Source organism: Leptospira koniambonensis (genome assembly GCF_004769555.1).
Taxonomy (GTDB): Bacteria; Spirochaetota; Leptospiria; order Leptospirales; family Leptospiraceae; genus Leptospira_B; species Leptospira_B koniambonensis.
Window position 1 is genome coordinate 402402 of sequence record NZ_RQFY01000001.1, and the last position, 57671, is coordinate 460072.

The 57671-nt window shown below is 39.0% G+C and carries 42 protein-coding genes (2 of these 42 cut by a window edge); 19 read left to right on the forward strand and 23 right to left on the reverse strand.

What is annotated here, in order from left to right; all coding sequences use genetic code 11:
* The 4 genes in view from EHQ52_RS01900 to EHQ52_RS01915 are tightly spaced (each overlapping or abutting the next) and all read left to right on the forward strand, a layout consistent with a single transcriptional unit that may run on beyond the window.
* Positions 1 to 243: the 3' end of an adenylate/guanylate cyclase domain-containing protein gene (locus EHQ52_RS01900; protein ID WP_135613595.1), read on the forward strand. The gene continues 2415 nt to the left of window position 1, outside the view; the window shows 243 of its 2658 coding nt (coding positions 2416-2658); its start codon lies off the left edge, out of view; it ends in the stop codon at positions 241 to 243.
* Positions 227 to 2341, forward strand: coding sequence for a FecR family protein (locus EHQ52_RS01905; RefSeq protein ID WP_135613596.1), 2115 nt, complete (start codon positions 227 to 229; stop codon positions 2339 to 2341). The genes EHQ52_RS01900 and EHQ52_RS01905 overlap by 17 nt, the downstream gene beginning before the upstream one ends.
* Entirely contained in the window at positions 2331 to 3518 is a 1188-nt protein-coding gene (locus EHQ52_RS01910; protein ID WP_135613597.1) for an LIC11435 family protein, read from the forward strand. Before EHQ52_RS01905 ends, EHQ52_RS01910 begins: the two co-directional genes overlap by 11 nt.
* Complete coding sequence (locus EHQ52_RS01915; protein WP_135613598.1) at positions 3512 to 5947, forward strand: hypothetical protein; 2436 nt, start codon at positions 3512 to 3514, stop codon at positions 5945 to 5947. The genes EHQ52_RS01910 and EHQ52_RS01915 overlap by 7 nt, the downstream gene beginning before the upstream one ends.
* A gap of 37 nt (positions 5948 to 5984) precedes the next feature.
* Here the strand turns inward: EHQ52_RS01915 and EHQ52_RS01920 are convergent, their stop codons facing one another.
* The 6 genes from EHQ52_RS01920 to EHQ52_RS01945 all read right to left on the reverse strand — a co-directional run bounded on the left by EHQ52_RS01920 (position 5985) and on the right by EHQ52_RS01945 (position 14154).
* Positions 5985 to 6668 (reverse strand): Lcl C-terminal domain-containing protein, encoded by a 684-nt coding sequence (locus tag EHQ52_RS01920; RefSeq protein ID WP_135613599.1) that lies wholly within the window; start codon positions 6666 to 6668, stop codon positions 5985 to 5987.
* Between the two features lie 192 nt (positions 6669 to 6860).
* Positions 6861 to 8723 carry an ABC-F family ATP-binding cassette domain-containing protein gene (locus EHQ52_RS01925; RefSeq protein ID WP_135613600.1) on the reverse strand — a complete coding sequence of 621 codons (1863 nt, stop codon included), beginning with the start codon at positions 8721 to 8723 and terminating at the stop codon, positions 6861 to 6863.
* Positions 8724 to 8771: 48 nt separating this feature from the next.
* Positions 8772 to 11003 (reverse strand): PAS domain-containing sensor histidine kinase, encoded by a 2232-nt coding sequence (locus EHQ52_RS01930; protein ID WP_135613601.1) that lies wholly within the window; start codon positions 11001 to 11003, stop codon positions 8772 to 8774.
* 44 nt (positions 11004 to 11047) lie between these two features.
* Positions 11048 to 11959: an alpha/beta fold hydrolase gene (locus EHQ52_RS01935; protein WP_135613602.1), complete on the reverse strand. Its 912-nt coding sequence runs from the start codon at positions 11957 to 11959 to the stop codon at positions 11048 to 11050.
* 7 nt (positions 11960 to 11966) lie between these two features.
* Positions 11967 to 12440, reverse strand: a complete 474-nt coding sequence (locus tag EHQ52_RS01940) for a cyclic nucleotide-binding domain-containing protein (protein ID WP_135613603.1) — start codon at positions 12438 to 12440, stop codon at positions 11967 to 11969.
* 49 nt (positions 12441 to 12489) lie between these two features.
* Complete coding sequence (locus tag EHQ52_RS01945) at positions 12490 to 14154, reverse strand: PAS domain S-box protein (protein ID WP_135613604.1); 1665 nt, start codon at positions 14152 to 14154, stop codon at positions 12490 to 12492.
* 176 nt (positions 14155 to 14330) lie between these two features.
* Between EHQ52_RS01945 and EHQ52_RS01950 the strand changes: the two genes are divergently transcribed.
* The 3 genes from EHQ52_RS01950 to EHQ52_RS01960 are packed head-to-tail and all read left to right on the forward strand — an operon-like array spanning position 14331 to position 16855.
* Positions 14331 to 15566: a DUF445 domain-containing protein gene (locus EHQ52_RS01950; protein WP_135613605.1), complete on the forward strand. Its 1236-nt coding sequence runs from the start codon at positions 14331 to 14333 to the stop codon at positions 15564 to 15566.
* A 1-nt stretch (position 15567) separates the two neighbouring features.
* Entirely contained in the window at positions 15568 to 15867 is a 300-nt protein-coding gene (locus tag EHQ52_RS01955; RefSeq protein ID WP_135613606.1) for a hypothetical protein, read from the forward strand.
* A 10-nt stretch (positions 15868 to 15877) separates the two neighbouring features.
* Positions 15878 to 16855 carry an alpha/beta hydrolase gene (locus EHQ52_RS01960; RefSeq protein ID WP_135613607.1) on the forward strand — a complete coding sequence of 326 codons (978 nt, stop codon included), beginning with the start codon at positions 15878 to 15880 and terminating at the stop codon, positions 16853 to 16855.
* Here the strand turns inward: EHQ52_RS01960 and pgsW are convergent.
* The 7 genes from pgsW to EHQ52_RS01995 form a co-directional block, all read right to left on the reverse strand.
* Positions 16852 to 17964, reverse strand: coding sequence for a poly-gamma-glutamate system protein (gene pgsW / locus EHQ52_RS01965; RefSeq protein ID WP_135613608.1), 1113 nt, complete (start codon positions 17962 to 17964; stop codon positions 16852 to 16854). The two genes, EHQ52_RS01960 and pgsW, sit on opposite strands and share 4 nt — an antisense overlap.
* The gene (gene pgsC, locus EHQ52_RS01970; protein WP_135613609.1) at positions 17961 to 18425 is read right to left on the reverse strand and encodes a poly-gamma-glutamate biosynthesis protein PgsC; all 465 of its coding nucleotides are present in this window, start codon (positions 18423 to 18425) and stop codon (positions 17961 to 17963) included. The genes pgsW and pgsC overlap by 4 nt, the downstream gene beginning before the upstream one ends.
* Before the next feature lies 1 nt (position 18426).
* Positions 18427 to 19617 (reverse strand): poly-gamma-glutamate synthase PgsB, encoded by a 1191-nt coding sequence (gene pgsB / locus EHQ52_RS01975; RefSeq protein WP_135613610.1) that lies wholly within the window; start codon positions 19615 to 19617, stop codon positions 18427 to 18429.
* A gap of 42 nt (positions 19618 to 19659) precedes the next feature.
* Entirely contained in the window at positions 19660 to 21267 is a 1608-nt protein-coding gene (locus tag EHQ52_RS01980; protein ID WP_135613611.1) for a SpoIIE family protein phosphatase, read from the reverse strand.
* Positions 21268 to 21302: 35 nt separating this feature from the next.
* Positions 21303 to 22820, reverse strand: a complete 1518-nt coding sequence (locus tag EHQ52_RS01985; protein WP_135613612.1) for a PAS domain-containing sensor histidine kinase — start codon at positions 22818 to 22820, stop codon at positions 21303 to 21305.
* 196 nt (positions 22821 to 23016) lie between these two features.
* Positions 23017 to 23418, reverse strand: coding sequence for an FKBP-type peptidyl-prolyl cis-trans isomerase (locus tag EHQ52_RS01990; protein WP_165780502.1), 402 nt, complete (start codon positions 23416 to 23418; stop codon positions 23017 to 23019).
* Positions 23415 to 23774, reverse strand: coding sequence for an RNA recognition motif domain-containing protein (locus EHQ52_RS01995; protein WP_135613613.1), 360 nt, complete (start codon positions 23772 to 23774; stop codon positions 23415 to 23417). Before EHQ52_RS01995 ends, EHQ52_RS01990 begins: the two co-directional genes overlap by 4 nt.
* A gap of 217 nt (positions 23775 to 23991) precedes the next feature.
* Between EHQ52_RS01995 and EHQ52_RS02000 the strand changes: the two genes are divergently transcribed.
* A complete protein-coding gene (locus tag EHQ52_RS02000; RefSeq protein WP_135613614.1) occupies positions 23992 to 26304 on the forward strand; it encodes an inorganic phosphate transporter in 2313 nt (770 codons plus the stop codon).
* A gap of 268 nt (positions 26305 to 26572) precedes the next feature.
* On the opposite strand, the gene EHQ52_RS02005 is transcribed toward EHQ52_RS02000, so the two are convergent.
* The 6 genes from EHQ52_RS02005 to EHQ52_RS02030 form a co-directional block, all read right to left on the reverse strand.
* Positions 26573 to 28561, reverse strand: a complete 1989-nt coding sequence (locus EHQ52_RS02005) for a TRAP transporter large permease subunit (protein WP_135613615.1) — start codon at positions 28559 to 28561, stop codon at positions 26573 to 26575.
* A gap of 84 nt (positions 28562 to 28645) precedes the next feature.
* A complete protein-coding gene (locus tag EHQ52_RS02010) occupies positions 28646 to 29653 on the reverse strand; it encodes a putative solute-binding protein (RefSeq protein ID WP_135613616.1) in 1008 nt (335 codons plus the stop codon).
* A 54-nt stretch (positions 29654 to 29707) separates the two neighbouring features.
* Positions 29708 to 30706 carry a hypothetical protein gene (locus EHQ52_RS02015; protein WP_135613617.1) on the reverse strand — a complete coding sequence of 333 codons (999 nt, stop codon included), beginning with the start codon at positions 30704 to 30706 and terminating at the stop codon, positions 29708 to 29710.
* A 128-nt stretch (positions 30707 to 30834) separates the two neighbouring features.
* Positions 30835 to 32409, reverse strand: coding sequence for a BTAD domain-containing putative transcriptional regulator (locus tag EHQ52_RS02020; protein WP_135613618.1), 1575 nt, complete (start codon positions 32407 to 32409; stop codon positions 30835 to 30837).
* Positions 32410 to 32783: 374 nt separating this feature from the next.
* Positions 32784 to 36497: an Ig-like domain-containing domain gene (locus EHQ52_RS02025; RefSeq protein ID WP_135613619.1), complete on the reverse strand. Its 3714-nt coding sequence runs from the start codon at positions 36495 to 36497 to the stop codon at positions 32784 to 32786.
* A 5-nt stretch (positions 36498 to 36502) separates the two neighbouring features.
* Entirely contained in the window at positions 36503 to 40084 is a 3582-nt protein-coding gene (locus tag EHQ52_RS02030; RefSeq protein WP_135613620.1) for a hypothetical protein, read from the reverse strand.
* Between the two features lie 438 nt (positions 40085 to 40522).
* On the opposite strand from EHQ52_RS02030, the gene EHQ52_RS02035 reads away from it, so the two are divergent.
* From EHQ52_RS02035 to EHQ52_RS02065, 7 genes are all read left to right on the forward strand, one after another.
* Entirely contained in the window at positions 40523 to 41665 is a 1143-nt protein-coding gene (locus EHQ52_RS02035) for a helix-turn-helix domain-containing protein (RefSeq protein WP_135613959.1), read from the forward strand.
* A gap of 157 nt (positions 41666 to 41822) precedes the next feature.
* The gene (locus tag EHQ52_RS02040) at positions 41823 to 42893 is read left to right on the forward strand and encodes a fatty acid desaturase (protein WP_135613621.1); all 1071 of its coding nucleotides are present in this window, start codon (positions 41823 to 41825) and stop codon (positions 42891 to 42893) included.
* 145 nt (positions 42894 to 43038) lie between these two features.
* On the forward strand, positions 43039 to 43905 hold the full coding sequence (locus EHQ52_RS02045) for a DMT family transporter (RefSeq protein ID WP_135613622.1): 867 nt from the start codon (positions 43039 to 43041) through the stop codon (positions 43903 to 43905).
* 4 nt (positions 43906 to 43909) lie between these two features.
* Positions 43910 to 45601: a glycosyl hydrolase family 67 gene (locus EHQ52_RS02050; protein WP_135613623.1), complete on the forward strand. Its 1692-nt coding sequence runs from the start codon at positions 43910 to 43912 to the stop codon at positions 45599 to 45601.
* A 43-nt stretch (positions 45602 to 45644) separates the two neighbouring features.
* The gene (locus EHQ52_RS02055; RefSeq protein WP_135613624.1) at positions 45645 to 46250 is read left to right on the forward strand and encodes an MORN repeat-containing protein; all 606 of its coding nucleotides are present in this window, start codon (positions 45645 to 45647) and stop codon (positions 46248 to 46250) included.
* Between the two features lie 113 nt (positions 46251 to 46363).
* The gene (locus tag EHQ52_RS02060) at positions 46364 to 46795 is read left to right on the forward strand and encodes an Rrf2 family transcriptional regulator (RefSeq protein ID WP_135613625.1); all 432 of its coding nucleotides are present in this window, start codon (positions 46364 to 46366) and stop codon (positions 46793 to 46795) included.
* A 132-nt stretch (positions 46796 to 46927) separates the two neighbouring features.
* The gene (locus tag EHQ52_RS02065) at positions 46928 to 47929 is read left to right on the forward strand and encodes an alpha/beta hydrolase (RefSeq protein WP_135613626.1); all 1002 of its coding nucleotides are present in this window, start codon (positions 46928 to 46930) and stop codon (positions 47927 to 47929) included.
* Between the two features lie 19 nt (positions 47930 to 47948).
* Here EHQ52_RS02065 and EHQ52_RS02070 read toward each other — a convergent pair whose 3' ends face one another.
* Positions 47949 to 48845, reverse strand: a complete 897-nt coding sequence (locus EHQ52_RS02070) for a LysR family transcriptional regulator (protein ID WP_135613627.1) — start codon at positions 48843 to 48845, stop codon at positions 47949 to 47951.
* A 92-nt stretch (positions 48846 to 48937) separates the two neighbouring features.
* Here EHQ52_RS02070 and leuC point away from each other — a divergent pair, with 92 nt between their 5' ends.
* From leuC to EHQ52_RS02085, 3 genes are all read left to right on the forward strand, one after another.
* The gene (gene leuC, locus EHQ52_RS02075) at positions 48938 to 50341 is read left to right on the forward strand and encodes a 3-isopropylmalate dehydratase large subunit (protein WP_135613628.1); all 1404 of its coding nucleotides are present in this window, start codon (positions 48938 to 48940) and stop codon (positions 50339 to 50341) included.
* Positions 50338 to 50964, forward strand: coding sequence for a 3-isopropylmalate dehydratase small subunit (gene leuD, locus EHQ52_RS02080; RefSeq protein WP_135613629.1), 627 nt, complete (start codon positions 50338 to 50340; stop codon positions 50962 to 50964). Before leuC ends, leuD begins: the two co-directional genes overlap by 4 nt.
* 127 nt (positions 50965 to 51091) lie before the next feature.
* The gene (locus tag EHQ52_RS02085) at positions 51092 to 52009 is read left to right on the forward strand and encodes a lysophospholipid acyltransferase family protein (RefSeq protein WP_135613630.1); all 918 of its coding nucleotides are present in this window, start codon (positions 51092 to 51094) and stop codon (positions 52007 to 52009) included.
* Positions 52010 to 52064: 55 nt separating this feature from the next.
* On the opposite strand, the gene EHQ52_RS02090 is transcribed toward EHQ52_RS02085, so the two are convergent.
* Positions 52065 to 52334 carry a hypothetical protein gene (locus EHQ52_RS02090; protein ID WP_135613631.1) on the reverse strand — a complete coding sequence of 90 codons (270 nt, stop codon included), beginning with the start codon at positions 52332 to 52334 and terminating at the stop codon, positions 52065 to 52067.
* A gap of 144 nt (positions 52335 to 52478) precedes the next feature.
* Positions 52479 to 53285 (reverse strand): enoyl-CoA hydratase-related protein, encoded by an 807-nt coding sequence (locus EHQ52_RS02095; RefSeq protein ID WP_208653434.1) that lies wholly within the window; start codon positions 53283 to 53285, stop codon positions 52479 to 52481.
* A 105-nt stretch (positions 53286 to 53390) separates the two neighbouring features.
* Here EHQ52_RS02095 and EHQ52_RS02100 point away from each other — a divergent pair, with 105 nt between their 5' ends.
* Positions 53391 to 55727, forward strand: a complete 2337-nt coding sequence (locus EHQ52_RS02100; protein ID WP_135613633.1) for a sensor histidine kinase — start codon at positions 53391 to 53393, stop codon at positions 55725 to 55727.
* 652 nt (positions 55728 to 56379) lie between these two features.
* On the opposite strand, the gene EHQ52_RS02110 is transcribed toward EHQ52_RS02100, so the two are convergent.
* On the reverse strand, positions 56380 to 57671 hold the 3' portion of the coding sequence (locus tag EHQ52_RS02110; RefSeq protein ID WP_135613635.1) for an OmpP1/FadL family transporter. It continues 124 nt past the right edge of the window; only the last 1292 of its 1416 coding nucleotides appear in the window; its start codon lies off the right edge, out of view; the stop codon is at positions 56380 to 56382.

The following is a 57671-nucleotide window of genomic DNA, read 5'->3' on the forward strand; positions in this document are numbered from 1 at the left end:
ATTACACAAGATCTACTGAATCATGTAAAAGATATTTTTGCGGTCGAAAAAATGCAATCTATCAAGGTGAAGGGAAAAGAAGAACCCCAAACCATTTACGCGGTCCTGGGAAGAAAAGACGATATGGATCGTCCAAGAGATCTAAACGAGCTAAGAAGAAAGCTCGGAATAGAATACGAATCCAAGAAAAAAACAAAAACAGGAGATGAGGAAGAGGAATTAAAGTATGAAATACTTGAATGACGGCCGTGTCGTCGTTACTGCTTTAGTTCTACTACTGTTCTTTTTTTCGGGACTATTATATCTTTATGCCAACGCAGGCCCTAAAACAGGGACCAATAAAGTTGTAGGCCAACTCAAAACAAAACAACTCAAAATATTAAGAAAACTTGATTCTGAAGTTATCTGGGAAGAGCTGGATGAGTCAGATCCAATCAGATACAGAGACACAATTCGTACAGAAGAAGGCTCCGAAGCAGTATTACTTTTTACTGATGGAGAAAATTCCGCAGAGATCAGAATGGACGAAAGAAGTATGATCCTTGTGGAAGATACGGACAAGATCAGTTTCGTATCCGGTTCACTTTCTGCAACAGGCGGAGGTTCCGGTAATCTACAGATCAGTTCCGGAGACACTAAGATCTCTCTAGGAAATTCTGATCTAAAAATTTCCAAAGACGAGAACAAAGGCCTAAACTTAGAAGTAAAACAAGGAGAAGCCAAGGTTGTCTCTTCTTCCGGCGAGAACACTGTAGGTAAAAATCAATCTGCCGACCTAAAAGACGGAAAAGTAGAAGTCCATACATTAAATTTAGAAACAGTTTCCCCTCCAGACAAAACTCATTTCCCTTTACCAGGAGAAACCCTTCCTGTTAGATTCGAATGGAAAAATTCTCCAAGTATTAAAACTTTCAGACTGGAAGTTGCCAAAGATTCAGGATTCAGAACTGGTTTAAAAAAATTGAATACAGGTGGGACAAACGCCTCCATCTCGCTTCCTAATGGATCTTATTATTGGAGACTTGCAGGAAAAAATCCTCAGTCAGGAAAAGATGAATTCAGTTCTTCTAAAAACTTTAAAATCCTTTCTTGGAATAAACCAAGGCTTGTCTCACCTACCAATAAAGAAGTATTCTCTTATACGGAAACCGCACCCCCTGTCCGTTTCCAATGGAATACATTCGATTCTCAAACAAAATATAAATTGGAAGTTTCTTCAGATGCGAATTTTAAACAAATCGCATACACCGGGGATTCCGTTGCTGGTTTCTTAAAATGGGAACCTAAAACTGAAGGACAATTTTTTGCTCGGGTTAAAATGAGTTCCGACAAACAGGGATTTACCGAACTAAGCTCTGACGCAATTTCTTTCGTTTTGCGTAAATCTGAACAAGCAGAACCTCCTAAACTCCTGAAACCTTTACAAGGAGAAGAGATTGGAATTCGTATATTTAAGGTTGGTTCCTTCTTTAGTTGGAGTTCCAACAAGGAATTCAAATCTTATTCCTTAGATATAGCCGCTGATTCCGATTTCAAAAATATACTTTTCACCAAATCGACTAACTCCAATTTTATGAAACCTGATCTAGATTGGAAAGAAGGCGCATACTTCTGGAGAATTAAAGCAAACTCCAACTCAGACGAGGTAATTTCTTCTTCTGTTGGTAAGTTCACTTTAAAACCTCTGGGTTCTATCCGACTCTCTTTTCCTAAAGATGGATCCGAATTAGGTCATCCAGTGGACGGCAAATTACAATTCAGATGGGATAGACCGGACCCAAGCGGAACTTATAAATTAGAAGTTTCTAAAGATCCTAATTTTGCTTCTAAGATATTTGAAAGTTCTGTTCGTTCTGGGCAAAACTCTGTGCCGCTTTCAGGGCCAGGTGATTATTATTGGAAAGTTACTCTTCTTTCTCCGGAGGGAGAAGTTCTGACAAGCAGTCCTTCTTCTGGATTTAAAACCTCTGACTCTGCACCTTTTGTCTCTCCTGTATATCCAAGAGATAGAGATAAGATAGACTTGGATGAGAAACCAAGTTTGTCATTTTATTGGGAAATTGAAGGCAAATCCGAGGCATACATATTGGAGCTTTTAGAGGCGGACCAAAAAACGCTAAAAACAGTCTTTAAAAAGGAAATTAAGGGAGAATCCTACGACTATCGAGAGTTGTATAGGTTAAGGGAAGGAAAATACCAGTGGAGACTAAGTGCAAAATACAGAGACAGCTCTGGACAAGTACGCACCACACTTCCATTAACCAGGGATTTCGAAGTAATCATGTCCGCAACCTTCAAGGCACCGGAGATTTTGACTCCTAAGGAATTTTATGTTGAGTAGAAGATTCCAAAAATCTACGACGATTGCGGCTCTTTTAGTCGGATTCCTTTTATTCTCTCTTCCGATTTTTGCGAAGGAAGAAGGTGTAAAACTGGAATGGAAGCCTATTCCTGATGCGGGTGGTTACCAAGTAGAGATCAAAGATTCTCGCGGAAAGATCACAAGAGAAAAAACCAATGGGTCGCAGATCCAAATCGAATTACCTCCTGGAGCTTATGAGCATAGGATCGGTGTATTAAATAAATACGGAAGAGTTTCAGTCTTCTCCGCTTGGATCCCATTCGAAGTTATTCTTTCTCAAAAACCTGAAGTGATCGCGGCCGAAAAAAGTAAGTTTTTAAGCAAGGATATGCCTGAAACTTTCGAGATCAAAGGTAAACATTTTACAGAAGCCACAAAAGTAATATTAAAAGATTCTAAAGGGAACGAAATCCCAGTTAAGTCCATTGATCTTAAAAATCCTGAAACTATGGTAGTTACCATAGATAAGAAAAAAGCTCCAGAAGGTGCTGTCTCCCTACGTTTAGAAAATCCACGGAACAAGTCTACAGAAAAGGAAAATTACTTTTTAGTGGCTGAAACAGAAGATGAATTGGCTGCCTTAGATTCTAAGACCTCTTCTTCTGGAGTATCTGGGCCTTCTATCTTTGATTTGGGAGCTGCCGCAAGATCTGCAGTTCTTCCTGGATGGGGACAGTATTACCAAAAAAAATCCACATTTAGAACTGCGATCTTTCCTAGCTTAGTTTTAGTAGCAGGTGGTTACGCGGCCGCCAAAGGAAGTTCTTATTTAAGTGCGACTCATGAATTGGATGCGGCAAGACAGAGTAATATTATGTATAACTCTGCATTCTTACAATCTGGGAACCCAGCACTATTCAACTTAGCATTGTACAATTATACTCAGATCTCTCCTAAATATTCTCATGCAGTGGGAGAATATAACCAACTCGGAGTGGCATTAGGAGTATTAGGATTCTTTTATCTAATCAATGTGATGGATGCGGGATTTTTCCCAGGACCTAAACAAGTAAAGGTAGAAGGAACAGATACTCCTGTAACAGTCTCCCCTATTCTCAGAAATGCAAGAGATTCGGACAGAGCAGCTACTTACGCTTCCGGAAATTCTTATCTTCTTCAGCAAAGAATGGAATTAGGAGTGGAATTCACATGGTAGTCCTCAAGAATTTTCTCCCAAAATTATATTCAATTTTGCTAATCGTATTCATGATGAGTACGATGGGCTGTTATACTCGTCCTAAAAAATCGGGCATTTTAGATTTTATGAATATTTCTAATTTTGTATCCTATTTAACAGGAACTGCTTTTCCGCTGAATGTTCAAGTAAATGGACTTACTAACTCAGGCACCTTGGTAGTTGAATTAGGAAGTACCGGAGAACAACTTACATTCTCCGCAGCGGGATCGGACTCTTTTTCTGGATATTATGATCCGAATATTGTTTATACTTTAAGTATTATTACTCAACCTGCTACTCTTCCTACTCAGACCTGTATTATCAGCAATCCAAATCTAACTCTTACATTTGCAAGCACCACATTCGTGGTAAACTGTGCAGAGAATTGGTATAAGGCGAATGTAACTGTCACCGGTATAGACAGTGCAAATACAACGAATTTAGAAATTTATAATAATGGAACGGACCTGAAAACAAGGACCTCCGTCGGAACAGTCAATTTCGATGTAGGAGATGGAATGCCTTACGATATCACTATAGGCGCTGTTCCTACGGTTCCTTCTACCCATATCTGCCAAGTAGTTACTTCTCCTCCGAACGGAACGATTAGCGGTGCTGATGTAAACCTGCAAATCAGTTGTTTGAGTCTAATGAAGACAAGTGTTCCTGCTGCTGGTTCTTTCTTTCCTTCCACCAAGGCGATGGTTTTTACATTTTCAGGTCCGGTATCCGGTTGTTCGTTGGACGCGACTGCAGGTGGCCCTCCTTATTCTGCAGGAACAGCTAGTGGAAGCCCAGGTGTAACGTATTCTGGAAACACAGCAATAGTAGCCCCTACTGCTTTACCTTGGTCTTTCGGAGCATTGACCTTCCCTCTGAGTGTTACATTTATACTGACCGGTTGTAAGGATGGAGTAGCCCTTGCAAATAATGGAGCAACCATTTCCCTCAATGTTAAGATGATGGACGGTGATGTTTATTTTGTCCGAAACGTTGCAGGAAGCGATTCTAATTCCTGCGAACAACCGAATGACGCTTGTCAGACTGTCCAAGCAGCAGTTTCTCTCTGTTCTTCGTCTGCCGTATGTACTATCCAAGTAGAAGGAGGAGTGGGAGAATACTTACTGGACGCAACAACTCCTGCTATCTCAATTACTTCCTCCGGAGGAGTTCGACTCTTTGGAAGTTTCGATTCAGCATTCTCTATACAAGATATGGATGCTACCCCGACAATTATTAGAGACCAAAGAACAGCTGCACAATGTGCCGGAACCCTAATCGGTACTAATGAATGTGCGGCCATTACAATCACAGCAAGTGGTATGGGAGGAGATACTAAAAAGGCACATGTGATACAAGGATTCACTATTATTGCTGATCGAAATAAAGCAGCAGCTTATGCGGTAAAAATCGTCGGAGGGAGCACTGACAGTTTTGCTTACATTGCAGGAAATTATATTTCTGGTGGAGAAGTCGCAGGAGATTCCACTGCGGGTGGGTCTCGGGGCGGAATATATCTTTTAAGTTCCGTCTCTCAAAACCAAATTGATATGAATGTGATCAAGGGTGGTTTTGGAGCAGATAATTCAGTAGCCGTTCAGAATTATAATTCCCATATGCTTCTGACTCGAAATCGATTGAGTGGTGATAAGGCAGGAGCAAGCTCAACATCTGTCCTGATCGCAAATACAGCCAGCAACCCTACTCTAGCAATTATAAATAATACTATGAACTACCTTCAATATACTGATGCAACGGTAACTTCTTCCTTTGCTTATGGAATGCGCGCAGATGAAACTCCTTCTTCAGTGTCAAATTTCTACGTAGCAGGTAATTCCGTTTATGCAAATGGAGGGTCTGTAAATAACGGACTCTTTTTTAATGGAGCATCCGCGTCCAATGCTCAAGTGTTAAATAACCTCGTTAAAGTCCAAGGTTCTAACAATACTTGCGTAACTTATGCAACAACTCCTTCGGGCTCTGCAATTTTTAGAGGGAATAATATTGATTGTACTGCTGGGACTAAGCTCATGTCTAACTCAGTCAATTTTCCGTATTACTGCCCAAACGGAACTTTCAACTCATTCAGTACACTATGCTTACTTGCAAACGCTTTCCTAGATACAACTAGAGGAGGGCAGAATTTTAATGATATTCCGAGTTTTACTTCCCCTCCCCCGTTAAAACCTTGGCTATCTTTCTCACCTGCAAATGGAGGAACTTGTAATATAGCTTTTGGAGGAGTGGAAACTTCTTCCTATTTAAGTACTTTCGACACTATCTACAAGCAGGACGCAGTCATTGGATCTTCAGTTTCGAGGACAACATCTTCAGGCGGAACTACTCCATCCGGCTCCGCGGGTTATTCTATCGGAGCCTTTGAATTAGATGATGCGGGTTGCTTGTAGTTAGAGACGTAGATCTGTTTTTAACTAAAGATTATCTTTATAATTTTGCTACACAGAAGACAAGGCCTTGTGAGTTTGTGTTTACATTTCCTGAATAGAAAGCTTCCCCGTTTGCATAGCGGGAAAAAATAGCAAGATTACTAATAGTGCCTGTAACATATGAACTAGACCACGTTAATTGTGCATCCGGAAGCGAATTGTCTGCAGTTCCGAAAACGCCCAAGGCATAAGGAGAAGAGCCTGACCTCAAAGTATTTGATTGGATCGCATCAGGCAATATCCAATCTGTTCGACCAGCAAAGGAAAGATTTGCACAAATGGACTCTGCTTGTGCTTGATTATAGGATGCATCTGCCCCAGCGAGTGCTCCACAATTTGGATTTGCATATGTATGAGGCTTGGATGGAGAACTACTTCCATCAATCAAACATAAAGTCCACATAAAACGGTTCGCACTATCAGTCACTGTCCCATTACCGTTATTTGTCAAACTAGGAGTTTCACAATTATTACCGCCTAACGCGGTAATTAAGCCAGACTCATCCGCTACATTTGTCGTATCTGTTGCACCGCTAAAGTTTACAGGATTCGCGACCCTTTGACCACAATGGGAAGAAACTCCGAGAGTGAGTAATAAAGCAGTAAAATCTTGCTTAGAATCCTCACTACAATTTACTAAAGATACAATGGAAAATAAAAGCACTGCGACCGAATGTTTCATAGTAAGGAAGATGCATCTAGTTCTTTTCCCGTCAAGCATCGAGTGACACTAAGGAATAAAAATCATAGAATTAGGAATATTCATTAGCAAAAACTAATCACTTTGGATTAGTTCGTTTAACAGTGTTTGGCGAAATTGAAAATTTTAGTAAGTGTTAAGGATCAGTTTTCTATTCGTAGATTAGAGCAGATTCTATTCTTTAGAAGCAAGCTCTTCCCATTCGATGACCTTCTTTTGCAATTCCTCTTGTAAATTGCTCAGTCGTTCTCCTGATTTTCTGGCAAGCTCTGGATCGGAAGACTGTAGGTTTTGGACGAGTTCCTTCTCTTCCGTCTCCAAAGAGAGTATTTCTTTTTCTAAGGTCTCCAGCTTTCTTTTGTCTTGGTAACCAAGGCCCTTCTTCTTATTCTCTGCCGGTTTTTCTGGAGCCTTGGATACACTGGCCTTAGTTTCTTTTTCTTCGTATTCTCTATATTCCAAATATTCAGAGTAATTACCTGGGAATCTATCTATTCTCCCATCACCTTTGAAAACGAATAGATAATCTGTGACCCGGTCCATAAAGTAACGATCGTGAGAAACTACGAGGACCACTCCAGGAAAATCATCCAAGAATTCTTCCAGCACGGAAAGTGTGGGAATATCCAGATCATTAGTGGGCTCATCTAAAACTAAGAAGTTCGGATTTCTCATGAGAAGTAAAATCAGATAAAGTCTTTTCTTTTCCCCACCGGATAGTCTTTCTATTTTGGTTTGTTGTAACTGAGGAGGGAATAAAAACCTTTCTAAAAACTGTGAGGCTGTCCAAGAAGATCCATCATTCATCTTGATGGTGGGTGCTATCTCTTCTTTAACATAATCTATTACCTTTTTAGGTCCAGGGAGTTCTTTTCCAAGCTGATCGAAATAACCGAAACTAGTATTGAGACCTGCTGCAACATCTCCTGAGTCAGTTTTTTCTCTTCCTGTGATCATATTCAGAAGTGTGGTTTTTCCTGCACCATTAGGACCTACGATCCCGATCCTTTCTTTAGCCTTGAATACATAAGAAAATCCAGAAATTAACTCTGCTTTAGTATAAGATTTCTTAATATTCTTTAATTCTAATATTTTTCCGCCGAGCCTTCTGCCAGAAACAGAAATATCCAGGACTATATCTTTGCCTGCCTTCTTTCTTTCCATTACTTCGATCGCGCGATCTGTTCTAGCTTTTTGTTTGGTGCCTCTCGCTTTTGGCTGGCGTTTCAGCCATTCGAGCTCAGTTCTAAGAAAGGATTTTCGTTTTGCTTCTTCCTTTTCTTCGATCACCTGCATCTCTACTTTTTTTTCTAAATACAGATCATAATTCCCAGGATAAACTCTGAAATTTCCTCTATCTATTTCCAAGATGCGGTTTGCGATCTCTTCTAAAAAATATCGATCGTGTGTAACGAGTAAAACCGCTTTGTCAGTATTTGTTAAAAAATCCTGGAGCCAAAGGATCGCATCTATATCTAAATGGTTGGTAGGCTCATCTAATACCAAAAAATTGGATTCGTCTGTTAGGGCTTGTGCAAGAGATACTTTTTTAGCCATTCCCCCTGATAACTCTCCCATTTTTCTTGAAAGATCAGGTATATTCAGTTCTCTTAATATATTTTTAAGTTTGGATTCTAGTTCCCATGCTTGTTTGGAATCCATTTCTTCCATTGCAAGATGATATTCCTTTTCGGCTTCTTCTCCGCCTTTTTCCAGTTCGATACATGCTTTTTCGTATCTTCTGACTGTATCTAAAAGAATTCCTGAACCAGAAAGTATATGTTCTAGTACAGTTTTGTTAGGATCAAATTCAGGGAATTGGGATAAGAATGAAATTTTGAGTTCTCTGTTTCGGACTACTTTTCCAGTATCCGGTTCTTCCATTCCGAGTAAGATCCTAAGTAAGGTGGACTTTCCGGATCCATTGATCCCGAGTAAGCCGGTTTTTTCTCCCTCGTCTATTCCGAAGCTTAAGCCCTGGAAGAGTTGTTTTTCGCCGATAGATTTACCGACCTTATCAATGGAGATTAGATTCATCGCTTCCAGCCTTTTTGAAACCAGATGAGAAGCAATTCTTTTAAAGAACTACTTAGGGATAGGAAGTTCTATTTTGTATCTGGTGCCTATATCTACAGTTTCTAGTCCCCATTTTGCTTTCAGCTTATCCAATAACATCCCTACTAGCTGTAATCCTAATCCTTCTGATTTTCTGACATCTACCTTTTTAGGAAGTCCAACTCCATTGTCTCCAATGGAAATAGAAAGTCCGTTATCAGTTTTGGAGATCGATACGGATATTTCTCCTTTTTGGTCTCCTGGAAATGCATATTTTAAGGAATTTGAAACTAGTTCATTGAATACTAATGCAAGCGGTATTGCAAAGTCCAAATTTAAACGTATGTCTTGGGACTCTATTGAATAGCCCACTCTTTTGTTTGCACCGAATGATTGAACAAGTGCCACGAGTAGATTGTTTAGATATTCGGTAAAATCTGCATCCGCAATCGTATCGTTTTGATACAACTCCTTGTGAACTAGAGCCATGGATTGTATCCGTCTCTCACATTCCTTCAGAATAGAAACAAGTTTTGGATCATCAGTAAAATCAGTCTGCAAACTTAAAAGACTGGAAACCACTTGTAAATTATTTTTAACCCTGTGATGGATTTCCTTTAACATCACTTCTTTTTCATCCAAGGATTTTCTTAAGGTTTCTTCGTATTGGTATCTATCTGTTACATCTCGGATGATCTGAGTGGCACCAATCATATTATGACTTTCATCGCGGATAGAACTATAATTAATCTCGAGCACAATGGAGTCTTTAATAAGGCCTGAAATTTTTCTTTCCATTTTGAAAACTTCGCCAGTGAGAGCCCTACTCCAATTTCGGATAATTCTTTCTCTTTCTTCCGGATTATCGATTGCGATATCCCAAATCGTTTGGCCAACTGTGATCCTTTTTCCATACAATTTCCAAACCATAAGTTCAAATGCTGTATTACATGAGATGACTTTTAGATCCATATCCACAGCACAGATAGAATCTTTTACACCTTCTATGATTGCTTGGAGTCTATCGTTTGTTTGAAGGATCTTTTTCCTAAGTTCACCTAATTCAAGTTCTGCCTTTTTTCTTTCGGTGATGTCTCTCACAATCACCTGCATTAATTTTTGCCCTCTTTGTTCGAATGCTATTCCGGAAACTTCTACAGAGATATCTGTTCCATCTTTTCGAATGAATTTTTCTTCGATAGGTTCCAACGGTTCGGATTTAAGCATCGCTTTAAGAACTCTTTCAGCCACAACCTGCCTAGACTCAGGATGTATAAATTCTATGATTTGCCTTCCTTCCACCTCTTCTAAGGAATCATAACCGAGCATTTTAAGGCCTGTTTGATTTATATAAATTACCTTTCCGTCTGCGTGCAGGCCTATCGCGTCTGGAGAAACTTCCACCAATTTTCTGTATTTTTCTTCGCTGGCAAGTAGTGCGGTTTCCCAAACAGTCCTAAGAGTTACGTCTTTTAAGAATATTACAACTTCCTTAATTGCTCCTTCTTTGGATAAGGGAGCGAAGGAAACTTCTAACTCTGAATTAGGCTGAACAGGAAATAGTTTAGAAAAATGCCATTTGACCTTAGCTCCTGAAAATGCCTTATTCAGTTGTGCTTGGAAAATTTCCTTATGAGTGTCCGAGATCAAAGATAAGATCTTAGAATCTGAAAGTAATTCTATACCGAATTGTCTTCTGACTTCGGATCTTCCGGAAGAATTTACGTATTGTATCTTTCCCGCTTGATTTACGCGGATTACCCACTCTTCCGTACTATCTAAAAGGATATTTGTATAAGAGAGTTGATCTTGTAGAACTATTTCACTTTTTCTTAATGGAGTTAGATCCTGAACAGATCCATAGATCTGAGTCACTCTCTTTTTGACAGGGTCCCAGATTGGATGAGCATGATCTCTTAACCATCTAATCTGCCCATCAGGACCATAGGCCCTATATTCGTCTGCTCTAGGTGAACCGGATAGTAAGGACCTTGTCCTTTGTTTAATTAAATCCTGATCATCAGGATGAAAGTATCTTGGATCTGCAGCAGGCCATGAATTATTAAGATCATCTAAATTGATCCCACAGAATTTTAAAAATCCTTCGTTAGCCCAGCTTAATAATAGATCTCCATTATCCGATACATCTACTCTGTAAAGATAATCGTTAAATACTTCGGGCGCGAGGGCACGAATTTCTTTTTCTATTTTTTTTCGAAGATTCCGATTTTGAAACCATTTTAAAAGTTTGGCAAGAGCCATCGTAACTCCGAACAGCTCCTAAGAAAACGAAGTTTCCTTGGAGCTTACTTCACTAAAAATTCTTTATAAGTATTCGCAACTTCTTCGGGTCTTTCAAGCATAGGAACATGGCCCATATCTTTCAAGATCACCTTTTTAGATCCCGCAATACCTTTTTCTAATACTCCAGCTCCGGAGACACTCAATACTCTATCAGTATCTCCCCAAAGAATAAGAGTTCTTGCTTGGATCTTATTCATATTTTCCTGTAAAGGAAATCCTGTAGATCTGATCTGTTTGAATATATATTTATTAAATTCAGAATTTTTGATCGCCTTCTCCGCAAAATAGGAAGCTAAAAAAGAAGGAATGGGAGGAGGAGTAACAAAAATGAATTTCATCAATTCTTGAAATTCTTCTGCGTTAGTCGCAACTAAGTTATTCTTTCCCTTCTCCAAGTTTTTGGATAGCTCACTTTTTTCAGGACTGTTTACGCCAGAAGGAGCAAATAATCCGAGAGATAAAACCTTTTGAGGATAAGTCGCCGCATATACTCCAGAGATTGCTCCTCCCATGGAGTTTCCTACGATATGGAATTTTTCCCAACCAAGTTTAGTAACGAACTCATCTAAACGTTTTACTTGCTGAGCAATATTATAATCCTGATCTGCAATTCTATCATTCTCCCCAAAACCAGGAAGATCCACTGCTACTACAGTATATGTAGGAGTAAGCCATTTGGAGAATCTAGTCCAATTGTCTTTGTCTCCGCCAAATCCATGGACCATCAGGATCTTTTCGCTACCTTCTCCGCCCTCTAAATATACCCAATTCCAAGGTTCTAACTTGGTTTGTTTTTTTTCGAGTCCGGCTTTCCATCTTTCATAGCCGATACCAGTTTTGACCAGGGTCTCGGAACAATAGGTAAGCCCGAATAAAATTAGAAAAAGGTAGATTGGGAAAAATTTGCGGTTCATAATCAGATCACGAATAACGTTTCTTTAATTCTCTAGCATAAGCTAAGTCATGAGTCAAAAGTCTCATTCTTTTTACCAAATAAGTGGTAATCCCTTTATAAAACTTAAGAGCGAGTTCCTTATCAGAATCCAGAATATGCTGCAGATGTTCGAAAGGAATTTCTAAAAGTTCGCAACGTTCCATTGCTTCAACTGTTCCTGCTCTTTTCCCCTGATCTAAAAACGGGAATTCTCCGAAATGATCACCTGTGGCAATCGTGGTTACGTTTACATCGTCCCCTTTTTCGGTAGAGGTCAAAATTTTCAGAGTTCCGTACATTACCACATAGAACGCTTTTGCTTCGTTCCCTTCTTGGTAAACCGCGTCCCCTTGTTCAAGCACCTTGTATTTTGTCTTCTCCGCTATTTTAGCCAATTCATCCATAGAGAAGCTGGAAAATAAATAAATCTGGTGTAGGATTTCTTCTGTAGTGTGTTGCATGTGTTCCTTACCAAAGACCGAGTATTGAGCCTAGAAAAAAACCATCAAGCTACTTTCCTGGATTCCTGTCCGGAATTCTAAGACGAAAAACAACTCCATTTTCCGAAGTAAATTCAGAGTTTGCCTTTAACTGCCTGGATAAGATCTCTATGAGCTGGATACCTATAGTTCCGGAGCCATTCTGATTTTCTTTTCGAAATCCCACCCCGTCGTCTGAGTATGAGAAGACGATATTCTGTTCTTCTTTAAAGATGCTGACTTGGATTTTTCCGGAACGATCTTCTGGAAATGCGTATTTTAGGGAGTTAGTAAGAAGTTCGTTTAGGATAAGTCCCAGAGGAATTGCTCTTTCTATAGTCACTTCCAAGGAACTTAAGTCTAATTGTAGTTTGATACGAGGAAGTCCTCCATAAGCTCTGATCAGGTTAGAAGAAACTGTGGTAAAATAATTTTCCAAGTCTACTGCTGCGAAATTTTCAGACCTATACAATTCAGCATGAACAAATCCCATAGACTTGACCCGGTTCTCACATTCTTTCAAGATCCTCTTTAAATTCGGATCTTCTGTATTTTCATACTGTAAGCCAAGTAGGCTCGAAATTACTTGAAGGTTATTTTTGACCCTATGATGGATCTCTTGGAGCATAGACTCTTTTTCTTTTAAGGAATTCTCCAAGGTTCTAGTCATAGAATTTCTTTCGGTCACATCACGAACTATCCCCATATAACGAAATTCATCTATGCGGACTGCATTTACGTCTGCTTCTATAATTTTACCTGATTTACTTTTAAATCTTCTGCTTAAGATTGCTGGTTTACCTATCTCTAATGCAGGGATTCTGTGTTTGGAATCCGCGAAACTATCTTCATCTAGAATATCCTTTAAAGTGAATGTTTGGAGTTCTTCTTTGCTATACTCTAAAAGTTCACACATTCTTCTGTTCACTTCAAAAATTTTAGTTTCAAAATTTGTAATGATGATTGAATCAGAGGCACTTTCCACTAAGGAACGATATCTTCTTTCACTTTCTTCTAAGGAAGAAATAGCCATCACCCTTTCCGTGACATCATATAAAATAGAAAATAGAACCCTTTTACCTCCAAACTGCAAAGGTCCACTATAAACTTCCATCTCGCGGATCTCTCCGCTTTTTAATTTATGTCTGAACCGGAAATATTGTCTAGATTCGAGTGCCGCCTGTCTCATCTCTTCAAAAATTTGTTCTTTAGTGAACATATTAATATCAGTTACCTTCATTTGCAGAAGTTCTTCTTGGCTATATCCGTAAAATTGGCTAGCTGATTGGTTCGCGTATAAAATATCTCCAGAGTCAGGATCTAAGATCCATTTGATTGCTTGGTTGGTCTCAAAAATTTGTCGGAATGGTCTATCACTGGATAGAAATTCTTTCCAAAAAGAATTTTCAAGAAGAGAAGCTGAGCCTTCTTCCATTGGTTCCATCTTGATCCAAAACATCCCATGAGTGAGAGACCAACTAGCGAGAAGTCCTGTACTTCCCGGAAATGAAAGAGGGCTTTTTCCTGGCAGCCAAGAAAGTACGGCACTTCCATTCTCCCCTTGGATCTTCTCTGTTCCATTTAAAAAATAAGAGAGAGGATTTTGTCTCCAGGATTCCAGAGGAAGATTGGTCTCAAGGATCAATCCGGAAGGATCCATTAGAATACACCAGTATGGAAAGAATGAGGACTTCATGATCTAAAAACAGGAGAGGACTATCTCAGAGATTAATTTGACTCTGAAAAATCTTTTTTCAAAACCACCGGAAAAGATCCAAAAAACAGACGGAAAAATAACTTGCAGTGCACTCAGTCGAAAAGGATTTTGCAATAGAACCGAATAGTATAGCGTACGCTACAGGAATTGAAAATATGGAATTGCCCTTTCTCAATATAGTTATTACCAAAGAATGGATCGGGATCGCAATGATGCCTCTTACCTACGGATTCGTGGGTTGGTTTACCAATGTGGTAGCCTTAAAAATGACCTTCTATCCTTTAGAATTTGTGGGAATTCCTCCATATTTAGGATGGCAAGGGATCGTTCCTAAGAAGGCCCAGAAATTAGCACTGAAATCGGTAAATATTATGACCGAGAGGCTGATCAAGGTAGAAGACTTTTTCTCTAAAGTGGATCCGGACCAATTAGAGACCGAGTTCCAACCTGTTCTAAATGATCTAATTCCTTCTGCAACTCATGAGATCGTTCATCATATCAATCCTGTCTTAAGAAAACATTTAGAGAATGGGCATGGAGAAGAGATCGTAAGAGCAGTCCAAGAAAAATGCGCTCATACAGTGAAAAATATCATGACCCAGGTGAAGGAGAATGTATCCTCCGTTTTCAATTTCAGATCCCTGGTTCTACGCAAACTTACAGGTCCGAATGTAGAAAGGATCGTAAACATATTCGAAGAAGTTGGTTCTAAAGAATTCAAATTTATAGAACATTGTGGCTGGGCACTCGGTGGATTACTCGGGCTCGTACAAATTGTCCTCTGGATCTATTTTCCGATCTGGTGGACCCTTCCTATCCAAGGAATTATTGTAGGATATATTACAAACTGGGTGGCTCTCACAATGATCTTCCGACCTCTTTATGAGAAAAAAATCGGACCGATCAAATACAGAGGATTATTCATCGCGAGACAGGAAGAAGTTTCTAAAAAATATTCAAACGTATTCGCAACCCAAGTTCTGACAGCAAGAAACGTTTTAGAAGAGATCTTATACAAAAGAGCTGCAAGAACATTGGTAGAAACTATCCAAGCAGAAACAGAATCTGCTGCTACTCGCCTAAACTTGTCCGGACATTTGGATGAGGAGAATAAGGGAGAAGATTCAGATTTCGAGAATACCAAAAAAGAAGTTATCCGCAAGGTAAGTGATTCTTTGGCAGGAAGTTCTACTAAACTTGAAACATATATGGGAAGAGCGATGAGCATAGAAAATAATATGTTCAAACGTATGAAGGATCTCCCACCTGAAGAATTTGAACCAATCTTAAGATCCGCTTTCCAAGAAGATGAGTACGTTCTTATTCTGATCGGTTCTGTTTTAGGAGCAATTGTAGGTCTTGTACAAGGGATCTATATGATCGCGGTGTAATATGGATCTGATCAAAGTTACAGATTCTGATCCTGACTCATTCCTCCGGAAATTGACAAAAGCAATCTCCGGAGGAGAATTAGGTGCTATTACAAAATTCGATCTGAAAGAAGATGATTTTTGTATCAAATTTTCAGGACTAGGTGAATCCAGGATCTGGTTTAAATTACAAAGAGAAGGAGAAGGATTTTCCGCCGTCAAAAAAAGGGAAAAGATTGCTTTACTACATTTAGCATTCAGATCAGAAATGGAAAAAAATTTGGAAAATATTCTGATCCGGTTAGGAGCAGAAGTTTCCTAAACATTACAGAATGTTACAATTCGGTTCGGATTCCAAAATAGCAACTCTACCCTCCGGAATCCGAATCGCCTACCGGATCTTTCCAGGCAAATCCAAAATTCCTCTTTTCTGTGTTCATGGACTTACAGGAAATCTAAAAAATTTCGAACCAATCGCTCAAGGCCTTTCTAAAAAAGGGATCACTGTAATTGTATACGATCTGCGTGGAAGAGGAAATTCAGACAAACCTAAAGAAGAATATTCCGCAAGAGTTCATGCTCAAGATCTAAAAGATCTTTCAACTGTATTAGGATATTCTAAAATATCTATTCTTTCTCATTCATTAGGTGCCTGGATCACTCTTAGATTTGCAGAAAAGTTCTCAAGTTTCCTAGAAAAAGCAGTTTTGATAGACGGAGGTGGAGAACTTTCCATCAAACGTAAAATTTCCAATTTACTCATGATCCAAGGTTCTTTGGCTCGTTTAGGCAAAAGGATCCCTAGTAAGGAAATGTATCTGCAAGAAGCTAAAAAATCTCCTTTGCTTTCCGCTTGGAATACAAATATTCAAAATTTCTTATTGTACGAATTAGAACCTCTTGGAACACTTTCTTCTTCTTTAATGCCTGGAAATAGTTTTTACGGCCCAGTTCTTTGTTCTATTCCACCGTTCGTGATCGATTCGGAACTTAAAAATATGGGTGGAGCTATGAGACCTGCCGGGATTGTAGCGAGACTTTTCAAAGATCCTAAAGAATTTATAAAAACCCTGAAAGAAAATAAGGTAATGCCTTATTCTACATTACGTTGTCCCGTTCTTGTAATCCGTGCTTTAAAACCGAATTTCAAATCGGGAGACGAACTTTTACCTTCTACTGCCATAGATAAGATGAAAGAGAAGATAAAAAATCTGAAAGTTTATGAGCTAACAGACAAAAATCATTATGAATCTGTATTATTGGAAGATAAGGAAAGAGATCAGGAGATATTCAAATTTTTGAGATCTTAAAGAGATTCGTCTCTATCTTCTTCTATAAAAGAATCTCTTTTAAAAAATACATATAGTAAAACTAAAATCCCAATTAAAACAACAGCCGCCAATCTTAAATCGTATTCAGATCTTTTGAATATTTTACCTTCTCCAATTTCCGGAAGTTTTTTAGGTTGTATGCTAAATCCATTTTGTGCAGCAAGTTCTTCTACTCGAACCAAATGAATGATTGGAATCCCTAAATTTGCAAAACGTCTCATGATTGAATCTCTTCCATCATGCGTAATCGGATGTTTTAGATTTAGACCTGGTGAAAATTCTCCTGCATTTTTCTTAGTTCCTACGGAAACAGTTCCACCACCCACATTGATATAGGCTTTGTATTCTGAGAGAGATATAATACCGGAATATAGATTCATTCTTTCTTCCAGACTTTCCGAGTAGTTCTTTGAATAAAGCATCGGAAGTGAATTTTTGGAGGCAGAATTTTGTAGTATCTTCGACCCATCTTTCAATATCCCAAAAGCCTGGTCCTCTATTCCTCCTAAACTATAGGCCACGGATTTATACGGAAAAATTCCACGGGCATACAGCTCCTTCTCCATATCAGGCCATAAAAACTCAGGCTCATTCGCACCCCATTGGGAAGAAGTCAGGCTGGAGATGATTACAAGTTTTAGTTCTAAAATTTTAGCAGCAGAATAGACTGCGATATTCAAAGCAGGAAAAGAACCAGACATAGAAACAGCAATTGTATCGCCCTTATCGGCACCAGCTTGGACCAAATATTCTACAACTAAGGCAGCAAAATTCGGATTGATTGAACTTTGTTTTGCTTTAAGAGAACCCAGATTGCTTGTAACAGGAGTAAAAAATTCACCGATAAGACCTGACTGAGCAGGATCGAAATTCAGATCTATCTTTTTGTTTTTAGATTCTTTATAGTTTTTAATTTTTTCGAATGCTTTTGCAGCAAGTTTGGCCGCTTCTATCTTTTCTGAATAATGGTTTTGGATTTTCTCAATTCGAAAAGATTCTACTAAATACATTCCAAAAATAGAAAATGCTGCAAGTATAAGATAATAGAAAACTGATTTGTTGGAAGATTTCCAATACAATCCCTTCAAGGTAATAACTCCTTTCCAAGAAATAGAATTAATATCAAACGAACAATTACAGAAGCAGTGAGTAAAGACGCCAAGGTTTCCAACCAACCCTGTCTATCCATCCATACTGCAATAAGTCCAGGAATAATATGACCTACAGCTTTTACTTCTGATCCTAAATGAATAATGTCTTTAAAAATCCTAGGAAATATCCATTCGTTACCGATTGCGTCTAATACAAACCCAAGAAGGAGAAGAATTGCAGTTCTTCTTTTTCCATATAATATTACAAATTTTGAAATAACTTTTCCTAAACCAAAAACACATAAACTTACAGATAATGTAAGAAGAATACTGATCGGATTTTGGAGCTGTAATGCAAAATAGCCTGGAACTACAAGTCCACCTGCAATTCCAAAAAACTCAGAAAAGAATAAACTGATCCCGAGTCCTAGTCCAATGGAAATACTTAATAAATCCATATCAATCTTTAGATATTTCCTTTTGTTTTAAATTTTCCAGAAGTTCTAAACCTAATCCGCCTATATTTCCAAGACCAACTACCATAGAATTAGAAGGCAGAGAATTTTCAAAAAATCCCAAGACCTCTTTTGCATCCATATATTTTAGATCTTCTAATTTAGAATTCCCTAAACCAAATTTCAAACATGTCTTTTTGAATACTTCTGTTTCCTCCCCTGCAATCAAGATCAAGTCAGCAGGATCTTTTTTCCAAGAGAGAATTTCTTTTGCCATCTGTTCGGATCTTTCAGGCCTATCCTTTCTACAATTCACTAGAGCGACTTTATATTTAAATTCAGGAAACTTTGAAATTGCATTTTCCCAAATACTTGCGGCGGAACTTGGATCGTTCGCAGCAAAACCATTTACAAATGCTATTTTATTTTTTCCTAGATTGTATTTAGTAAAAAAAGTAGCTCCCAAATCAGGAGAATGAGACCACATTCCTTGGATTGCAATCTCAGGGTTAACCCCTAAAGATTCACATACTTCTAGTGCTAAAACTACATTTTCAGGATGTTCATAATATATAAAACCTTGCATATAGTTAAGGTTAGAATATTTTTCAAGACGGGTCGGAACAATTTCTGTATTTTTCTTTTTACATATCTCTTGGAAGAATGGAAAAAACTCTTTCTCAGAAGTGAATAGTATATTAGCTTCAGGAATGGAGCCGCTTAGAGCCAAGGCTATATCCTTCTTCTCTGGCCCCATAATTTCCAAATGATCTTCTTTTACATTTGTGATGATTGTATGCGTAGCCTTGATCAATTTTTCTTCAGAGACTTTTTGGTTGAAAGGAAGAAGAGCCATACATTCCAAAACGATTACATTCACATTGAGTCTTGCCGCTTCTTGGATCGCAAACTTTTGCTCTAAAATATTGGGAGCACCGTATCTGATTATATTTTTTTCAGAACCATCAGAAAAGATCAACCTTGGAACAGTTCCGGTGGTTTTAGCAAGAACTTGAAATCCACCTTCTTTCAAACCGGATGCAATCAATCTTGTGACTGAACTTTTTCCTCGAGTTCCGTTTACATGAATTCGAACTGGGATTTTATTTCTCCTAGACCGATGAAAAATATATTCTATAGATCCAAATCCTAATAAAACCAGAAGTAATGGAAATAATATGAGAAATTCGGACACGTAAAGAATGTCCTTCTAGATAAGCCCTTAGGTCAACTTAGATTAGGTCAGGTTCAGAGAAATCAGAGTGATGTCATCCTGGGGTTCTTTTTCTCCCAGATGAGCTTTCATTTCTTTTATGATCTGAGAATGTAGCTCAAGTCCGCTCAGGCCAGACTCTCTATAAATTTTTTCGATCCTTTCCTCACCGAATGGATTCTGCTCAGAATCGAATTCTTCAAAGATCCCATCTGTTAACATCAAAATGGAATCTCCTTCTGAATAATCATACTCTTCTTCCAAATATTCCATTTTAGAATTCAGACCTAAAAGAGATCCTGTCCTTTCCAAAGGTTTAATCCCTGTTTTGGATTTCCATAAGAGTGCAGGATGTCCACCGGATGCAAATCTGATCTTTCTTTCAATTGTATCCACATCCAGGATAAAACAGGAAAAATACATCTGTAGGTTTTTAAAATTTCTACAATAATCTATATTGATCCCTTTGATCAGTTCTACAGGAGAATCTGCCAAATACTTTAGAGGTTCATAAACTCCTTTAATAGTCATTGTCACAAGTGCAGCCTGGACCCCGTGACCGGTAGCATCTGCTAAAATGACTCTCAAAACTCCAGGACGAAATTCGAATACATCGAACCAATCCCCTCCCACTTCCATTACTGGAACGTAATTTACGAAAGTTTGAACTCCTGGGATGGAATAATCGATGGGAGGAAGTAAACTATTTTGGACTCTTTTGGCAAGATTCAATTCTTCTTTCATCAAACGATAGAATCTGGAAAGTTCCTGGGAACGAGACTCTACTTCTGCTTCTAGATTTTGCAGGAGGTCCAACCTCTCTCGATCTACGTTCTTAAGCTCTTCTACAGTTCCTCTTAATTTTTTTTGGATAGAAATTCTGTCTGTGATATCTCGTAAAATTAAGGTGTATCCTTTTCCAGAAGAAGTAGTAACTTTGGAAACGGAAGCTTCTAAAATAGGTTCTGTTCCATTTTTTCGTCTGGCCCTAAAGGGACCGAAGATCCCTCGATCGGGATTTTCTCCTATTTTGTATAATACTTTGGAAATATATTTCTTCCGCCTTGAGGGGAATAACAAATCTAAAGACTTTCCAGTCACTTCCCAAGAAGAATATCCTAACATCTTCTCTGCAGCTGGATTCATCATTACGATTTCCATGGATTCATTCACAGAAAGAATAGAATCTAAAGAAGTCCTTACGAGTTCAGAAAGTCTTTCTTCCGATTCTTTGAGTTTTACCTCTCCTTCTTTTCTGGCGGTTACGTCTCGCAGATATACTGCAATATCTTCGACAGAAGGAAAGATACGAACCTCATACCAAATATTTTCTTTTGGATCTAAGATCTCCAGATCTTTTGGAAGTCCAGTATGCATGGACTCTATCATCATAGGGAACAAAGAAGTAAAATTGAATTGAGGAAGTATTTCAGGTAATCTTTTACCAACCAAATTTTCCCGGATAATATCCAGTAGTTTTTCGGCCTCAAAGTTGGCGTATAAGATCTTAAGTTCCCTATCCAGGGATAAGAATGCGTCCGTAATTCTTTCTAGGATCCGAATTACATCTTTTCGAGAAGCGGATTGGAAAGGTGTACGAGTTCCGGAAGTTTTTTCCTCTGCTTCTGACATAGGAGATCAAAAGTATCCCCTTGCCTAAAGCAAGGTCAAGAAATCTTTTCCGAAGCAGGGATCAAGATATGAAATGTAGCAAACTCATCTTCGGAGCTTTCTACCTCAACCTCTCCTCCCATTTCCCGGATAATCTCATAGCTTACTGAAAGCCCAAGCCCTGTTCCGACCGTGGTTGGTTTTGTGGTGAAGAAAGGATCAAAAATTCGATTCAGATTCTCTTCGTCTATCCCGAGTCCCCAATCCTTAACTGTGATCCGGACAAAACGAGTATCTCCTTTTTGGAAGATGGACTGAGAAACTTTGATCTTCTTACGATCCGTCTCGAATGAATATTTTTCGTTCAGAGAATCTCTCGCATTAGTGATCAAATTTAGAAAAACTTGTTTTAATTTTTGGGGTTCTCCGATCACGAGTGGGATCTCGGAGTCAGCGTCCACCAAACTATCCAGTCCTTCTATCTTGATCCCATCTCGGACAAGAAAAGGAAGTAAAAGTTGGATAGAAGAATATAAAATTTCTCCAGTAGATACGTGGGCCTTGATACCTTCTTCTTTATGAGCAAAACCTAATAGACTTCTTACGATGCCAGAAATTCTTTCACTTTCACGGATAATAACCTCCATGTTTTTAGAAAGGGATTCGTTCTCTTCTACTTGGGTGCGAACAAGTTCTGCGTAATTTAAAATACCAGTAAGTGGATTATTGATCTCGTGTGCCACACCAGCGGCCAATGTTCCCAGAGCTTCTAATTTTTGGCGATGTCTTTGGGATTCCATTCTTCTCAAACGATCTGAATCAGATTCTTTTTGTTGAGTGGTATCAGAGATAGCAAGTAAGATGGCACTGATCTCTCCTTGTTTAGTCACAGGAGAAATTCTTATATAATAATGACTTCTTTTGCCAGTGAAGCTACTCCATTCTTCGAATGCTTCCGGCTTTCCGGTATTTAATACTCTAGCAATAACTGATTGTAGTTTTAATGCATCAGAAGTTTTTAATACTTCGAAAAAGTTTTTACCTTGGATCTCGTCTGCAGGGATTCCTGTGAATGTTTTATTAATAAATAATACATTCCCATTCAAGTCCATGATCACCACAAAATCCATTCCTTCCATGAGGAATGAACGCCAGCGATAATCAGAATCTTCTAAGGAATAATCTTTTAAAAGACCTTCTTCATCCAACTCTTGTATCTGAACAAGAACTCTACCTTCTTCCGTTGGAATACGATTCGCTCTTACATATACTTTTTTATATCCATTTGCAGAAAGGAGTCTTGTTCTTGCGGAAAACACTTTTGGGACTTCATGTCTAAATCTATCTATGAATGCATCTGTCAGGCTTTCTGTATCATCTGGATGAGCGAACTGAGACCATTTCATCCTTCCTTCTATCTCTGATTTTTTCCTTCCGGAGATATCTTCGAACTTTTGGTTTACTAAGGCGATTGTCCCATCTGCTTCTACTAAAAAAGCGGCCAAAGGTTGGTGTTCGAATAGAGTACGATACTGGGAAGAAGTTTCAGTAGTTAATGTATTTTCTTGATTCAAGACCTTCTTCCTCCCCTTTCTCTCGTATAGTAAATGGGAAGAGTAGGCTTGTTTAAATATTACAGTTTTTGAAAAAAAAGAAGAACTATAGCGAGATAGGATGCAGGATTGGCGCGAATTGAAGTGAAATCGTGATATTTTGCTACTGTTGCTTCTGATCCATTAGAATAGAAGCAACAGATTTAACACAGAAATGTCAGTATACTTTGATCAATTCCACTTCGAAGATCAGAGTAGAATTTGGAGGAATACTCCCCCCAGCTCCGGCACTTCCGTAGCCTAATTCAGGAGGGATTGTCAATTTACGGACCCCACCTTCTTTCATACCTTGGACTCCTTTGTCCCAACCGCGGATCACTTGTCCAGCGCCCAGATCAAAACGGAAAGGAGTTCCTCTGTCTTTGGAGCTGTCGAATTTTTTTCCATTGGTAAGCCAACCGGTATAATGAACGGTAACGTTAGACCCATTGAAGGCCTCTTTTCCTGTTCCCTTTTTGATGTCTTTAATCACCAGACCGTTTTGAGCGAATACACCCAGGCTCAAAACGAATGCTGAGATTAAAATTGCAGTTAATATATAAATTCTTTTTAAATTCATTTTCCTCTACCTCCAGTACGTCTGACGGAACTTCCGAAACCGCCCGTGGTCTGGCTTCCATGCACCTTATTGTTACTTGGCCCGCCTTTCACGGATTGTTTTTTATCGAATTCTTTTTTCCATTCGTCGGCGTCGACTACCGTTATAACTTTTCCGGAAACCTCGTACTTATTTAAAGCTTCCAGGGCTTTTTTTGCTGCCCCATCTTCCAATTCTAAAGAACCGTAACCCAAAGAACGTCCCGTGAGTTTATCCTTTTTGATGGAAACATGTTCGGCTTTTCCATATTTGGAGAATAATTTTTCCAAATCTTCTTCCTTCCATTCCTGGGGAAGATTGCCCACTGAAATCTTCATACCGCCTCCTTTTTATATTGCGACGATTGATTAACCGGCCTTCTGCTTTCTAAAAAAACCGGTTAGATCACCCATTCTTTCAGGTCGGGGAGAAATCGAAAGCCCATTTCATAATTCGTATTTTGAAAAAAGAAACCCGCGGAAATTTGGGTTGAGGCTCCTACTTTGCCTAAAATACTACCTAAATCACCCTGCCTGGGTGCTGGAAACCAGAAATATGGATATCTTCTTAATCATAGTAGTGGTCATGGCTGTACTCGGAGTAATGGACTTACTCGTCGGAGTTTCTAATGACGCAGTGAACTTCACGAATTCAGCAGTCGGCTCTAGAGCGGCCTCCAGAAAAATTATCCTAATCGTTTCTGCATTCGGTATCATGCTCGGGGCCTTAAGTTCCAGCGGAATGATGGAAGTCGCAAGAAAAGGAATTTTTCATCCTGAATTTTTTAGCTTAGCGGAGTTAATGTTCTTATTTTTGGCTGTGATGGTCTCGGACATCATCCTTCTGGACTTATACAATACATTAGGACTTCCTACCTCCACTACTGTATCCTTGGTTTTTGAATTATTAGGTGCCTCCTTGGTCCTTGCTATTCTCAAATCTGATTCATTAAACGACGCATTCAAGATCATAAACTCAGAGTCAGCTTTAAAGATCATATTCGGGATCGCACTCTCTGTGATACTCGCATTCTTTGCGGGACTGATACTAATGTTCTTCTTCCGATTGATATTCAGTTTCCGTTTAGAAAAAACAATGAAATGGTTCGGAGGAATTTTCTCAGGACTCGCGGTCACAGTTGTGATCTTCTTCATTCTACTGACTGCGATGAAAGGATCCACTTTCTTAAGCAAAGATGTATTAGCCTGGATCCAAACAAATTTTAAGACCATTCTGGTTTTAAGTTTTATAGGATTTTCCATCCTATTCCAGATACTGATCGTATCTAAAATAAATGTCCTAAAGATCGTAGTATTATTCGGAACTGCAGCACTTGCAATGGCATTTGCAAGTAATGACTTAGTGAACTTTATTGGAGTTCCAATCGCAAGTTTACAAACCCACGAACTGATCAAATCGGCAAACTGGGATGCAAATACAATGGCATCCGGTTTAGGAAAAGAAGTCTTAACTGATAATAGACTTCTGATAGGTGCCGCACTCATCATGATCATCGCATTATTCAAATCCAAGAAGGCAGAAACTGTAACCAGAACTGAAGTAAGTCTAGGCTCTCAAGGAGAAACTATAGAAGCTTATCAGTCTAGTTTAGTCGCAAGAGTATTTGTCCAAATCGCAGTCGGTATCTATTATCCTATCAAAAGATTTTTGCCTTCTTTCCTCCGAAATTGGATCGGATCTAGATTCAAACAAAGTGGGACCTTAGAATTAGTTCGTCTGCATGAAAGCGATGCATTCGATCTATTAAGAGCATCCGTAAACATACTCATCGCTTCTGCACTCATTCTTGTTGGAACAATCGAAAAACTTCCTTTATCTACCACATTCGTAACCTTCATGGTGGCAATGGGAACCTCTCTTGCAGATGGAGCTTGGCAGAAAGAAAATGCAGTCAACCGAGTAAGTGGAGTTCTAACAGTTGTAGGTGGATGGTTTATGACTGCGATATTCGCCTCCTTCACGGGTGGATTTATCGCGGCCCTATTCTATTACTTTGGATTTGCAGCAGTCGTAGTAGTTTTAGTATTCACATTCTTCTTGGTTCTTGCATTCAATCGGATCCATAAGAAAAGAAAGGCAGAATATGATGAGAATCTGGAAAAACTTCTCCTTCTTACCAAACATCCTGAAAAGGCACTTTCTAAATCACTTTCTTCTTTATTAGGAAATCTGTTACTCGCGAAGAAGGCGATGAATACACTTTCTTCCGGTTATATAGGAGGAAAGAAGAAGGACTTCAAACAAGCCTCTAAGATCCTAAAGAACTTAAAGAAAAATTACGAATCTTCCATCTCCGGTTTTTTAAGTCTTGTAGATAGACATTTCGACGAGTCTGATTTCCAGTCCATTCATCCATTCACAAATGCGCTCGGATATATAGATCGTATCACTGAAAATCTTGCAAACATCCACAGAAACACATCCGAAAAGATAGATCGTTTCCAAACTGGTCTCACCAAAGACGAAAGAGAAGATCTAAAAGAACTTCGTAAACTGGCAGAAGATCTTTTTGAACTTTTGGCTCAGTCGGATAAGGTTCCAGGTTTAGTCGAAAAGGCAAGATCTGGCAAAAAAGTAAAAGAACTCTCTGATATCAAAGTCCGTATTTACAAAAATCAAATGAAACGGATCCGAAAAGGAGATAGCAAATTAAAATCCAGCGTAGCTTACTTCCTCGTGATTGAAGAGCTTGTAGATATTAATGAAAACTTATTTGCTCTGGCTGAAGAATTAGTTTGGGTCCTACCTTGGATAGAAACCAAGAAGAAACAGTTTGCAAAAGGTAATTTCGGTCCTTCTAAACTCGAATTCCCTAAATCAAAAACTAAGAAGAAAAAAAAGAAGTAGTAAGCGAAAAGTTTCGCACGGAGCTCACAGAGAACACGGAGAAAATTGGCTTCGCGTGAAAATTAAATCTATAAAATTTGGCTCACGCAAAGACGCCAAGACCGCAAAGTATTTTAGTTTAAAATAGATTATTTTCCGTCGGGATTCCAACAGAACAGGCACTTCGTCATTGCATCATTTACAATATCCGATGTAGGAGTTCTTACATCGGATATTTAATGGTTCTGCGATCTCAGCGGTCTCTGCGCGAAACCGCTCTTACACTTTCCTACCCTGCGTATTTTGAATACAGGATCGGCCCGAAAGCGGTCACAATCAAGGTTAGAGTCAGAACTATAATCGGAATTACGATATGTTCATGTCTCGCAAAGAAACTTTTTCCTTCTAAACTTTTATCCTCTATTAGTAGATCTCTAACTACGTGTTTGGTCAACAAGTGATTGAGAGCAACTGGAGGAGTTAAATAACCTAACTCGAAAGAAACAAGTGCGGTCATCCAGAAATTCAAAGGATGGATACCATTTGCCTTAGCGATCGGATATAAGGTCACCGAAACTAAGATCACAGCTCCGTAAGGATCCATAAGCATTCCAATGATCACAAGAGCAAATGTTAAGATCAACATCGCAGACATTGGAGATCCAAGTTGAGTTGGGAATAGATTGATCACTTCTGATCTTTCGAAAACCCCACCCATACAAGCGGACAATCCCATGAGAAGAAGAAGTGCTCCTAAATGCGAGCCTGCATCATAAGAAGTCCTGGAAAGTTCCACTTCTTCGTTATGAGTTTCTCCCAATTCCAGTTTTTCCTTTTTGGAAATTCTATAATCAATGAACAGAAGAGCAAGCATCGCGATCGGCAGGATATAAGGTGCAGTTCTCTCATCAAAATGAGTTCCAAGTGCAAGAACGATCGTTAGAACGATTACAATTGAGATCACCAAATAGACTGAGAAAGATTTGAATGCCAGTAAAGATTTTTTAAACGCATCTTGTTCCGGACGGATCTTCCAAGATTCGGTTCTACTAAACCAACTCACGATTAAGAATAAAGTGGAAGAAAGTGCAAATACTCTCCAACCCCAATGGAATAATTCGTCAGTAGTCACTTCTAAATTCAAAGAAGCAACAATCACAACGAGTAAACATGGAGGAAGAACCACTCCTAAGCTTCCAGACATAGCGGTTGCAGCAAGAGCTCTCTCTTGGCTTGCACCTGCTCTTCTCAATTCCTTGAAGATTGTAGCGCCTAATGCCAAAACTACAATCCCGGAAGCACCACTATAAGCAGTAGGAAGAGCCGCAACAACAACGATGATCACCGCCATTAATTCAGAAGGAAGTTTCCATGGGTTCAAAAGATCGAAAAATCTTTTTCCGAGAGAAGTATCTCTTAAAAGAATACCAGTCCAAACATAAAGACCGATTTGGATATAAAGCTGAGCGTGAGCGGTCAATTTTTGCAGATAGATCGCAAGTCCAGCTGGGTGTTTTTCTAAAATAAAGAAGTATAATCCACAGATTAACGCCATCCAAGCATACAGAGGAACGCATAATAATGCATTGGAAAGTTTGGTATTTTGCTTACCTTCTCCATTTTTAAATAAAGGATTTTTTAAATTATAAAAATTTAATCCTGCTAAAAGTATAAGTCCCGCAACCCAAAGCACTTGGATCTGTGCTTCTACACCTTTTTGAAGAGGATACATGAATGCTGCAGAAACCATAATGATCGTATTCGCGATGATCTGGCTCCATTCGGTGATCTTTTCCTCTTTGGAGTTTTCAGGATTTCTAAGAGCGATATGGTATCTTCTAGTCGTTGAAACAGTTCCAGCTACAATGAGCAAGAATACCATCGTCATAGGAATATAATCTATAGCAGAGATAGTAAGCCAAGAAAGCCTACGCTCAAATCCACAATAGATTTTTTGTCCTGTTGTTAGAGAGCCTGCAAGTTTCGCGAGCTCTAATTGGGTTTCGGTAGGTCCCGTAGGAGCTGTTACATTCTTCCCACCAGAAGTATCTCCAAGACCAATATCATCCAAAGCGTCCATATCCGCTTGGCTGACTTCTGCTTTAGTATCTGTTTCCGCATTCGGATCAGCGACACAAACATTTCGGATCATTGCGTAGTTCGGCCAAATACTGCCGCCTAAGCCGAGTAACCTAGCCTGAACTAACTGGCTTCCACTTTGAACAAGGGGTACGAATAAAAAGAATAATACCGCCCAGGAAACGATTTTTCTCCACATAGAATATCCTCTGGAATCTGCGATTGATTGATATAAGAGTAGCGGGAAAGATTTTTCCCGCCTTTTTTGTGTTAGTTTTGGAAATTATTCCAGGTTATCCGCGCACTCAGTCGCTTCTTTATCAGCGCTGCAACGGACCCTTTTCATTAATTTCAGGATGGTAGGATGATATACTTTTTTGTCTCTCAGCCTGATCCTTACTTCTCTGAATTTTTCGAAATAATTCTTTTGAAGATCTTTTGGAACTTCTATCCAATACTTAGCCGGAATTTCTTGCTCTGCCTTTTTGGTTAGAGAAAGCATTGCATCGAACTGAGTCGCAGCCCATGCTCTGGAAGTATTTCCAAAACCATCTGCAAAATCCTTATGACGAGCTACGATTTGGAAAGTCAATTGTCCGATTGGAAAACGAACGATCCCACCGTTTGGAGAAATACCTTTCATCAATTCCAAAGGTTTGATCCCGATTGCAGGAGAATAACAAGCATCCGCTCTTCCGTTATTGAAAATACCCGCAAAAGTAGCGATCTCAGCAGGAACCATAGAAGCTCCTACGATATCCACCATAGTAGTGGCAGCTTGGTCATAAGTTAAAGTAGCGATCTTTCTTCCAGCTAGGTCCTTGATATCTTTCAGGTTTTTGTCCCTTAGTAAAAGATAAACTGCGCCACCAGGGAACATAGCCATGGTCTCGTAGTCGCCGTCTGTATTTAATTCTCTTACTTTAGGATTTGATAATGCTTCGATTGTTTTGCGGAGAAGGTCATAACTTGGCAATGCACCGATCGCTTCGATGGATCCTGATTCATGTACATAACTTCTTACTCTAAGAGAAGTTAAGAATGCCATATTACATTTTCCGGCTTTGAAGTCGGAGTTAGCTACCACTTCGTCTGTGTAAGCTTTTAAGTCTAGACGGATTCCCCATGTTAAAGCTTGTGCCTGGTATCTTTGTGCTGCTTTAAACACGTCTCCATGTGCGCCGGAAGGATCGAATACACACATGGATCGATCCACAGTCTCCGCTGCTCCCACACCTACGGACATCCAAGTCCCGAGAATGATTACCGATAGAATGAGAAACTTCTTCATATAGTTTTTTCTCCTTAAGGTCCCTTTTTTTTCGTTTTCCACCCAAGAACCCGCTCAAAGATCTTTTAACAGATCGTCTTCTTCTTTATTGTTTTTCTTTTTTCCAGGGAAAGAGGAGAAATAAATCGGCCCTCTATGCCCAGTCTCTTTCATCCAAATTTTATCAGATTCATGACGTGATAAATTTTCTGCAAATGCCTCTAAGAAACGATACTCTTTCTTAGCAGGGATTTGGCTTAGAACTTTAGAATGTTCTAATATAAGTTTTTTGATCTTCTCCACATCACCTTTTCCGGCAGCGGCTTGGATCTGAAATGCGCGAGCAAGACGAACACCTTCTTTGTCGCCAATCTTAACTGCTTCTTCCATTTGTTTAATAGGATCTTTTCCTTCAGGAGTTGCACCTGGAACGGAAAGCCATACTACAGCTTCCAGCGCCAAAGGAGTTCCCCACCATTTTTTAGGGTCTAAACATTTAGAAGCTCCAGCAACTACGCTTGGAACATCTCGAGTAATCCCTGCATATCCTTGAGAAGCAAAATCGTGAAGTATTGCGAGTAATCCAGAAGAAAGTCCTACTAAATAATATAACTCTTCGTCTTCGCTGATAGAAGGACATTTTCCGTTCCATTCTCCGAAGTATTGAAGAAATCTATTATGAGCATCCCCGTATCTTTTTGCAGCAATTCCATGCCAACGGATCTGTCTAGCCTGGTTATCCAGTGCTTCTTCTCCCTTACCTTTACGAACTGATGCAATATATAAAAGTTCAGCCTCTTGCGCTTGTTTTTCTGCGCACATCCCTGCTCCCATCTGCGCCACCATAGTAGCCAATTCCACAGAAGCACCGGTTCTTTCAAAGGAAGCTACTAATGGTCCGAGTGCAGTTCCTCCGTTACAGATCGCATCCAAATCATCGGAAGCAAGGTAATGAGGGACCAAATGGTCTTGGGCATAAGAGTTTAAGGTTTTGCCAGTAACTCTATATACGATGGAACAGTTTGCCAGGGTAATTGTAACAATCGTTACAAAAAAAAGGATTCGTTTATTCATTTTATTTCAGGGGTTATTTTTTACTTAGAATTTGGGGGATTCTGGAAGAACGTACAGAAGGGATTTACTTCGTCCAATATTTTTTTTCTAATGAGTGTTTTATTTTATAGTGCAGTGTTTCCTAACAATCAACTCACCGGAGAAGCAACACGGATCTTTTCAATGAGCGAAACTGTCTCTTGGTCAGGTTCTACACCTAATTCTTTTTTCAGGATCTTCTTCATATCCTCAAATTTGCGTAGAGCTTCATTCTTACGATCAAGAGATTGTAAGGACTCGAAATGAAATCTCCAAGCTCTTTCGTCCAGATCATCCAAACGGATCCAGCTTTCAGAATCCGAAAGTAGAGAATTTGCATCCCCTGCTTTCTGAGCATATTCACATAGAATTCTATAAATTTCGATCAGGTTCTTACGTAGATATTCACGTTTTAGTTCTGATTCTGGGAAATACAGATCGAATTCGAAAAAGTCTCCAGTATATAATTCTTTGGCTTCTCTATAAGATTGAACCGCTTCTTCTTCCTTTTTGTTACGAAGAAGTTTGCCTGCAGTCTCAAATCTTTTCTCGAATTCCACAAAGTCTGCTTCTACAAGATCGGGATGGAAGAATAATCTATCCTCTGCGAATACAACTGCTTCTGGGTTTCCTAATATCTTACGAAGACGGAAAAGTAATGCATGTAAACTATTGAGAGCATTTTTCTCAGACATACCAGGCCAGAGATTCTCTAATAATTCTTCTTTATGGACACCTTTTCCAAAACGAACTAACAGTAGTTTAATGAGTTTGAGTAGTTTTTTCTTACTGGAATATTCAGCTGCCGGGATCTTTTTCCCATCCAGATCCAATTCCAATGGACCAAGTGCTCTCACACTCAACTTTTTAGGATTGCGGCCCTTCTCTTTATTAAGTTTAGGATCGGAACCTTCTCCGCTTATATCCTTAGGTGATCCAAAAGAAGTAGCTTCCGGCTTAGTAAGCCATTTGGAAACTGATTCCTTGAATTCCATTCTGACTTCCCTTTCGGATTTATTCACCGTAAGGAAGCTATCCACACAGAACATAAGGATCAAGAAGCTAAAATGAGAAGTATAAGGGATTCCAAGTAGATCACTCGCGACCAAAATGTCCGCGATCAAGCTCGCGAAAAATAGCACTAATCCGTAGAATAGGAAATGGTTCCTGAATCTGTTCTTTCGGAACTGATTCATCACCTTTATCACTGTCCATATAATCATCATTATCCCGGAAAGGAAGATAAACTGCATGATTGTAGGCTGATCTGTTTCATAGATCACTATTCCCAAAGAAGGGAAATGTTTCGGATGAGCAACGCTCATTGTATAAGCGTTTGGATCCTGCAAGAGTATCCCTGCAAGGATCAAATACATGAACACGTATAGAAGAATGAAGTCTCTGCTAAAAAGTTTTTTATAATTATTTACGAAAAGCACGATAAACGATGCAAATATAGCCGCTATCGCATTCTCCATTCTTTCCCAAATCAAAGCTTTTTCAGGATTATCTACATTGATTGTTTGGATAAAACAGAATAGATACCCGCCATATGCAACTTGCAATAATGCAAAATACAGAAGGTATGCTTGTTTCCGATTTCTAAAATATAAAACTAAATTATGAATCGTACGGTAGACTAGTACAGTCACCACCAAGTAACATGAAAGCTGGTAATACGTCATATCCACTTTTCGTTTCCTATCTTATTCGGATTCCTGCAACCCATTTATGAAAACGGGACAAAAAATGTGACTAAATGCTCACTATTTTTAAAAGCAAGTATTTGAATAAGTTTCCTTTTCATTTTTATAAAATTATCGAGCACGTTCTAACGATCGTTATGAAATAACGAATGATGTTCGATAGTAATTCGAACAAAAACTTTTGCGAAACTGTAGCAAAAGAAAATCAAAACTGCATAATATAACTGAGTGAGTCTTCACTCATAAGCTTTTTCTAATTTAGTTATCCAACAAGTTCCTTAAAAAAAAACCGAAAGGGTTTTTTACCCTTTCGGTCATTTCGAAATCTAATTTTTCGAAATAGCTAGGAGTGTTTAAGGGCAGACAATCAGAGATGCAGGATCTGTTACAGCTTGTCCTACAAATCTCATTCCTCCTAACAGATACGGATCTGCAACTTGAGGAGAATTCAAGGTGAAGAATTGTACCTTATCACTCTTCGCACTGATCGCACAGGATTGAGTTCCTGCAGGGTTGATCAATTTAGGGAAAGTGATGTCTGGAGGCATTGGTATTTCTTTCATAATACTGTTTACCATTGGGATCACCAAGGTGGTGACTAACGGAGAGATTACTGATTTAATACCATCAGGGTCCAAACCGAATGGATTGTAAGTTTGTCCTTCTAAAACTTCTACAGAGTAATCCAAGTTATTGATTGGATCTAAGATCACCTGAAGCGCATTCAAATTAGCAAATGCAGGGTTATTAGTAGGGTTAGAGAACATTTTGAAACGGAAGTCTGCATCCGCAGCAAAACTGATCCTAACTGTTCCCAAAGTTTGTTGGTAACCATTCGCTCTTGTATCTGCTTGGCATTCTGTTAGTTCTTCATCCACAAGACCTGTGCAAGAAGTTGGCTTCTTAGCAATGATCTGTAATTGCATTTCAGTAAAATACAATCTCATCTTAGGTATTCCAGCGGAAGTCATAGGTTTAAACTTCACGTTAGGAGCATGAATTGGAGACATCACCATATCGATATCATCAAAAGATTTTACTGGAGGTGCAATCGCGTTAGAACCATTCAGACCTTGCAATTTGTTTCTTCCTGGCACAAGGATTGTAACCAAAGGAGAAGCTTTTAAGAAGGAAGTTGTCAGCGCGAATAGAGGATCCGCACCTGCGAAAGCGTTCATTCCATCGATGAATGCCTTATTCAGAACGATATCTAGTCCCCTTCTCTGCCATAAATGGAATGCAGCCTGAGAAATTGTATCAGTATGCATAGAGATCAAGAATCCAGGATTAGCTGCGGACTGGCTGAACTGATAAGTAGAAGGAGGTGGATTCGCAGCAGTCCAAGTCCTGGTGGTAACCATTCCAGTTTTTCCAGATTGGGTTCTTAGTCCAGCTGGAGGATTATAACCGCTTGTGAACGCAAAGTCCAAAGAAGTCACAAGACCTTTATTGGTTCCATCATGTTTGATCGCCGCATCTGTATTCAGTTTAAACTTCACTGTTAATGGGAAGTTTCCAAGAGGTGCAGGAAGGTAACTTGGTAAAGTAATGGTTACTCCAGTATCTCTTAAGTCAGCAATCACTGAGTTCAGAACGTTCGGAGCGATCCTTTGCACGATATCTCTGAGCATATACTGTGTGATGATCTGTTTTACTTGATCCACAGTCAGGTTCGCCATATTGCTCAACTCTTCTCTACCTACGAGAGCTTCGATGATAGTGTTAAAACCTTCACTACCATGAATATAAGTCATTGGAGCCGTATACATGAAGTCAGAAGTATCTTCTCCAGGATATAAACCTGCTAAAGACATATGTAACGGGTTTGCCCATGGACGAATGAAGAAGTTATTCGAATTAGAGAGTATCTGTGCAATGCTAGGATTATCAGGGAAATAATCATCATTAACAGTGAATGGAGTTTTAACGGTCATATTGATCAAACCGTCAGAAGTCACAGTCATGTTGTTACGAGTACGAGCTAAAGCCAAACGAGGTTTTGAAAGTTTTACGTCGTTCCAATCGTAACCTGCTGGATTTAAAGTTCCTTCTACTGCAGGATCCCAGTTCAACTTAGCAGTTGTTCTGAACACTAGTAGAGCTCCAGGCCCGTTAAATGCCCCATACCAGTCTTCAAAACGAGAGACTACTAAGAGATCCACTTCAGTGTATCTGGATTTTAGATCTAGACCTAGTCCAGGATTAACTGCACCAGAACCAGGGTTAACTTTTAAGTCAGCAACAACGTTTCCTAATTGGGTTCCGGTTCCTGCAGAACAACCATGAGTTGCATTATTGGATCCACAACGAACGAACTTAGGAAGTCTCATATCCGTTACATAAACGTCCAATGTAATCGCAGCACTTCCGTCTGCAATTCCACCAGAAGCTACATTTAAGATAGCGCTGTATTTAGAGAATGGTCCCGGAGCGATTTTTTCGATATGATAAGAATCGAAGAAACATGCTGGGAATGCACAATCCAATAAGTCTTTTCCCGCTGATGTGATATCTCCATCTGGTCTACCAAATGCAGAGAATACTGTAGAAGTATACCCATTGCTTTTATAAGATTTCGCGTCGGTAGGATAATGGCAAAGACTCCAAGCTGCCTCACCCCAATGGAATAGATTTTTACAAGCCTGAGGGTAATTCGCGTTATTCTGGTTTTGACCACAATTATTATTATTATAAATAGTCCACCATTGGTCTCTATCTATCCCATTTCTCTCTTTAGGGTGATAAGGAGGTCCGTTATCCGTAACACAGTCTGGGTGTCTTACCCAACAATATCCTCTTCCCGCACCGCCAGATTTAGCTCCAAATACTGGGATATAATCGAAATCTTTAAATGCAGCTTCGTTTGCGTTACCGGACATCTTACCGTCTTGTCTCATACAAGCTTCGCCGATTGTCCAAGCTCCGTTCTCAAAGAATTTTTTCTTAGGAAAGTCAGGCATTCCCAATAAGAATTCTTGGAAAGTACGAGGTACTCCGGTTGCATCTTTTACTTTGAATGCGCCTGTAGTATATTTCTGGATGGCTTTTCCTAAGAACGGAAGCATTTGGGCTTCGTCCATCACACCGTTTGCCACGTAAGGAAGAACACCATTCGCGTTCTCCAATCTACCGTAGTTAAAGCTGAAATACTTACGGAAAGTTTTTCCGTTAGTAGTAGCGATCTCATAATAGTAGGTATTCCCACCAACAGTTGGAGGGACTTGAGAAGTACTTAAATTCAAAGAAATAGTAGCACTCATAGAACAAGGAGGAGTTGTACAAATATCTTGAGAAGTGTTAGAACCAATCTTTTTCAAAAGAACGGATTGGATATAATTCTCTCCCACTACAGGACTTGAATATGTGGAGGCCAATGTTAAAGCTGCGGACTGGTCGAATGTCATATCATTCGTTCCATTCAGAGTGTATTGGCTTCCTTGGGTGATCTTATTTGTAAGACTGTAATCCAATCCGGTTCTGAAGGTGACCGTATAATTTTCTAGGTTAGCCCCGCCTATTGTGGCTGCATTCGGATTAATTGTAAGAGTATAAGTCTCAGCAGGTTTTAACTCTCTATACGGATTAAAACGAAGTTTCTGACCACTCATCCAGTAGAATTCTCCACCAGGAGTCGGCCCAATTAGATTTCCACTAGCTCCAGTGATTGTAAAGTTTGGCTCTACAGTAGTCTTATTCATTGGGTGAGAAAACCGGATCTCTAACTCTTTGTATCTGTCCACGTTTTCAGTAGAGTTAATGAATAAGGTAGCCTGAGGATTGGTGGAACCAAAATCTACAGGTAGAACTGCAGTATCGTTATCCACACTGTTATATGGAGGTTGCAGATTCGGATTCGCTCCGAATATTCTTCCTCCTGAAAAGAATCCCAGGTCGAAAACATCCGACATTGCAAATCCTTTCATTTTTTCAGGGCTACATCCTAAGATGCCCGCCCATAAAAGTGAAAGTATCGCGAGTTTGATTCCTTTATCGACATTAGAAACTTTTTTATTTTTCAGATCCATTTCCAGCCCTCGACTTATTTTTCCCAAAAAAATTCTCTTCATTATTCTCACCGGGTGAATACCGTAACGAACCTATCCCAATAGGTGTCCGAGTTTTCATCTTCGTTAAATCTGTCATAGAATACGAATCCATCCGGGAATTGTTTTTTACCCGTAGAAGTAAGATCCGCAAAAATACCCATCAACACTCCTGCCGTATAGATCAGTGAGCTTTGGTCTTCTCTTTGTGTTTGTATCATATCCGACACCAAAAGTTTTTTAGCGTCTTTGAATATTGATTTGAGTGAATAAGGACTTCTCATATCCGCTTCTAAGTAAGAATAGAATTCTCCCGTCTTAACTATACCCATCAACACTCCCACGGTGCTTCTTCCGTAAGGAGCGGAGACTTGTGCTAAGTCGGCCGTATCTACACTTAATAAATTCGTAATTAAATAATCCTGGGTGCTGGTATTATCACGAGTGAGTCCCCCAAGAAGATCCACTATCCCAGTCAACTGAACGTTTGTAGGAATATTATCTATGATCATATCCATAGAGAAATCCAAAGTTGGGATCAGACTATAAACAGAATCAGGATCGAAATAATCTCTGAGACGAACTGCCCAGTTCCCTAACCTGTCCCATTCAGGATCATAAATATTCGCAACACGAGAGTCAGGGAATGCAGCGAGCATATCTCTAACTTCTCCCAGGTAAGCTTCTAAGTTAAATTGAACTGCTGTTGGACTTTCATTCGCGAGTTTTATCTCTCCGATCAGGTCCGCAATCGATTGGAATGTTAGAAGTGCTCCACTTGCTCTTTCAGGTTTTCCCATCTCTGCAAGCATTTGTACGAATGTGGAAAGAAGGTCAGTTCTGGACATTAGATTCAGTAGTCCGTCTTGGTATCTTCTTTCGTTTTCCGCTAAGATAGAAAGTGGAGAACGTACTGGTTTACTGGAAACAGGATCCAAGTATCTGAAGAAATATTCCCCTTCAGTTGCAGAGTTACTTCTTACACTTGAATCAGAGTTTACGATCTTAACAACATCGATCGTTCTTCCACCACTATTAGGTTCTGGATCGGTGATCCTTGCAAGAAGAGGTCTTGTTAATGCTGCACTCAGTCCAGTCAAGATCTGGAATGGGTTTTTGTTCAAACCTGGATTTGCTTGGTCGTCCAAGGTCCATGCAAGAGAAAGTATCAAAGGAAGAAGTCTATTTCTCTGTCCCCAAGCTTCCTCGACAGATTTTCCGTAAGAAACATTCGCACCAGAAGGAAGAACCTTATCAGGAGTTAAGAAAGAAAGTCTTTCCATCACCGCAAAGTTAGCTGCGATTACTTGAGGAATTACTCCATAAGAATTTTCAGGATCAGGATAGAAGATACTATAAACAGAAGCATCTCCCAAACTATTGAAGGTCAAGGAGCTTGCGCCGCTCGTTCCATAATCCCAAGCTTCCAGATAGAACATACTGTCGCCAGGAATATCAGAATAATTCTCTTGAAGGATAGGAACTCCAGGTTGTCTGAAATTCGGCTGAGTAGAACTTGCACATCCTGGCTTTAAGAAAGTATTTTTAATTTTCCAGATCGCATTGATACGATCTGCACATGTAGATCCGTCTTGTAAAACTGGTCTTGCGTTCATCAAACCAGTCATACCGTTAGCGATCAGGGTAACAAATGCAGCCATTTTGTATGGAACTCCCGCACCCAAAGAAGCGCGAAGTGGGATCACAGCCACCATACGTTTTTCATGAAGAAGCCACTGGAAGTTCTTATAAAGCGCTTCCTCGTCTGTATTCACTGCTCTTTCAGTAGTATTGTCTTTTGGAATTTCCCAAACAGGGATACTCCAACCTTTTGCTCCGGAAGCGTTTGCTCCTGCTGCTACTGGAGTGAAAGAATTATTTGCTACAACTGCATTTGTTTCTCTTCCGCCTGGACCAACCCATTTACAGATTGTTCCACCGCTACAAGAACCACTGGCAGTATTTGAAACCTTTACTCTATATTCCGAAGTATTCCAAGATTCTTTATAGATCAGGTCTACACCGTTCGAATCTCTATATAGTTTTCCATCCAGAGTCAGAACATTTCCGTTAGAATCTACGCGGTTCTTATTATAATAAGGCCCGCCGCCTGAAATCAGAACTGTGCGGATCAATTTCATAATGAATGGAATTGTTTTAGTATAAACAGTGTCGTTTGCTGCTGGGATAATAGTTGGATCTGGAGCTTCCAACAGAGTTAAAGTTGGAGTATTGATCCCTATAGAAAGTGCAGTCGGAGTGGTTGCATCCGCATTCTTAAACACGGCAGCGTCTGCAGAACTTTGGTTCATGAAAGCTTTGATACCGATATTACCGGTCATCGCAGATTTCATAGAATAGATACTGTCTCCTACAGTAAGAACACCGCCAGTCATAGGACCGCCGTTTCCTGAACCGTTAGGCTCAAGTCTCATCATAGAAGTATCTGCAGGATTTTCCCAACGGAATCCATAAGTGTCGGATAAAGTCAGGATGAACATTAAGGATTCTAATGCAGTAATTGGGCTACTAGTGATATTCGCAGGATCAGCTCTATCTAAGCCAGAAGCATCCATACGAATTAACTCGCGAAGAGAGTGATCCACACCAGTTATTCCAGACGCGAAGTCAAACTTGGCGAAATTTTTAGCCATCTCCAAGGAAAGAATAACGTTCGGATCGGAAGTATAATTTCCTCCTCTTCCAAGCATTGGCCTCAGATAGCGGAAAGATTCACTAAGAACGGTAGCAAATTCAGTAGGATAAGTAGCATCTCTATAATCAGCAAAGGCTGGATCAGAATAAACAGAACCGCCCGCAGTATAAAATTTTTCTAAATTAACTACCAGGTTTTTCAGAACTGTCTCAGAAGATTTTGCATCGCTGAATCCTGCCCTTTGTCGGAAGGATTTTCCCAAGGCTCCTATCATCTGGATCAATTTTTCTTTCATAACTCTATCAGAAATGAGAGAAGGATCTACCATCCCTTGTAAAAGACCGGTGATCGCTTGTTTTGCATTTGCGTTTCGGTTGATTGCCTTATCCAGCACATCTTCCAATTCTACAAAAAGGATACGAATTTCAGGATCTTTTAATACTGCAGAAACCTCTTTAAACTTGGTTTCCATAGTTTCTTTAGAATAATTTGTGTACATGTACTTCAAAGCAGTTTGGCTAAGAGGCGCCATATTACGAAGTACAGGTCTACGATACGTGCGTAAGGATTCTAACCATGGCTGGAGAACATCGAATGCGTTATTTGGAGCCTTCTCTATACGATCCAAAAGAGAATGAACTCTAAGAAGAGACTGACGCACATGAGCTTCCGGTTTTAGCAGAAGATCACCGGAAACTCTTAAGAAACCCACGATATCCTCTCTATAAGGAATAGTCATGGATGACTCTAATTTAAGATTAAAATTAATAGGTTCTAAACTTTGGAAACCTGATTTGATAGAAGGATAATCATCGAACAAATTAAAAAGGCGAATTCCTTTATAATCGATATTATCGTAAAAAGTATCCGCGCTTGATTTATCCCCGCCTGCCTGACAGCCCATCCCCAGAGCCAAACATAGCGAGAAAAGAATGTGTGCTTTCTTTATATTCATATCTATTAGCTTATCCTAACAGTTTCTTTCCAAGTGTGGACAGCATAGCGATCGCTACATAAAGCGGGCTTATATCAGGCTTATATTTCCGGCGCATTTGAAAAAAAATAAGCGAGACTCTATAAAAAGTTTCCGGCTGATTTTGGGTTCTTTTTAAAATAACAATCGTTATTCAATATAAGACTTTTCGATTGAAGGTCTCAATCTATCTTTTGAGACTTCGATTTTGTCCATTCGAATTAAAACTATATTACAAAAAACGAAACTACCCTTCTATCCCTTGTGAGATGGATTAAAAAGAACGATCGTTTTATAAAATTTATTCTAGATTTCGTTCTAACTTGTAGAAGGTACTACAAAATCAACCTCAGTCAGAACGACTCCAAATCGCTCAGGGAATTCTTGACAACTTGCTCAGTTTTTTTCATTCTCCCTGCCATGCCTCCAGACGTAATGGGAAGTCATAGTTACTACAATTCAGGGATTTGGTTCCAGGTCCTTTGGGCAATCACCCAATTCGGGACTGCACTCGGAATTCTAATGTCCCTCGGACAGCTTGTTATGGAGAATAAGTCGGCTCTAAACAGGCTTTTGGCCTTGATTTTCCTGATTTTGGGTCTGCTACAGGGTAGCTTTCTACTATTAGTTTCAGGTTTATACATAGAATTTCCCAGAATTTCTCTTATCCAATTCCCACTTATCGCATCGGTTGGCCCTATTCTATTCGGAATTCATAGTGTAAGCCAGGACAGAGAGTCAGATGAAATCTCCTACTTAGGATTCGCAAAGAAACATCTGATCCTTCCTGGTCTTGTTTGGGTGGTATATTTCCTGGCAGTGTTCCTTCTTCCCCAAGAATGGATCTTAGAAAAGATCTCTATTTTTTTAAGAGAAACTGGTTGGAATGAGGGGGAGATCTTACTTTCTTCTCCCATATTAATCCTGATTTTTTATATTTTACTCATCCTAAAAGGAAGTTCTGACCTACTACGGTGGGAGATCCTACAAGAAGAATGGACCGCGAGGATTCTCGCATTCATGGTAATTTCTACATTCGTGAATCTTGGATTCGGTGCAGTTTATTTATCCAGTAAGTCGCCTATCTTTCTTCTAGCATGTTCAGCGATGATGGGGATAAGTCTTTGTCTCGCCTACCTGATCGGGCATAAGCGGCCTGCATTCTTTCAAGTTCTTCAAGAAGTAAGCCAGGCCACCAGGCAAAAATATGAGCGTTCCCTACTTACCGGAGTGAACAGAAATGCGCTTAGAGACAGCCTTATCCAACTCATGGAAAAAGAAAAATTATATAGAGATGAGAAGTTGGGACTCGCAGATCTTGCAGACGAACTTGCGCTTTCTACCCACCAGGTCTCCGAATTGATCAATCAGGAGCTTGGAAAAAATTTCTCCGCATTTGTGAATGATTATAGGATCAAAGAAGCATGCGAACTTCTACAAAAAGAACCAGACAGATCTATCTTGGATATAGCATTCGAAGTTGGATTCGCTACCAAGTCCTCATTTCATAGGGCGTTCCAAAAGTATACAGGCAAAACTCCTTCCGAATTCAGAGGAAGTTAATCAATTTGGCTCCAAACTAATCGTGCGCTCTTAAAAAAAGTTAGTAAAAATTTATAGATTGGGACCAAATTCCCAGTTGCATTCGATCAATTGAGACGACTGTTTTCAAAAATTTCCGTAAGATATGGATAACCGAAAACAAAAACGGAGGAAACCGATGATCGCCATTGCAGAAAGAGAGACGTCTCAGGTTCCAACCAAACTTTATACTATATTGTCCCAAAAAGAAAAAAGTAAGAAGATCATGAAATGGATCAGATTCAAGGACAGAAAACTACGTGGTAAATTCGAATTCTTAAAACACCAAGACCAATTAGGCCTAACGATCACTTTGGGTTCAGCTGCGGGTATGATCTTATTTGCGGGACTTTATATCGAAGGGATCATTCCTGCTTGGGCATGTATCCTAGCAAATGGAGTTCTTGCTTCTATTCTTCATGAAGTCGAACACGACTTAATTCATAATTTATATTATAAGGATAATCTAAAGATCCAAAACTTCATGTTCTGGACGGTCTGGATCTTTCGTGGAAACACAGTAAGTCCTTGGTATAGAAGAATGATACATACTCTTCATCATAAAGTATCTGGTCATAAAGAAGATATAGAAGAACGTTTGATCGGGAATGGAATGAAATTCGGATTAAAACGTTTTATCACCATGATGGATGGGAATATGTCCTTCTTATTCCAATCTCATATCCTACGTAGAGAAGCTCCTAAATTTAAAAGAAGTGAGATCACTCGTTCCAGTTGGCCTTATCTAGTGATCTATTTTCATTTATGGTATAATTTCTTATTCATTAATCTTTTTTATATTGGAAATGAATTATTAGGAAAACCTGTAGAAGTCCCCGCTTGGTTGGATACTGTCCGCCATTTCTTGAATATTTCAGCTGTGGTTTATACAATTCCAAACTGGATCAGACAAACAAGCATCCAAATTGTTTCTTCTAATATGCATTATTATGGAGATGTAAAAGGACTTCATGATCAAACTCAAGTGTTGAATTCTTGGTTCTTATTTCCTCTTCATCTATTTTGTTTTAATTTTGGAAGCACTCATGGAATCCATCATTTCGTAGTGAATCAGCCTTTTTATCTCAGACAAGCGGTGGCGCCTTTTGTTCACCCTGCAATGAAACGTTACGGGATCAGATTTAATGATTTCGGAAGTATTTTCAGGGGGAATCGTTTGGGTAAAAAGGAAGCCCTAACAGCGGCTTAAAGATCATATTCTTCTTTGGTATGGGATTCGGGTGAAAGCCCGGATCCTTCTTCTTTTCTTGATTATTACAAATCATAGAAATCATTTATAACGCAAAAGTAATTCCTTTCCGTTCCAAATAGGCATCGGAAATTAGTCCTGCCAGATGCAGGAAAACAGACTTAGAACCTATCTTGAATTCCAAGTTTCCCAAATTTTGATCAGTGGAAACGTATTATTCGCTCAGGTTCTTTCTTATTCCCCTTCTCTTATCACCTGGGGAAGAACATTATTTGCAGCAAGTCTTTTAGGTTTCGTTCTTTGGTTTAGAAAAAGACCATTCTTCTTCCCCACTAAAAAAGAAAATTGGATCTCATTTTCTTTAGGATTACTTTTAGCGTTTCATTGGGTTACTTTTTTTGCTTCAGCACAAGAAGCGACAATTGCTGTGGCAGTGCTCACCCTATTCACTCATCCAGTTTGGACCGTATTACTGGAACCTTTATTTTTTCCTTCTAAGATCAGAAGCCTAGATCTAGGACTGGCTGTTCTCGTCCTATTTGGAATGTGGATACTCGTCCCAAGTTTTGATCTAGAAAACAAATATCTTTTGGGAGTAGGACTAGGGCTTTCCTCTTCCTGGGCGATGGCATTCAGAAATATTCTCACTAAAAAATATCTATCCGGTCACGGATCCACACAAGTGATGTTTCACCAAACTGCTGTTACTTGTTTTGTTTTAAGCCCAGTTTTGCTATTCGAAGACCTATTCGTTACTCCTAAGGATTGGGGACTAGTCATCCTTTTGGGAGTATTTTTCACAGCAATAGGACATACATTCTATATCAAATCTGTATTTAAGATGAAGGTCAAAACAGCAGGATTATTATCCACTGTGCAACCAGTATATTCTGCAATTCTTGCCTGGGCGATCTTACATGAGGTTCCAAGAAAGGAAGAATTTATAGGAGGAGCGCTGATCTTATTTGCTGCTGCACTCGAATCTTTTAGATACAGAAAAAAAACGGAATAGAAGAATGTTTGCTCTTGTAGATGGATCTGCTCCTTTCTTTCTGGAATCCAAAGAAAAACACCAAAATTGGTCCAAGGCACCTTTGGCTCATTTGGAGAAGTCTTCCCTTCCTTCTAAGAAAAAACATAAAAGAGTCAGAGAATCTTTTTACAAATATACTAAAAGAATTTCTAAATTAGGATTTAATGCAGTCAGTCTGGATGAACTTTGTTATCTTTCTGAAAGAGATTTTTATCCAGAAGATCTAAAACGTAAGATCTCATCTTATCGTAAAAAATATAAAAAATTATTCAAGATCGCTTCTTCTCAAGATCTAAAAGTATTTATCACCACAGATTTTTTCTCCATCAATGATTCCATTTTAGAACATACAGGTGGAAATCTGGATAAGATCATCCAACTTTTTAAAGAATCATTAGAAGACCTATTTTCCAGTTTTCCAGAAATTTCAGGAATCGTTCTTAGGATCGGAGAATCAGATGGAGTGGATGTTACTGGAGATTTCAGAAGTAAACTTCTACTCAAAAAACCCAAACAGGCAAACGTATTTCTGAAGGAAGTCCTGCCTGTTTTCGAAAAATATAATAAAACATTAATATTTAGGACCTGGACATTAGGAGCCTACGAAATAGGAGATCTAATCTGGAATCCAAAAACGTATCGTAAAGTATTCCAAGATATACAAAGCAAATCTCTGATCATTTCTTTAAAATATGGAGAAGGTGACTTCTTTAGATATCTTCCTATCAATCCATTATTTTTCGAAGATGATAAACCTAAACTTTTAGAACTACAGGCAAGAAGAGAATACGAAGGTTTTGGAGAATACCCAAGCTTTGTAGGTTGGATGTATGAAAAATACAGATCAGAACTTTTAGGAAAAGCGAATATTGCAGGGATCAGCGTTTGGACACAAACTGGAGGTTGGTCTTCCTTCAAGAACATCACTTTTTTAAAACGTTCTTCTTATTGGAATGAATTGAATACATTCGTTTCTGTTCAACTATTCACAAAACCAGAAAGAAGTTTAGAAGATATACTTAATAAATTTTACGGCAAAAAGAATTCAGATCTATTTTTAGAATTTTTAAAATTAAGCGAAGAATTGATCTTAAATCTTTTATACGATCCAGGATTTGCCAGACAAAGTTTTTATATGCATCGTGTTCGGATCCCTCCCATTCTTCATATCACTTGGGACAAGATCACTGTTTCTGATCCGTTCCGATCCTTATATTCTTACTTAAATCCAAATCCCCAAGAATCATTGCGATTAGGAGAAGAAACTTTTGCCCAGCTTTCTCGCATGAAAAAGATCTCTGAAAAATTGGATCTTCCTTATGATTTCCAATTCCAGAAAAAAACATTTCGGCTGATTCTAAACGCAAGAAAACTACTCTACTCCGAAAACTTAAGCCTATTAGCCGAATCAAAAAGGCTCGCAAAAGAATATCATAAGAAATATCCTAAAACTTTCCGCTTCCAATTCCAGGCATCCAAATCCAAACCTTCCCGGTTTTTAGGATTTATACTGAAATTATTTTTGAGAACAAGAAGCCGCTACAGGCTAGGCGACAAAATCTTATTTCATCCCATTTTGCGTAAGATCTACTATCTGGTGTTTTTAGGGATCAAAAACAAACTTCCCGACTTTATCAACCGCCAGGGGATGCCAGTCAGAGAATTATTACAGTGAAATCTTAATTGACGAAACTAAGTTTAGGGTCAAAAATTTTACTATGGCTCGAATTTTCACAGGTTCCCTGATTTCCATTTTCGCATTTTTTATAATATTCAACTGTTCTTCCACGGAAACAAAGGATTCTTCTGAATCTTCCAGCAATACAAGCGCAAGTGTATCCAGATCAGAAGGTTCAAACTCCTCTTCTAATAGATCCATTAATCCAGACCAAGAAACTGAAGACGGTCGTTGTGAATCAGGCAACTGTGAAAACGGCACAGGCACCTATGTATATTCTACGGGCGATATATACACCGGTGGATTCAGTAGCGGAATGAGAGAAGGTAAAGGCAAATTCGTTTATAAGAACGGAGATAAGTTCGAAGGAATTTATGTAAATGATCTGAAAGAAGGAGATGGAATGTATTTCTACTCCAATGGAACTGTGATCCGAGGAAATTTTGCAAAAGGTATCATTAAAGGATCCGGCAAAGTTACATTCACTGACGGAAGTGTTCTAGTAACTGAATTTACAGACTCCAGCAATTCTAATCCAGGACCTTATACGAAAAAAGACGGAACAGAAACTGAATGTTTTCTGGAAAATAAGGTGCTCGTTTGTGTAAAACCAGATCAGAATGGTACACCTCAAACTCAGCAATAAGAACATTCTCCTATTAATACTGTCGAATATTTGTCGAGCTTAGGTATTTCGGCCGTCTAAAAATATGATTGGCGAATCCGCAAGACCAGTCATTATCAACTAAGGGGAAAAAGATGTCGATTCCAAGCAGATATTCCATAGCAATCCATATTCTTTCCCTGATCGACAAGGATGGAGAAGAAGCCAGTTCTTCTCAAATTATGGCAGATAGCATTGGGACCAATCCTGTTGTAGTCCGAAACCTTCTGGGAAAATTAAAAAAGGCGGGACTTGTAGTTTCCAAACAAGGTGTAGCAGGAGCAAAACTTGCTAAATCTCCGGAAGAGATCCAACTTTTACAGATCTATAAGGCAGTAGAAACAGAAGGTCCGCTATTCTCCATTCATGATAAGCCCAATCCGAAATGTCCTGTGGGTAAAAAGATACAAATCACTTTGACAGGAATTTTCCAAGAGGCTCAAACTGCTCTCGAGGCAAAACTAGGTGAATTCCATCTTTCAGATGTTCTCTTCCAATTGGATTCTGAAAAGAAAAAACGAGCATAAGCGCCGTTAGTTAAAGAAGAACTCGGTCTAAATCCTCATATTTCTTCTAACAAAAATCCTTGCCTCAAAATAAAGGGTTCCTAATATCCTTTTCGTTGCTCATTTCAATCCGCAAGATAATTGGAGAGAAGGATGAAAAAAATATTCAAACGGGTTTCGATTGGCCTAGGTGCTGTGCTTATCGCCTATTTGGGGATCTATTACGCTACATTTCCCAAATACGAATTCCATCCAAAGGCCGACTTAACTCAAAGTTTTGATTCGTTCTATAAAACAAAATTAGAAGAGACCAAATCACTTAACGGAAGACCAGGCTCAGAAGAAAAACTGATCCGTTATTCTCCTGGCAAAACTGAATATGCAATTCTATATATTCATGGCTTCGGCGCGTCCCGCGCAGAAGGAGAAGCAACTGTAGATAAAGTTTCTGCCTCTCTCAAGGCAAATACTTACTACTTAAGACTTCCTGGTCATGGGACCAATAATGAAGATCATAGAGATACTCCTTTTACTGAATACCTCCGCGTAGCAGAAGAAAGTCTATTAATGATGGATAAATTAGGAAATCAAACTATACTTATGGGAACCAGTATGGGCGGTTTGATATCAGTTTATCTGGCTGGAAAATATCCGGATAAGATCAAAGATCTAGTATTATTTTCACCTTTCTTTGACTTTGCAGTTCCTTTGGCTAAAATATTCTTTTATCCAGGCGGAATGACATTCGGAGAAACTGTCCAAGGAAAGATCAGAAAATCTCCTCCTAAAACACCTGATGATGGAATTGGAGATCATTATTACGAACATTGGTATAAGGATCAGTATTTAGGCGCAATCCAACATGTAAGTGGTGCGACCAAATTTGTTTTAAGCCAAAATAGTTTTGAGAAGATCAAGGTCCCTACTCTATTAGTCTATTATTATAAGGATAAGGATCATCAGGACAAAACTGCAAGTGTGCCTGCAATGCTGAAAGCTTTTGACAAAATAGGCGGAGAAACTCCGAATCCACTCAATACAAAAGCACAAATAGAAGAAGGAAGCCATGTTCTAACTTCTGAACATGTGTTCTCGAATAAAGAAAAGGTCCAAAAAGAAGTTTTGGACTTCTTACATAAGACCGGAGTAAAATAAGATTACCACCTTCTTCCTTTCAAAGGGAAGAAGGTATCCTTTCCCCCCATTCTTGCGCTGATCTTAAAATTTCTTCCGCAAGCAAAGCAAGCCCTGGTCCGGACTTTTTGCGATAACAAAGATAAAATTTCCTTTCCGTATTCCATTCTTCGAATTTTATTTTTTTGAGTTTTGGGCTGATTGAATATTCAGACAAAAATCCAATTCCGAGTCCTGCTTCTAAGGATTTGATGACTGATTCTACACTCCTAAGTTCCATTGCAATCTTGGGGCCAAACTCTTTAGAAAATGATTTTATCTTCTTCTCCACTGCTTTTCTAAGAGCAGAACCTGGATGGAATAATACATAGGATTGTTTTTTCAGATCTTCTATTCTGATTTTCTTTTTAAGAAAAATGGGATGGTCTTTGGAAGCCACAGGGAAGATCTGATCCGAAAGAAATTCCAGAACATTCAAACTTGGTTCCGAGATTGGACCAGTCAATATCCCAAGATCAACTTCTCCCTTTAAAACTGCGTCCTTGGTTTCCCCGGCATCTCCTTCTCGTACAGAAAGGGAAAGTCCTGGCCTTTTTTTCAGGATCTCCTTTAATATCTGGGGTAAGATCCAAGCAGAAACTGTTCCACCTGCTGAAATGGAATAATTTCCTTTTAGTTCATTCTCCTTAGAAAAACCATTTTGGATCTCTTCCCAGATTTCTTTCATTCGGATAGAATATTGGTAAAATCTTTCTCCTTCGTGAGTGAGTCTAACAGACCTTCCCCCTCTTTCCAAAACACTAACACCTAATTCTTTTTCTAAAAGATAGATCTGTTTAGAGAGCGCAGGTTGTGTTAATCCCAAGCGAGAGGCGGCCTTTTGGAATGTGCCTGAATCCGAAATTTCCAGAAAATAAACGATCTGTCTGAATTCCATAAGGATATATAACTTTTAGTTATATATTTTATAAAACCAATTTATTTGCATTATATCAGTAAATTTGATACCTTCTTTAATAAGAGGGAAATATGGGACAAACTTTATACGACAAAATTTGGGAAAGCCATCGTATCTCAGAGAATTCAGACTCAGAATCCATTTTATATGTGGACCGTCATGTTCTTCATGAAGTGACTTCTGCCCAAGCATTCGAAGGATTAAGAACTAAGAATAGAAATGTAAGAAGAACAGATCTTACCTTCGGAGTTGTGGATCATAATGTTTCCACAAGAGATCGTAAGAATAGAGATGCTGCAGGCCCGATCTCCAGATTGCAGATAGACACTATGGAAAAAAATTGTAAGGACTTTGGAGTTCGTTTATTTGGCCCAGAAGATCCTGAACAAGGGATCGTACATGTATTGGGTCCGGAGCTCGGATTCACCATCCCTGGTTCAGTTATTGTATGTGGAGATTCCCATACTGCAACTCATGGAGCTTTCGGAGCATTGGCATTCGGCATCGGAACAAGCGAAGTGGAACATGTGCTTGCTACCCAAACCTTAAAACAAGCAAAAACAAAATCAATGTTAGTCCATTTTATTGGCAAACCAGGTTTTGGGATCACTGCCAAAGACGTTGTCTTGGAATTGATCTCCAAAATAGGCACCTCAGGTGGAAGAGGTTTTACAATGGAATATACAGGAGAATGGATCAATTCTCTTTCCATGGAAGGAAGAATGACTATCTGCAATATGAGTATAGAAGCTGGAGCAAGAGCAAGTTTGATCGCACCTGACCAGATCACATTCGATTATTTAAAAGACAAAAAGTTAATCCCGAAAGGAGAACGTTTTGACCAAGCAGTTGAATATTGGAAAACATTCTTCACAGATAAAGACGCAGTTTACGACGAGGTTATAGAATTAGATATTTCTAAAATAGAACCTCAGGTTACCTGGGGAACAAATCCTTCTCAGTCTTTACCTATCGGAGGTGTTGTTCCTAATCCAGAAGAATTCGAAGATCCAAGAGCAAAAGAAACTGCCTGCAATGCACTAGCGTATATGGGTCTAAAACCAGGAACTCCAATCTCAGAGATCAAAATTGATAAGGTATTCATTGGGTCTTGTACAAATTCTAGGATAGAAGACTTGAGATCAGCTGCAGAAGTAGCGAAAGGAAAAAAAGTCCATCCAGATGTTCAGGCATTGGTCGTCCCCGGCTCAGGTTCAGTAAAACGTCAGGCGGAATCAGAAGGTTTAGATAAAATTTTCTTAGAAGCAGGATTCGAATGGAGAGAGCCAGGTTGTTCTCTTTGCCTTGCGATGAATGACGACGTGCTAAAGCCGGGAGAAAGATGCGCTTCTACTTCTAACCGTAACTTTGAGGGAAGACAAGGCAGAGGAGGAAGAACCCATTTGGTCAGTCCTTCTATGGCGGCCGCTGCGGCAGTGACTGGAAAATTTTCAGATGTGAGGAGATTAGCATGAACTCAAAAATTTGGACAATACATACAGGAGTTCCGATCTCTATCCCAAGAGAGGATATTGATACGGATCAGATACTTCCTAAACAATTCATGAAATTGATTGATAAGAAAGGTTTTGGAAAACATCTATTTCATGATTGGAGATATTCAGACTTAGAAGGCAATATTCCAAATCCTGAATTCATTTTGAACCAGGAAGGTTTTAAGAACGCAAGTGTTCTTGTTGCAGGAAAAAATTTCGGCTGTGGCTCCAGTAGAGAACATGCGCCTTGGGCACTTGCAGATTTTGGGTTCAGAGCGATTTTGGCTCCTTCTTTCGCAGATATATTCTCTATCAATTCTGCAAAAAATGGGATCGCTTTAGTTCGTTTGAAAGAAGAAGAGATCTCTTATCTAAATAGCTGGGTTTCTAAAAATCCTGGATCTCAAATCAGGATCAATTTGGAAAATTTGGAAGTACAAGCGGGAGATAAAACCTTCTACTTTCATTTGGATACTGCTTCCGTGAATCGGATCCGAGAAGGCTTGGACGATATTGATATCACTCTGAAAAATGCAAAAGAGATCCTGGATTTCGAACAGAAACGAAAAGCAGAAAAACCGTTTTTGGAAGTACATTGGTGATATTCTTCCAAAAATTTTTGTCCCGGTGCTCTGCACAATAGATCTTAAAAAACCTTTTATTAGCTGGAAAAGAATTCGGGGAAAATTAATATGTTCGTCATTCTTTCGCTTCTAAAAGGAACCTAGAGTGAGTTTAACAGAATCCATTCATGATAAGATCACAACACCTATTGTTAAAATCCCTGATTCAGCTCTGAAAACGGGGATCTATGATTTAACCAAGGAAGAACTGGGACAAAGGATCGAACTAAAAGAAGGAGTGAGCTTGAGATATATCACTCCTCCTGATCGCAGAAGATGGCTCTTAGATCGGTTCTTACTCGGTTCCGATCTTACATTTTTATACGGATACTTCCGTCAGATCATGATCGCAAGACAAACCGCCCTAAATGGAAAATTTTTCGATCCTCGTTGGATAGAATTATCAGGCGGGATCTTAGACCTGATCGAAGGTTGCCAAGGAAAATTCCAAATAGAAAATTTAGAGAACGTTGTCTCTCCTCAGGGACCTGTAGTTTTTGCAGGAAACCATATGAGCGTTTTAGAAACTTTTGTATTCTCGTACTTTTTAGTTCCCCACAGAAGACTTACTTATGTAGTTAAAGAAAGTTTAATAAAGGGATATTTCGGTCCCATTATGAGAAGTAGGGACCCGATCGCAGTAGGTCGTGACAATCCAAGAGAGGATCTAGTCAAGGTATTGGAAGAAGGTGAAAATCTTCTGAAAAAAGGGGTTTCTATCGTAGTATTTCCTCAAAGTACAAGAACGAGGACATTTAATCCTGCGGAATTTAATTCAATTGCGGTTAAACTTGCCTCCAGAGCAGGAGTTCCAGTGGTCCCATTTGCGATCAAAACTGATTTTTGGGAGAATGGTAAAGTATGGAAAGATCTAGGTAGCCTATACAGAGACAGAAAGATCCATATGAAATTTGGTCCTCAGATAGATACTAAAGACTCTAAAAAGGCGCAAGCAACACTTTTGAATTATGTGTTAACTAATTTAAAAGAATGGAATGTAGAAATTCTTTCCGAACAAAAATAAAATGAAAGAGCGGATCAAACAAATTCTCTAATCCGCTTTTTGGTGGGGAGAAGGTTTAGTAACCTCCCCCGCCTCCTCCTCCACTTCCCCCACCATAACCGCAAGAAGCAACGGCCAATAGATATTGGGAAGAACATGCGGTATTTGCATATCCAGGGTTTTCGTTAGAGCAAGTTAAATACAACGCAGCTGCAGCATTGCAATTTTTTTTGTCGTTCTTATCATCTCCACCGGTTCCATATAAATCGTTATACGCATCACAATTTACAAAACCAAGCGAAGATAGAACCAATAGTAAGATCAAAATCCTTTTTTTAGTTCTCATAAACATTCTCCATATTATGGCAGATAATTTTTTCTAAGAATATCTGATTGATAAGGAACCGCAATGGTTTTAGGATTAGATCACTATTTGTCGGAACCAACAATACAATTTTGGATATATAAAATGTCCTAAACTTGTTTTATTCTAACGGAACCAAAAACGATCCCCATCTAAGAAACGTTTTACACCTTCTTTGGTACTTTTGCTTTCCATTACTGGAAAAGTATTTCTGGCTTCGAGAGTTAACGCTTCTTGTAAAGGTAGGTTCCAGCCTTCTAAGGCAGAATTTAGATCTGCGAACATTGCATCTCTTGGTTGTTTACAAAGTTGAGTGGCATAAGAAAATGCTCTTTCTAAACCTTTTCCTTTTTTTACAAGTTCCCATACGAGTCCTAGTTGGTAAGCTCTCTCTGCGCGGATCCTTTGTCCTGTTAAGATCAAAGGTAAAGCAGATCCCCAGCCAAGCAATCTTGGGAGATATACTGTACCTCCATCTACTAAAGGAACTCCCCATCTTCTACAAGCGACAGAGAAGATTGCCTGAGGTTCTGCGATACGAATATGACCATGACAAAATAATTCCAAACCACCTGCGTATGTATAACCATGAGATACAGTGATCACAGGTTTTTTCTGAACGATCCTCGATCCACCTAAAGGACCAGGATCATTCTTAGCATATTCCTCTCTTTCTTCTTGGTTTAGATACAGATTTGCCATTTTATCCAAACCAGAAAGATCTGCTCCGGAACAAAATGCCTTATCACCTGCTCCATGCAAAACAGCTACGGTTAGTTCAGGATCTTTCTGAAAAGTTTTCCAAGCTTCCACAAATAGATCCGCCATCTCCTTATTCACTGCATTATGAACATCAGGACGATTCATTGTGATCTGGAAAATTTTGCCACCAGCAACATCATGAATATTTGTAATCAATGGAAGATCTGACATACCTAAATAAAAACCTAGATCTATAATACAGAAAGAACTTTTTTGTTTGGTGTTGACTTCTTAAATCTTACGTCTAAAATTCCATCTACCCGAGTTGAACCCGGTATGCCTCAAAAAGAAGAACTCGGAACAAACCAAACCTTAGATTTACTATCAGAACTTCTGGACACATACGTCTGGGAAACGGAAGATATAAGTCTTTGTAAGATCCCTTCTCAACTTTCTAAACGTTTAGGCTTAAAAGAATCCGAAATTTCCTTATCGTTCCTTCTAACAAAGATCCATCCCTCAGACAGAACAAAATTAGAAGTAGAAATTGCGTCTGCCAAAGAAGGACAAAATCCAGATCCATTTGAATTGAAAATAGCAGGACAGGATGGAGAGTTTTTATATTTCAAAGTTGGCATTCGATATTTAAGAACTTCTTCGGAAGTCCAAGGCAAATATATATTCTTACTCCAAGAGATCACAAAACCAAAGGCAGATAGAGAATCTCTCAGACAAAGTAACAGAAGATTAAAACTCGCAACAAAAGCAGCAAATGTAGGCATCTGGGATTTAGATCTTATCAAAAATGTATTAGTCTGGGACGAAGGAATGTACAATCTTTATGGAGTTCCTAAGGCAGAATTTTCAGGCGCTTATGAAGCCTGGGAGAAGTCACTTCATCCGGATGATAAGAGCAGAGCTATAGAAGATTTTTATAATGCAGTCGCAGGAAGAAAGGAATTTGATACTGAATTCAGGATCATCTGGCCTGATAAATCAGTTCATTATATTAAGGCAATTGCAGCAGTATTTCGCGACTCTGAAGGAAATCCGATCCAAATGATCGGAACAAATTGGGATATCACTCGTATCAAACTTGCAGACCAAGAATCTATAAAAAACCAGGAGAACCTTGTTTTAAGTGAGCTAATGTTCAGAGGAGCATTCGAGAATAATGGGATCGGAATGGCGGTAGTTTCTTCTGAAGGAAAATGGTTAAAGGTAAATAGAAAACTCTGCGAGATTTTAGGATATGCAGAAACTGAATTTTACTCTCTCACCTTCCAAGATATCACTCATCCAGAAGACCTAGAAAAAGATCTATCATACGTAAAACAGATCTTAGATAAAGAAATAGAATCTTATAAAATGGAAAAACGATACTTCAAAAAGGATGGTTCCATTATCTGGATCAACCTAAGTGTTTCTTCCGTTAGAGATAAGTTTGATAATTTCTTATATTTTGTTTCTCAGATAGAAGATATCACAGAAAAGAAAATTGCAGAACAATCATTGATCGCAATCAACTATGATATGAAGCAGATCTTGGATTCTGCAACACAGGTCGCCATCATAAAAACAGATTTACAAGGTGTGATCACGGTTTTCAGCAAAGGTGCAGAAAATTTATTCGGATATTCAGAAGAGGAATTGATTGGGAAATATACGCCGGAAATACTCCATGATAAAGAAGACACGGCCAAAAAAGGAAAAGAATTAAGCGAACTTTATAATAAAGAACTTAAAGGTTTCGATATATTCAGCGAGGTTGCTAAAAGAGAATCATATGATTCTAGGATCTGGAAATACAGGAGAAAAGATGGAACTGTTTTCCCAGCACAAATGATCATCACTACTGTCAAAGGTTATGATTCTAAAATTTCCGGATTTTTAGGAATAGGCACAGATGTATCTGGAGCTCAGGAATATTTAGAAAGACTGGAAGATACAAAACTACAGTTAGAAATTTTAGCAGATCAATTGAGCAGAAAGAATGCACAACTTCTAAACTACGCGCATATTACTTCTCATAACCTAAGAGCACCTACAAGTAATTTGATCTCCCTAGTTGAATTAGTGGAAGAGGCACAATCTGAAGAAGAAATACATTCCCTGCTAGGAAAGTTCAAGATCTCTGTGGATTATTTGCAAGAGACCTTAGATAGTTTGGTAGAAGTATTAAAAATACAAGAAGGCACCAGACGTAAAATAGAACCTGTCCGATTCGATTCAGTTTTAAAAAAGATAACTAGAATTTTAGAAGGTCAGATCCTGGAGACTTCTGCTGAGATCCGCTCAGACTTCTCCCCTTTAGAAGAATTCGAATATGATAAGGCTTATTTAGAAAGTATTCTATTAAATCTAATTTCAAATTCTATTAAGTATAGATCTTCTAGTCGTATTCCTAAGATAGAGATCCGGACAGAAATTGCAGAAGGAAAATATTTGCTTATTGTAGAAGATAACGGTTTAGGTATAGATCTGAAAAAATACCAAAACAAATTGTTCGGTTTACATAAAACATTCCATAGACATCCAGACGCAAGAGGTGTTGGGCTTTTCCTCACTAAGTCTCAGGTAGAAGCTCTCAATGGCAGGATTTATGCAGAAAGTAAATTAGATCATGGAACTAAAATGATCATAGAATTGCAGTCATTATCTCCTCTAAATTGAAAACTCACGAAAACTTACGTTTTTGTAGGAATTCCGACCTTATAGAAGGTTCTTAATTCTATTTAATTCTTAAATATCTATTTTCATCCGATTTCATTCGATTCGATCAAATTTCGATTTTTGGAATATTCTATTTATTTTTACAATTAGCTGAATCGGGTTGCTCCTTGGTCCAAAAAGATCTACACTTAAGGAATGGATAATAGAAGCCAGAAGTCGGACCAAAAGTACCGAATGAGAACCCAGCCGGGCGGCGTCGTGATTCATTCAAGAGCCCAGCCCCAGAAACCAATCAAGTATAGAACAGGAAGACCGGAAGAGGAAGAAATCGCCTCCTTTTGGGTATTTTATCTTTTCCTATTTATAGGATCGTTAATACCGATCGTAGGAGTATTCCCTGCGTTTATCCTGTTCTCTTTTGCGAAAAATAAGTTTTTCAAATTTCTACCGCTTGTTTTGAGTATATTAACCAGCAGCTACGCTCTTTATATAAGAGCTCACTCAGGTTCTGTATTCCAACAACTGAGAAATTTCGTCTATTAAGCCGAAAAAACTTAGAAGGACTTAAATTCTTCTTAAGAAAGAATCTATAGGTCCTAGGCAAATTTACCTTTCTTTAAAAGCCGGCAAAACTGGCTCTATTGACTTTATATCAATCGAAAGTTTTCACAGCGCCAATACTAAAAGATGGTATACCTGCTCTTGCATTATAGGAATAACCAGTTAAGTTCGCGTTACCCACGCTTCCCACTGCATGAGAAAGATCCCAGTCTGTTCCTTTTCCACCTTCTATGGTTTTTCTAGGAATATTATAACTTACAGCTATATCTAAACTCCAACTGTCAAATAAATAACTGAAACCTGCAGAAACAATATCAGTTAGAGAGAAAAATCCGCCAGTAGTTCCTCCCAAAGCATTACTTTTTACTAATGGAGAATTATAGGAATATCCGCCCCTCAATATCCAAGAAGGAGAAGCCTTATACTCTATTCCTAAAATTACCGCCCACTGATCTCTGAAATTCAAATGTGCATCCGCAGAGCCTGTTTTTCCTAAAGGAGTAGGAAGCCATGGATCTTCTAAGGTTTGATTGGCTTTTCTTAAATAAGAACCGTAATTGGTATATACAAAATCTAATGCGAATTTCAGATTTTCAGGCCCGAATGCAAATCCTAATACATGTTTTTCTGGCAAATCAAAAGTATAAGAAACACCTGTCTTACGATAATAGTTTGGATCGTTTGTTCCTACATTGTATCCACCATTCAAAGGAATTCCAACGTGAGATTGGTAAGCATATGCAATCCGGAAATAATCCGAAAAAGAATAATTTGCTCCGAGTATCCCACCTAAAGCGAAAGCATTTTTAGAACTTTCATAATAATAACCTTGGCCAGGGATCTCGATATTACCAGTTATATCATAATATTTTTGATTCAATTTCTGGGTTCCATAAGCAAGCTCTACACTTCCACCCAATGATAAATTACCAAACTTAACGGAGAGGCCGTTCACCAGTTTAAAAACTGCGAATGTATTAGAGTTAGATTCTTTGATCTGCTTAGAATTTCCAAGTGGCCCGGGCATATTAATATCTGCCCATTGGTTCACAGTTTCTCCAGTAGGAGTATTTCTTGTGATCTTATCTACTCCTCCTGAAGCTCCTCCTGGAACATAGAATGTAACTCCATAATTGATCGTTTCAGTCACAGGAAGTTTAAAAGCGATATAAGGACCTGGACCAACCACGTTAGTCGATTTATCATTCTCATAGACGAGTTCCGGATTCGGATCTTGGAAACGGTCCCTGTATCTGTTTTGGATAAGAGAAGCGCCCAAACCAAATTCCAATTTTTTGCCTTTAACCAAAGATAAATTAGCAGGATTTAAGGCCACATCTACCGGAGAACCTCCAAGTGCGTAACCCGCGCCAGCAAGACCTA

Bases quoted from the DNA above. Each gene is read 5' to 3' on its own strand.
- EHQ52_RS01905 (WP_135613596.1), top strand. From the start codon at position 227: ATGAAATACTTGAATGACGGCCGTGTCGTCGTTACTGCTTTAGTTCTA.
- EHQ52_RS01910 (WP_135613597.1), top strand. From the start codon at position 2,331: ATGTTGAGTAGAAGATTCCAAAAATCTACGACGATTGCGGCTCTTTTA.
- EHQ52_RS01915 (WP_135613598.1), top strand. From the start codon at position 3,512: ATGGTAGTCCTCAAGAATTTTCTCCCAAAATTATATTCAATTTTGCTA.
- EHQ52_RS01920 (WP_135613599.1), bottom strand. From the start codon at position 6,668: ATGAAACATTCGGTCGCAGTGCTTTTATTTTCCATTGTATCTTTAGTA.
- EHQ52_RS01925 (WP_135613600.1), bottom strand. From the start codon at position 8,723: ATGAATCTAATCTCCATTGATAAGGTCGGTAAATCTATCGGCGAAAAA.
- EHQ52_RS01930 (WP_135613601.1), bottom strand. From the start codon at position 11,003: ATGGCTCTTGCCAAACTTTTAAAATGGTTTCAAAATCGGAATCTTCGA.
- EHQ52_RS01935 (WP_135613602.1), bottom strand. From the start codon at position 11,959: ATGAACCGCAAATTTTTCCCAATCTACCTTTTTCTAATTTTATTCGGG.
- EHQ52_RS01940 (WP_135613603.1), bottom strand. From the start codon at position 12,440: ATGCAACACACTACAGAAGAAATCCTACACCAGATTTATTTATTTTCC.
- EHQ52_RS01945 (WP_135613604.1), bottom strand. From the start codon at position 14,154: ATGAAGTCCTCATTCTTTCCATACTGGTGTATTCTAATGGATCCTTCC.
- EHQ52_RS01950 (WP_135613605.1), top strand. From the start codon at position 14,331: ATGGAATTGCCCTTTCTCAATATAGTTATTACCAAAGAATGGATCGGG.
- EHQ52_RS01955 (WP_135613606.1), top strand. From the start codon at position 15,568: ATGGATCTGATCAAAGTTACAGATTCTGATCCTGACTCATTCCTCCGG.
- EHQ52_RS01960 (WP_135613607.1), top strand. From the start codon at position 15,878: ATGTTACAATTCGGTTCGGATTCCAAAATAGCAACTCTACCCTCCGGA.
- pgsC (WP_135613609.1), bottom strand. From the start codon at position 18,425: ATGGATTTATTAAGTATTTCCATTGGACTAGGACTCGGGATCAGTTTA.
- EHQ52_RS01980 (WP_135613611.1), bottom strand. From the start codon at position 21,267: ATGTCAGAAGCAGAGGAAAAAACTTCCGGAACTCGTACACCTTTCCAA.
- EHQ52_RS01990 (WP_165780502.1), bottom strand. From the start codon at position 23,418: ATGAATTTAAAAAGAATTTATATATTAACTGCAATTTTAATCTCAGCA.
- EHQ52_RS01995 (WP_135613613.1), bottom strand. From the start codon at position 23,774: ATGAAGATTTCAGTGGGCAATCTTCCCCAGGAATGGAAGGAAGAAGAT.
- EHQ52_RS02000 (WP_135613614.1), top strand. From the start codon at position 23,992: ATGGATATCTTCTTAATCATAGTAGTGGTCATGGCTGTACTCGGAGTA.
- EHQ52_RS02005 (WP_135613615.1), bottom strand. From the start codon at position 28,561: ATGTGGAGAAAAATCGTTTCCTGGGCGGTATTATTCTTTTTATTCGTA.
- EHQ52_RS02010 (WP_135613616.1), bottom strand. From the start codon at position 29,653: ATGAAGAAGTTTCTCATTCTATCGGTAATCATTCTCGGGACTTGGATG.
- EHQ52_RS02015 (WP_135613617.1), bottom strand. From the start codon at position 30,706: ATGAATAAACGAATCCTTTTTTTTGTAACGATTGTTACAATTACCCTG.
- EHQ52_RS02020 (WP_135613618.1), bottom strand. From the start codon at position 32,409: ATGACGTATTACCAGCTTTCATGTTACTTGGTGGTGACTGTACTAGTC.
- EHQ52_RS02025 (WP_135613619.1), bottom strand. From the start codon at position 36,497: ATGAAGAGAATTTTTTTGGGAAAAATAAGTCGAGGGCTGGAAATGGAT.
- EHQ52_RS02030 (WP_135613620.1), bottom strand. From the start codon at position 40,084: ATGAATATAAAGAAAGCACACATTCTTTTCTCGCTATGTTTGGCTCTG.
- EHQ52_RS02035 (WP_135613959.1), top strand. From the start codon at position 40,523: ATGCCTCCAGACGTAATGGGAAGTCATAGTTACTACAATTCAGGGATT.
- EHQ52_RS02040 (WP_135613621.1), top strand. From the start codon at position 41,823: ATGATCGCCATTGCAGAAAGAGAGACGTCTCAGGTTCCAACCAAACTT.
- EHQ52_RS02045 (WP_135613622.1), top strand. From the start codon at position 43,039: ATGCAGGAAAACAGACTTAGAACCTATCTTGAATTCCAAGTTTCCCAA.
- EHQ52_RS02050 (WP_135613623.1), top strand. From the start codon at position 43,910: ATGTTTGCTCTTGTAGATGGATCTGCTCCTTTCTTTCTGGAATCCAAA.
- EHQ52_RS02055 (WP_135613624.1), top strand. From the start codon at position 45,645: ATGGCTCGAATTTTCACAGGTTCCCTGATTTCCATTTTCGCATTTTTT.
- EHQ52_RS02060 (WP_135613625.1), top strand. From the start codon at position 46,364: ATGTCGATTCCAAGCAGATATTCCATAGCAATCCATATTCTTTCCCTG.
- EHQ52_RS02065 (WP_135613626.1), top strand. From the start codon at position 46,928: ATGAAAAAAATATTCAAACGGGTTTCGATTGGCCTAGGTGCTGTGCTT.
- EHQ52_RS02070 (WP_135613627.1), bottom strand. From the start codon at position 48,845: ATGGAATTCAGACAGATCGTTTATTTTCTGGAAATTTCGGATTCAGGC.
- leuC (WP_135613628.1), top strand. From the start codon at position 48,938: ATGGGACAAACTTTATACGACAAAATTTGGGAAAGCCATCGTATCTCA.
- leuD (WP_135613629.1), top strand. From the start codon at position 50,338: ATGAACTCAAAAATTTGGACAATACATACAGGAGTTCCGATCTCTATC.
- EHQ52_RS02090 (WP_135613631.1), bottom strand. From the start codon at position 52,334: ATGAGAACTAAAAAAAGGATTTTGATCTTACTATTGGTTCTATCTTCG.
- EHQ52_RS02095 (WP_208653434.1), bottom strand. From the start codon at position 53,285: ATGTCAGATCTTCCATTGATTACAAATATTCATGATGTTGCTGGTGGC.
- EHQ52_RS02100 (WP_135613633.1), top strand. From the start codon at position 53,391: ATGCCTCAAAAAGAAGAACTCGGAACAAACCAAACCTTAGATTTACTA.